Genomic DNA, 57671 nt, shown 5'->3' with positions numbered 1-57671 from the left:
TCAGATGATGGATCAAGCAGGTGTGGAGCAATTTTCTCACTTACGAGTTGTCAACGGCGAATTAAAGGGGAAAGAAGCCATCATTTTTGAAAACCAAGAGCTGATAGTGGGCGTGGATTTACCAAAGAGTGTTCAACAAAAGGGTACGTTTATTAATTTTGAAAAAACACAGTGGCACATTCAGCAACAAGACAATGGACAAACTAGAAGCTATACGATGAACTATGGGCCGTCTTTTACACCAGCAATGAGTCAAACACCACAAGAATTTGAACAATTTCTAGAAGAACAATTCTATCTCAGCAATCGTCCAGTGATTATTTTGTCCTATAGTCTAAGTTTGGGGTTTATCTTACTCGTTATGACTATCATGATTTTGTTTGGCGCATCACTCTTTTTATGGATGACAAGAAAGAGTCGTTTTTCTTCTATCCAAACGTTTAAGGAAAGTGCGAATCTAATGCTGAATGTTTTGGGTGTAGGATCGATTCTTGCTGCGGTAGTTGGTTTTGTACATTTTGATCTGATTTTAATGTTAGGTATCCAGTCAACGGTAGCTGTTTTGTTACTATTATGGATTTTCGCGAAAACAGGCTTCAAGGATGAACGGCAAGTAGCCGAGGCTTGAAGGACATCGGTATTTTTGTTATAGTTTAGAAAAGAAAAAGTAAAGGAGAACAAAGATGACTGCTTCCATGAAATTGCGCATTGAACTTTTAATGACATTTAGTTAATAAAAAAGTCCTAAGCACATGTGATTTCAGGGGATGAGTGTATCCTTTTTCCTTCGATAATTTTGATTGAAATCAAAGAGGTGGCTTATGGCTACCTCTTTTTTGTACACTTTTCCCTCATAAAAGGAGCGGAAAAAATGGAAACTTTAGCTGTTAAATTAATAAATATTGAAAAAAATTTTGGCGCCAAAAACATTTTATCTATTGATGAATTAACGATTTATCAAAATGAACGAATTGCAATTATTGGAAAAAACGGAAGTGGAAAATCAACATTACTAAAAATGATTGTTGGTAAAGTCGAGCCTGATCGTGGAAAAGTTCAAAGAGAAATTGAATTTAATTACTATGCCCAAAGCGAAGAGCTAACAAAGGTCCACGTTAGTAACCAACTAGATGGCGAACTGTTAAGTCGATTTGCTGTTCCAACAATGGGAATGGAGACTCTTAGTGGGGGAGAACAAGCGAAATTTCGTTTAGCCAATCAGCTATCAGATTATCAAATGGGCTTATTACTGGACGAGCCAACCACTCATTTGGATAGCCAGAGTATTGAAACATTGATTAAAGAACTAAGTTATTATTACGGCACATTAATTATAGTCAGTCATGACCGATTCTTCATAAACCAAATCGCGACCAAAATTTGGGAAATTGAAGAGGGACGCGTGAGAGAATTTCACGGAAATTATACAGAGTATGTGAAACAAAAAGAAGCAGAGTGCATCGAAAAAGAGCGTTTAGCAGATCATTTTCAAAAAGAGAAGAAGCGTTTAGAAAATGCTATCAAGAAAAAACAAGCACAGGCAGAAAAACTAACACAATCAACGAAAAAACAGAAACAAAAAAGTCAACGTCCAGATCGGCTAGCTTCTTCAAAACAAAAAGATACGGTCCAAAAATCTTTACAAAAAACAGCAAAAGCAATGACCAGTCGTTTAGACCAATTAGTAGAACAAACTGTTGATGTGAAAAATCAGAAAATTATTTTTCCTGTGCCAAAAACACTGGAAATCCATAATAAATTTCCAATCATGGGAGATCAAGTGACGTTGGAAGTTACTGGAAAAAAGCTAATAGAAGAAGCTACTTTTCAATTTGGTTTAGGAGAAAAAATTGCAATTACAGGTGCTAACGGTTCTGGAAAATCGACGTTATTGCGTTATATTCTTGACCAAAAACGAGGCATAATTGTCTCTTCAAATGTTATTTTTTCTGTTTATCAGCAAATGGACTATCAATTAACAAGTGAGGAACCCTTATTAGCTTATTTATTGAAACAAACGGAATATCCAGAACCTTTTGTGCGAGCCTTGCTAAATAATTTAGGGTTTAAACAAATAGAAATCACTAAACCTATTCGTGAGTTGAGTGGTGGTGAAGCCACACGTTTGGCGATTGCCTTACTTTTTACCAAACCAGCAAATACGCTAATCTTAGATGAGCCAACGAACTTTATTGATGTAAATACGATGCAAGCTTTAGAAGCATTAATCAAACAATATCCGGGAACTGTTATTTTTACTTCTCATGATACGTTATTTGTTCATGAAGTGGCAGAGGTAGTTTATCAAATTGAAAATCAAAAGTTGATTTTGAAAAAATAAGTTTTATGACTATTTTCTCACAAGAAAGAGTGAAGCTGCGGCCTTATCAGTCGTAGCTTCTTTTTTTGGGGTACCTTTTTTAGAAATACACACAAAAGTTTGACAACTTAAGTAATAAGTAATACTATATAGCGGTACTTAGTAATACTTATTACTGGAAGTGGGAAATTTAAGGAGAAGGATATGGAAAATTTAACAGAAATGCTCAAAGGCGTACTTGAGGGTTGCGTCTTGGAAATCATTCGTCAGCAAGAGACGTATGGCTATGAGATAACAAAAAAGCTAAATGCTCTTGGGTTTACTGATGTGGTGGATGGCACAGTGTACACGATTTTGTTACGTCTTGAAAAAAATAAACTGGTGGATACGAAAAAGAAGCCCTCTGATATAGGACCACCAAGAAAATTTTTTACCCTCAATGATGCTGGGCGAGCTGAACTGGCAATTTTTTGGGAAAAGTGGGCATTTTTATCAGAAAAGATGACTCAATTAAAGGAGGAAACAGTAAATGAATAAGTTTTTTGATGATTACTTGAATGTAAAAAAAATCATTACAAGTAAAAAAGAATATAAAGCACAAATGGCACGAGTCGATGCGTTGCCAAATGATTACCAATTTGTTTTCAAAAAAATCCAAAGCCATATGTGGAAATTTGCAACTGGTAGTGGTTATGACATGATGGCAGTGCAATATGATTTGATTGATCTGTTTGAAGAAGGTATAGCTGACGGGAAAAAAGTTCTTGAAGTGACGGGAACAGATGTGGCTTCTTTTTGCGATGAACTGTTGAAAAGTACAAAAACGTATACGGAAGATTGGCGCGAAAATTTGAACCGTGAAATCAACAAAAAGCTGAGATAAGTCTAGCTATTTTTTCCGACAAGTACTTGATTCGGTTCAGAGAATCACATTTAAAATAGGATTGGGACAAAAGTAATCTAAATAAAAAAACGCCTAAAATTCGTTTTGTAAACGTTAATTTTAGGCGTTCTTTGAAGTGAAGAATGTGCGATGAATGACTGGATTTTTAATTTTGCCCCAGACTCGTTCTTTAACTTAATTTTCGATTGCTTCGAGTACCGTTTGACGTCCATCTCGTGGTTGCCACCCCAACTTGATCGCTTTTTGATTACTATGAGTATATTTGCGTTTCAACATGGGAACTAATGAGCGCAATTCGCCAACAAATTTGGCTGCAAATTTTAAAGCAAAATCAGGGACGATAATTGGTCGATTTCCATAAATTCGACTGATTTGTGCGAAAGAGAGGTCTGTATTTTTTGCTAAAATTCGTTCGCCAATCGTGTCATTATTTTCTAAAGCTAAAAGATGTAAATTAGCTAGGTCGTTAACATCTGTCACTTCAAGCGTAATTTTTGGTACTAAACGAGAACGTTTGATACCATCTAAGACACCATTTGATGAGCGGTTACTGGTTAAAGCCTTACCAAAAATAGCGCCTGGTAAAATTGTTGTCAAAGCTAAATCATACTTTTGGGCTAATTCCCAAGCCTTTTTTTCTGCAGCAAGTTTTGATAACCGATAAGCATTGAGTTCTGGATTGTGCTGATCAGACCAATACGTTTCATCAATCACGCCTGTCGTGCTTGCTAAAGGAGTAGCTGCTGCTTGACTGGAAGTCATGATAATCCGTTTGATTCCAGCTTGATGTGCAGCATCAAAAACATGTTGAACACCTTGAACAGCCTCATCAATCAATTTTGGATCGTTGGAATTTTCATGTCCAAGAGGGCTAGCAACATGGAGAATTGCATCAACACCAACCATCGAATCTTTCCAACCAGAAGCACTTGTTAAATCTGCAGCAAAGTAAGAAACACCTTCAAAAATAACAGGAGCTCGATCCAAATTCCGAACAGTTCCATTAACTTCGTAATTTTTTTCTTGCAATAATTTTATGATATGAGTTGCGACAAATCCATTTGCGCCTGTGACTAATACTTTCATTTTTTACCTCCTGATGTTACATTTGTTATGGATGCTATTTTAGAAGATAAAAAGTGCTTAATCAAGCAATTGATAGGCATTTGTAACAGAAGGAGGAATCTGTTATGGCAGTGACGAATTATTCAAAAAGTATCAAAGAGGATACCAAAAAATGGCTCACATTAGCTACACTCGAATTATTAAAAACAACACAATTATCAAAACTGACAGTTTCTGAAGTAGCTAAGAGATCAGGTGTGAGTAGAATGGCATTTTATCGGCATTTTACTGATCTAACACAAGTGTTGACCGAATATTATGAACCCAAATTTCAAGCTATTTTTGATAAAACAATCAACAAAGTTAGTCATGAACAGAAAATTGATGATTTGTCTGAATTTTTTCAAGAACTGACACCAGATTTCCAAGCGGCTATTGAAGGAGGTTACAAAGAGATTATCTTTCAACTCTTTAGTCAACAAATGGCCCGCTTTTACGATGAAACGACCACTTGGGAAGATTGGGAAGGAAGTAAACGTTACTACTGGATCAAATTCATGTCAGCTGGCATCTTTGAAGTGTGGTTGAGTTGGATCGAAACGGGACAGAAAGAAAGTATTTCAGCAATGACAGATTTAATTAAGGAATTTCATGAGTAGTTATTTCTTAAAAAACAAAATCTAAAATACCCATCCAATTTTTTGGTTGGGTATTTTTTTAGTTAACTAGCTATTTTACAAAAAAATGAATCCGCCTCCAAAAAAACTGTTGCAAAAAATAAAAGTCATGCTATAGTGAAGTTGAACCGGTTCAACTTATTTAAATGGGGGAGATTTACTAATGAGTTTTGTAGACAAGTTATCTGAAAAGTTATTACCAATCGTTTCTAAGATGAACAACCAGCGTCACTTACTTGCAATTCGAGATAGTTTTATCATTACGATGCCACTAGTAATGGCGGCGTCTGTCATGGTCTTGTTAAATGCATTGATTTTTTCTAATGCCTTTGTTCAACAATGGATTGACTTGAGTTTTCTAGCAAACCTGGCTTCCATCGTCAATAATGGTACGATGAGTATTTTAGCAATTGTTGTGTGTTATAACATCGGCTGGAATTTAGCAAATCATTACATTCGATCAGGTGAGATGAATGATCCGGCTTTTAGTGCAGTGCATGCAGGTGTGTTAAGCGTTGCTGTTATGTTTATTCTGATGCCGTTGAAAAGCAGTGTTACTTTGGTGGACGGTAGTACAGCTGAAGCAACTGGCGTATTTTTACAAAGTCTGACTTCTTCTTCCGGTCTAGCAACGGCGATGATTGCTTCCATTGTTGGGACAGAGTTATTTATGAAGCTAGCAAAAATCAAGAAGTTAAAAATCAAAATGCCTGATGGTGTTCCACCGGCAGTTGCTACTTCATTCAATTCTTTAGTTCCTGAAACAGCAGTTATTCTTTTATTTGCTATTTTTGTTTTTCTACTGGATAAGTTTACTGGTCTTGATTTTCCAAGTTTGATTGAATTAGCCATTCAAACACCTTTAAAAGCTTTCGTCTTATCTGTTCCTGGTATTTTATTTTTACAATTCTTCTCTGATTTTCTTTGGGTTTTTGGTATGCATGGTTCAAGTATTTTGGCACCAATTCGTCAAGCACCATTATTACAATCGATTCAAGAAAATATGGATGCTTTTTCTGCTGGAAAAGAAATTCCTAATATTATTACCGAACCTTTTACGAATGCATTTGGATTAATTGGTGGAGGAGGCTGTATCTTACCATTAGTGATTGCGATTTTGTGGGTTTCAAAACGACAAGAACAGCGACAAATCGCCAAGTTTGGTTTGACAACTTGCTTGTTCAATATTACTGAACCTGTGATGTTTGGGCTACCAGTCGTAATGAATCCAATTTATATGATTCCCTGTGCGCTTATTCCATCAATCAATTTAGTTATTGCTTATGTTGCAACAAGTGTTGGTTTGATTGAAAAAACAGTTGCTGCAGCACCATGGATTACACCGCCAGTAATCCAATCATTTATTGCAACTGGGGGCGATGTAAAAGCAGCTATTTTGACTGTGTTATTAATTATTTTAGACGTCTTTTTATTTGTACCGTTTGTATTAGCTGCAAATAAAGCACGACAAGAAGGAGCGGGGGAACTTGGCTAAGTATCCATATCAAAATCCAGAACTAACGATTCGCCAACGTGTAGAAGACTTATTGGCACGCTTAAGTCTTAGCGAAAAAGTTGGGCAAGTCAATCAGCATCTCTATGGCTGGGAGTGTTATAAAAAGGAACAAGAAGCTGTTGAATTAACAGAAAAATTTAAGAATCATGTTCAGTGGGGTGGTGGCTTAGGCGCACTTTACGGGTTGTTTCGTGCAGATCCTTGGTCAAAAGTTGATGATAAAAATGGAATTGCTGCAAAGGATAGTTGGAAGGTAGCAAACCAAGTGCAAGAGTACGTGATTAGCCATTCTCGTTGGGGAATTCCCGCTTTAATCGTTGAAGAGTGTCCTCATGGGCATCAAGGACTGGAAAGCATTTCTTATCCTACGAATGTTGGTCGAGGTAGTAGTTTTAACCTAGAACTAGTTGAGCAGACAAGTCGCTTAATGGCGAAAGAACTAGCAGCAAAAGGTGTGCACTTAGCATTAGTTTCAACCTTGGATTTATTAAAAGATCCGCGCTGGGGAAGGTCAGAAGAATGCTTTGGGGAAGATCCGATTCTCAGTGCACGAATGAGCGAAGCAATTGTTCAAGGTTTTCAAGGTTCTCTGATTTCTGATGAAATAGCTTTCTTGGATCAACGAGTGGCAGATATTAATCGGTCTAAAGAACAAATTGGTGTGGTCTTGAAGCATTGCATTGCACAAGGGGAGGCTCTTGGTGGTCATAATTCTGGAACTGTTCCAATTGGCAGACGAGAATTTGCAGATGTTTATACACCGTTATTAAAAAGTACACGTAATGCTGTCGGAGTAATGGCTGCATACAATGATATTGATGGTGTCCCTTGTCATGTGAACCATGAATTGTTTGAACAAAACCTGCGAGCAAAAATAGGGTTCCAAGGATTGGTCATGGCAGATGGGATTGCTCTGGATCGTCTGAATGATGTATATGAAAGCCAAACAGAAGCAGCTAGCCATGCATTAACTGCTGGGATTGATTTAAGTTTGTGGGATGAAACTTATACTCGGATTGAAGAAGGCGTGTTGGAAGATGTGATTGACGAAGCCATGCTTGATCGGTCTGTCCGACGCATTCTAGCAATTAAATTTTTATTGGGATTATTTGAAGATCCTTTTATCAAAGACCCGAAAGATCAATGGGAAGAGTTATTGACAGAATCAAGAAAATTAAATCAACAGTTGGCAGAGGAAAGCTTAGTTCTTACTAAAAACAATGGTGTGCTTCCGCTAAATCCAAGCGGGAAAAAAGTTGCTGTTATCGGACCGAATGCAGATAACTTGTATCATTTGTTGGGTGATTATTCAGCTCCACAAACAGAAATCCAATTAGAAAAAACGGTTTATCGGGAAATCAAGCAGCTATTTTCTTCAGCGACTGTTACGTATGCCGAGGGTTGCGAAATTCGAAATGAAGTATCACAAGAAGCAAAAATCGAAGAAGCACTTCAAGTAGCAGGAGAGGCAGATCTAATCATTACTGTTTTAGGTGGCTCAAGTGCGCGAAATTTCGATATGGAATTTTTACAAAATGGCGCGGTCTCATCAAAAGGGGTAAATATGGACTCTGGAGAAAATGTTGATGTCGCCTCGTTATCTTTAGGAGGAAAGCAAGAATTCCTCTTAACTGAACTGTCAAAACTTGAAAAACCACTCATTTCAGTAGTAATCCAAGGTCGTCCATCTGACTTGTCATTGGTCGAAGCAGTGTCTGATGCTGTTTTGATTGGCTGGTTTCCAGGCCAAGAAGGAGGAAAAGCAATCGCGAAGACATTACTCGGACAATCAAATCCAAGTGGTCGTTTAAGTGTTACTTATCCTAGAAATAGTCAGCAATTACCTGTTTATTATTATCAGAGAGATGCCTCAAAACAAGAGAATTATTATGATTTAAGTGGCAGTCCACTGCATGATTTTGGGGAAGGGTTAAGCTATACCACGTTTGCTTATTCAGCACTTCAATGCAAAACAAATGTTGACAAACTAACGGTATCCGTTAAAGTTAAAAATAAAGGAACGATTGCTGGCAAAGTTAGTTCGCTTGTATTTGTCAAACTCCTTGGAGGATCTGTTATTCAGCGTAAAAAATTGCTGAAAGCTTTTAGCAAACATGAATTAAAAGCGCAGGAAGAAAAAACGGTGACGTTTGAGTTGTCTCCAGAGGATTTTCAATATGTAGGTGCAGACAATTGCTGGCATTTCGCCAAAAAAGCAAAAATCATGGTTGGTGATCAGGAGGCAGAAATCAATTGTGATTGGTAGGGGTGGGAGAAATGGCATCAATTAGAGACGTTGCTCAACTTGCTGGTGTTTCAGTAGGAACAGTATCACGGTACTTGAATGGTCAAAAATTAAGACAATCAAATGTTGAAAAAATTACTTCAGCGATCAAAGTTTTAGACTATAAAGAAAATATTATTGCCAAAGGGCTTAAAAATAATCGAAGTTTTTCCATTGGCTTACTGATGAACAGTATTTCTAGTCGATTCGGCTCAGAAGTTGTGTCAGGAATTGAAAAAGTTGCTGAAGCAAATGGTTATAGCATACTACTTAGTGGTTTTTCAAAAAGTGAAAAGCAAATGGATGAGAAAATTGATTATTTGTTGAAACACTCCGTGGATGGATTGATTGTCTTTTTATCAAGTGAAGAGTGGATTGACATGGAAAAATTAGCACAAGTCAACGTCCCAATTGTCTCTTTGAATTATCCAGATCCATTGAACAATGCAGATGTCATTTTATTGGATGATCGTGAAAGTGTCTCAAATGTGATTTCTGATTACATTGCTAAAGGCCATCAAAAAATCGGTTATATCACTGCTCCGCAAACAGATTACACAGCAAAAGAACGACTGTTAGGCGCAAAAGATGCAGTCGAGAATCACCCCGAAGTAGCACTTGAAATTTACGAAGGGGATTACACCAGAAGGAGTGGCTACCAAGGAACAAAAGAATTATTAATGGCAAATGCAACAGCTATCTTTGTCAGCAACTACAATATGTCTCTTGGATCCTTAGAATGTTTTAATGAACAAGGAATTTCTGTAAAAAAAGACATTGCCTTTGGTCATTATGACTATTTATCTGAAGGGGAGCAAAGTATTTTACCGCAGGTCACGATTAATCCGCCAACCGAAAAAATTGGTGAAACGGCAGCAACGATTATCCTTGAACGAATCAAAGGAATACCGGAAAACTTGCCATCTGAAAAACAAACAATTATTCTGAATAACCAGATTTTAGGGATGACTACTGAATAATAGTTGAAAAGTTTATTTGATAAAAGGAATCGGGAAGAACTAGTAGTTGATTTCATAGGAATGATGAAAGACGTGCGAGATCAAATGAGGTCTCGGCGTTTTTTTGTTTGCGGTGAAAAACGACTTAAATGAGTATTGTTCTCATTTTTTTGAAAAAAGTGAAAATTTACTGGATTTTTTATTGATATTTCCGTTTTTCCATGCTATTTTCTTTTTTGAGGTGAAAGGAAAATGATTGAAAACAAAAAGAAAATATGGTGGCTATCTATTTTGCTTGGCACATTAAGCGCCTATGGCCCCTTACTACTTGATACTTATTTACCAGCTTTACCAGTGCTAGAAACGGACTTTGGCATCCCGACATCAATGGTTCAGTTAAGCTTGACCATGTGTTTAGCAGGGCTCGCATTTGGTCCATTGTTTATTGGCGCAATCAGTGACCGTATCGGGCGGAAGAAACCACTTCTATGGGGCATTGGTATTTCTGTCATTGCCTGTTTATTATCAGTATCTGTCACAAATATTTGGTTATTTTTAAGCTTACGTTTGATTCAAGGAATTGCTAGCTCAACTGGCGTTGTTCTGACGCGAGCAATTGCAAAAGATTTATTTTCTGGAACTCAATTGACTCGATTCATTGCAATGTTGATGGCAATCAATGGTATTTTTCCAATTGTTTCTCCTTTACTGGGCAGTTTTTTCTTGAGCTATTTTTCTTGGCGAGTTATTTTTATTTTTCTTGCAGTAATTGGTTTGTTATTATTTTTAGGTGTTCTAATCGGGTTTAAGGAAACGCATGAAGTCCAATTGGCAACTGAAAAAGTTGATCAAAGAGCAGGTTGGCAAGCAGTATTCAGCGATCGACCATTTATGATGTTCGTGCTGATTCAAGGTTTCGTTTATGCAGCGATGTTTTGTTACATTTCTGGTTCGTCCTTTATGTTACAAAATGTTTTTGGTTTGTCGGATAAAATGTTTAGCTTGATTTATGGAATCAATGGAATCGGAATTGTAGTTGCAGCAGAACTTGCTGGTGTGTTATCGAAGAGAATGAGTAGCTTCCGTCAGCTAGGTTGGGGAGTAGGTCTTGGTTTTTTGGGTAGCATTTTAGTGATTATTAGTGGCATCCATACAAATCACTTGTGGTTAGCTCTGCTTGGGTTGTTGTTAGTCGTGTCGACATTGGGGTTAGTAAATGCAGTGGTAACAACAATGGCGATGGAAAGGCAAGGCAAACATGCTGGGATTGCTTCTTCCGTACTTGGATTAGGAATGTATGCAATCGGGATGGTCTTCACGCCGCTAGTAGGAATCATGGGAAGCAATACGTATTTACCTTTAGCTGTATTGATTTTTATTTCTGAAGCATGTGCGGTTATTTTATATAGAATGTTAGGAAGAGATATCTTTTCGAAAGAAAAAAAGAAATCACTGTTAAAAAATTAGTTAAGTAAAAGTGGCTGAAACAAAAGGCTGGCTTTCGTTTCAGTACGTAATTGAATGTTGAAAAGAGGAGAGGCTGGACAGCGTTCTGGCCTTTTTTGTGTAAAATAGACGCTTTCTGGTATCTGAAAACGTCTAAAAAGAGGATAGAGTATTTTTTACCTCTTTTTGCCAGAAAATCAGCAATCTTCTTGTCTAAGTTGATAAAAATGAAGCTGGTTGTGTGAAGGTGATTGCTCATTGTTAGTGAAATAAACAGAAACCTTCGTTAAAATAAATTTTGTTCTTGTAAAAGACGAACGTTATCCAGTTCGTTTGAAAAAAATAAAGTTTTTTTGTTGATTTTCTAGTTGGAAATGCTAAACTAGATAAAATGCCTTTGAAGGAGCGATTATCTTGAATTTAGAAATGACCTTTGCCAACCATACTTTTGCTAATCCGTTTATGAATGCGTCTGGTGTTCATTGTATAACGGTGCAAGAAATGCATGAACTAGCAAGCTCAGATGCTGGTGCAATGATTACTAAGAGTTGCACCATCCCAGAGCGCGCAGGAAATCCTGAACCACGATACTATGATGTAGCGTTAGGGAGCATCAATTCGATGGGGTTACCTAATTTAGGTTTTGCTTATTATTTGGACTACGCACTTCAATATGAAAAAGAAAATCCAACTGCTGCTCCGTTATTTTTCTCAATTGCGGGAATGAGTGTAGCAGAGAACTTAGAAATGTTAGAAATGATCGAAAAAAGTGATTTTCGTGGAATCACAGAATTAAATCTTTCTTGTCCTAATGTTCCAGGGAAACCACAACTTGCTTATGATTTCGATGCCACTTTTGAAACACTTAAACAAGCATTTGCCATTTTTACAAAACCGTTGGGCGTGAAATTACCACCATATTTTGACTTTGCTCATTTCGATGCGATGGCAGATATCTTGAATCAATTTCCTTTGACCTACGTTAATGCAATCAATAGTGTGGGGAATGGGTTATATATCGATCCTCAAAGTGACACGGTAGTAATCAAACCGAAGGACGGGTTTGGCGGAATTGGTGGCGAGTATATCAAACCAACTGCTTTGGCAAATGTTCGTGCTTTTTATACTAGATTAAAACCTGAAATTCAAATTATTGGGACTGGTGGGATTTGTAATGGACAAGACGCCTTCGAACATTTATTGTGTGGCGCAAGCATGTTGCAAATTGGAACGCAATTGCACAAAGAAGGACCAGAAATTTTTACTAGAATAATCAAAGAATTAGCAGAAATTATGGAAGTAAAAGGGTATCAATCAATTAGCGAATTTCAAGGGAAATTACGAACTATTTCATAAAACTCAACAAAAAACGTGAGGCAATTGTGCCCCACGTTTTTTTTGTTTACGCTTATTCTTCTAAAGGTTTATTTTTTTGGGAATGTTTTGCTAATAGTTCGCGTAAAGAGCTAACATCCTTATTGGTTTTGAAATTATTTGTGATATAAAGATCGGTATATCCAAAATCACAAAGAGAGACAGTGGAGTTAGTAACCAGAATATCATAAGACTTACCAAACTCAGCGATTTCACACGTGATGAAAAAATGGTTTTCAAATTCAGTTTTGACCATTTCCACCATGATATTACTGTAAAGATAATCATCACTTGAGTGGACGCCAATCGTAATCTGATTTGTTGAAAAACGTTTTATCTGATTAATGAAATAAAGGTAGATACGAGTTACTAGTTGTTTAGTAGTATCTAATAAAGCTTTTTCAACTAAAATTTCTCCTTCATCTACGATTTGATTTGCAAGTTCGAAGTTAGGAATAAAGGTGGTTGCTTTGAGTAACCGTTCAGAAATAATTTTTTCTTCAAGAAAGGTGATACTTCCTCGAAAGTAGAGAAGTGAACCATGTATTTGTGTCAAATAGTACTTCCAATTAGCAATAAATGTTTCGTCAATTTTCTCTTGGTCAAGTTGATAGTCAGATTTAACTTTGCTTACTACCAGTTCATTCAGTGCGATGATTTTAGGGTTGCTGGTCGGCCAATAGCCATCTTCTAAAATCATTGCAACATCAGGTGGCACTATCGACATAGAAGAGATGAATAGGTATAAATAAATTGCATTATGGGGTGAACCAAAAACAGCAGAGTGACTGAGTGAAAAAAAGTAAGCATCACGCACAATCTGATAAATAGAATCTTCTGTCTGATAGTCAAAAAAAGTTTCCAAAATAGGACTTGAATCATTTAAAGATTGCTTTAAAATACGTGTCTTTAAGATCCGAATCCAAAGGTATAGCTTTAATTTTGCTTCTCTTGTGAAAGTTTGTTTTAATTTCTTTTCCAAGTAATCTGCAAAACGCATGGTGCTTACGTCATTTGTTTTCCCTTCCAATTCGTCTAGCGGGACACCTACCCAAAATAATTGATAGAAAAAATAACAAATTTGTAGTTCGTCGCCAATGATGGTTCCTTTGCGAATCTGAATATCAAATTCTTCAATTTCCTTGTTTAATTTTTTTAGGTGACGATAAATAGCAGCTTCACTTAATGAAACGCTGTGACTTAAATCAACGATTGAATAACTTGGATGTTGATATAGATAGATGAGAATTTGATAGTCAACCGAACGATTCAAATAATAATAATAGAACTTGTCTAAGCTGGTGTGATTATCCTTTTGAAGTGTGATACTGTTGTGTATTTTATCGTATGTAAGAGATAACCCGATATTTAATTGCTCGAGGGTAGAGCCGACTTCTTCAATATTTGTTTCAAAAAGGAATCGAGTGAGTGCTAATTCTTCAATCATTGTTGTGGTGCTTGTCTTAGCATTATAATCCAATAAAAAATGGACCATTGAAATTTGAATACGACTATTTTTATCCAATAAATTCAAAAGGTTCAAAATCAACACCTGCTTTTCACATTTTTAGTAAGACTTAGTTCATCACACATAACACGGAATTTATAAATAACAACAATATATATGAATCTAGCATAGATAATTATAACATCAATTAAAAAAAAGCAAAGAATATTTTCTGGGCGCTAGAAATGTTTTTTTCTTCACAATGAACGAAACCAACGAGAAAAAGTCTTAGAAAAAGGGAGACTGGGACAAAATTAGTTCCAGTCTTTTTCTTTTCCGTCAATCAGTTTAGATGAAAAGAAGAGCAGATATAACTTGGGTGAGCAAGTGAATTTCGTCCTAACTCTGAAAAATAATTTTTGGAGATTTGGTTTCTGCTTTTTTTAAGCAAGCATTTTTACGTAAATACTGTATGAATTGATGAGTAATAGCTTTCAACAAAAAAAGAAGAAAGATTACTAGCGGTTTTCTCTTTTGGTTTTAAGGTTTCATGTTTAAGTTACTTTTTCAAATAATAGGTAGTAATCAAAATATCTTGCTGGTGGTTCCCAAATCCAGTACCGAACAATGTTAATCCTCCTTGATGCTTGGCATCATCTTCAACCGAAAAGCGTAATTTGATAAAAGGTAGTTCACGTAGTTTCAAGTCTTCGATCGTCACGTCAGAATAAGCTTCACCATCAATTCCGGTATCTAATTTATTGATGCGAAGATGCTTTAAAAGACCGTATTGACTGAAACTATCGTTCCACCATTCGGGCGTATAGCGTCCACGAATATCTGAAAAATTTCCAGGGACAGTGTAGACAGCTACTTTGACATCATTCACGTAGATGGAGATATCACTTGGCCAAACATTATTTGATAACGGAAATTCTGATGCAATTTCAAAACTAATTTCAAGCATTTCAGGTGTTTCATTTTCTTGTAATAAATTAGGTATTTTATACTCAACAAACCCACTACTGAACCATAACAATGACGCATCAACTCGTTTGGCGTCCATAAAATATTTTGGGTCATCTGCTTTACCAACCACATCTTCAATCGTCGCTAATCCACAAGTAGGTGTAACAGAAAAATCAGTAAAATGACCAAGTTTCAGGTTAGTAGAATAACGTTGAAATTCTTGATAAATTTTCTCTGGAAAACAAATATTAATATCATCGACTTTAAGGTAGACCATTTTTTTATTTCGATTGGCACCAACGCCACGCTCAGAATGTATCAAACCTGCATCTTCCATTTTTTGAATGTGTCTAGTGGTGATCGCACTACTGATTTCCAAATGTTTCGCAATCTCACCAATACTTTTTTTCTCGCTCCCGATAAATTTTAAAATTTCCAAACGGGTAGCACTAGCGAGGCATTCAAAAACAGGCAATGAACGTTCATCTAAAGAAAGTTCCATAATTTTCCATCTCCTATTTAACTAAAAAGTTAACAGATTATCTCTCAGTACGATTATATCCCAACACCTATTTAACTGTATAGTTGTTTTTGATAAACGTTGACAAAATAGTGTTGACTGCGCTTACATACGATGCTAATTTAGCAATGTACTAGTTGTTGAAAATAAAAAAATACTAAATGGTTCATTAGCCTAAAAATAATTTCGGTTGAAAATTAACTATTTAGTAAAATTGAGAGAGGGACAGAAAAATGAAAAAATTATTAGGTATGGCATTGGTGACGGGCGCTTGTTTGATGACATTAACAGCATGTGGCAGTTCTGGAAGTACGGGGTCGGCAAATGAAAAAGAAATCGTTTTTTGGAATCCATTCACAGGGGCGGACAGTTCAAACGTCAAGGCAATGATTGATGAGTATAACAAAACAGACCCTGAATATAAAATCAAAAATGTCTCGTTAAAAGAAACAGATATGTATACCAAAATCCCAACGGTCGTTAACTCAGGGAAAAATATCCCGGATTTGAATATTGTTCATGCAGAGCGAATTAAGCAGTATAAAGACAACGACATGCTAGAAAATTATGATGAAATTTTGGCTGATTTTCCCGAAGTCAAAGCCGAAAATTACGTGACTGAAGCATGGAATTTGGGTGAATTGGATGGTGTGCGATACAGCTTGCCACTTGATATCCACAACTGGGGAACTTATTACAATAAAGAACTGCTAGAAAAATATGCACCCAATGCTCTGGATGACAATATCTTGACCTTTGATGAGATCAAAGAGGCAGGCGAAAAAGCAAAAGCTGATGACGTTCGAGGCGTAGCTGTTACTTGGATGAAACCCAATTACTTATCTACATTCAAGCAAGCGGGAGGCGAATTAACGGAAGATGGAACGGCACCAACCTTGGATACACCAGCGGCTAAGGAAGCAATGAATGCATGGGCTGATTTATATCAAGCTGGAGTTACAACAAAAGATGGGGAAGACCCAACGCAATTATACTTAGCTGGAAAACTACTTTTTTTCCCAGAAGGCATTTGGCTACAAAATAATATCAAAGATGCAAAATTTGAGTGGGGATTGACCAATTCACCACAACTAACAGCTGACGCAAGTAAAATAGTCAATTGGGCATCTTCCCATCAATTTGTGATGTTCAAGAACAAAGATCGTTCCGATGAGAAAACAAAAGGAATCATGGAATTTATCAATTGGTTGCGGACGAATTCACTTGAGTGGGCAAAAGCGGGGCAAAATCCAGCAACGTTAGCAATTTTAGAGAATGAAGAATACCAAAAGATGCCACAATCATTCTTCATTGAAACACCTGAACAACAAGCAACACTTTCAATCTTTGACTATAAATATAATGGTTATGTTTCAGAGTACATTGATGCGCATGGTTTTGATACGATTTTTGGGAAACAGTCGGTGGCTGATTTCACGAAAGGGATGCAAAAAGAAGTTGTCGATAAAATTGCCAAGGATAGTTCCAATAAATAAATTTTTTTCACAAGTTATTTTGATTCAAGAAAGGATTGCGCAGTTATGATGACTTCTACGGAAACGATGTCAAGTACAGGCAAGGTAATCAAGAAAAAGAAATGGCTGCCTTGGATGTTCTTGGCACCACACTTAACGATTTTTACAATTTTTTTCTTACTACCTGTCATTTTTGGTTTGTATATTTCTTTAACAGACTGGGACTTATTCAACTCGCCGACATTTGTTGGCTTAGCTAATTATCAAGATCTTTTGTTTAATGAACAGTCTACTTTTTATGAACAATTGCGGATTGGGTTAAAAAATACATTTTTATTTGTTCTGTTTTCAGTGCCGAGCTGTATTATCGTTCCGTTGATTTTAGCAGCAGCATTAAATACGAAACCAAAATTAGCAAAACTATTTCAATCACTGTTTTATTTACCATCACTCTTTGCCATTTCTGCCGTAGTAATCATTTGGACGCTAATTTTTAATGTCAACTATGGTCCAATCAACACGATTTTACAATCTGACATTCCTTGGACTGGGACACAGCCCTATGCCTGGATTGCGTTAGTGGTTGTAACAGTTTGGTGGACAATTGGTGGAAATATGATTATCTATCAAGCAGCATTAAATGGCATTTCAAAAGATTTTTACGAGGCAGCCGATATTGATGGCGCTACGACGTTACAAAAATTTTTTAAAATTACTTTGCCAGCAATCAGAGGACAGATTTTATATACCGTAGTAATGACAACGATTGCACAGTTTAATGTTTACGGACAACCGCTAATGTTGACAGGTGGTGGACCAAACAACTCAACGCGAGTCTTATTGATGTATATCCAACAAAATGCGTTTGGTTCAGGACAATCAATTGCCGGAATGGCATCTGCGATGGCAGTCATTTTAGGTCTCTGTATCATGGTCGTTTCTGCGATTCAATTTAAGTTTTTACGAAAAGAGTAGGGGGAGACAAGATGAAGAAAAAGTCAATGTCTAAACTAATGGCATTTTGCTTTTTGCTTGTGATGGGAATTGTTTGGATGATTCCATTACTGTATGGTGTGTTGACATCATTTAAATCTGAGATGGAGCTGATGACAGCGGGGTTTAAGTTATTACCAATTGAATGGGTCTTAACGAACTACACAGAACTTTTAGTGAATAATTCAAGTACACCGTTAGTTAAATGGTTCTTTAATTCGTTATTCATCTCTGTTTCTCATACTCTTTTGGTGTTAGTTGTCGTCTCATTTTCGGCGTTTGCTTATAGCCGTTTAAGTTTTAGAGGTAAAAATGGACTCTTTTCCTTTTTGATAGCAACGATGATGTTTCCGAGTGTAGTGAATTTGATTCCACTTTATAAAATCGTTGATATTTTAGGTTGGGTCAATACGCCATTGGCAATGATTGTCCCAGGAGCAGCTGGTGTATTCAACATTTTCTTAGTTAAGCAGTTTATGGATAATATTCCAAAAGACTTTGATGAAGCCGCACAGATTGATGGTGCGAGCGAATGGACGATTTTCCGTAGAATTATTTTACCTTTGATTAAACCAGTGTTATTAGTAGTAGCGTTATTTGCCTTTACGGGTTCTTGGAATGATTTCTTGTGGCCATCCATCGTATTTAATGATATTGAAAAAATGCCGATCACTTCAGGGTTACAACTTTTACAAGGCATGTACCAAGCGCAACCAACCTTGTTGATGGCGGGCGCTTTGGTGGCGATTATTCCGACTTTTATTTTGTACCTATTTGCTCAAAAATATTTTTTACAGTCGATGTCTTTATCTGCTGGTGTGAAAGGATAAGAGAAAATGGAAAGAAAAAGAGAACGACAATTGATTCGAATGATGGGAATCTGGCAAATCCTTGATGGGGTAGTAACAATCGGAATTTATGGCTTGTACCAGCAACAAATCTTTTCTGGTATGGTCGAAAGTCATTTAGCACAATTGAAGGCAATTGATGCATTATTTGGGAATGTTTTCTTATTTGTCTGTACGTTTGGCACGTTATTGATTGGTTTAGGATTAGCAAATTTAGTCATTAGCCAACGATATGTAAAAGACAATCAGGTGAATATAAAAATAGGTGTGTACTTATTAGTTCAAGGCTTATTCTCTTATTTGATTCTGGACATCATTAGTTTGGCGTTAGGAATGACAGCAGGAATTATTTTACTTGCTAGAAATAAGGGAATTAAATTGAACGTTCAAAAATCTTAGTTGGGAGTTAAAAATATGATGCGTGAAGAGTATCCTCGTCCGCAATTTGTCCGTGAACACTTTGTCAATTTGAACGGAGTCTGGTCATTTGCTTTTGATGATAAAAACATTGGAATAAAAGAAAGGTGGTATTGTACACCTGAAAAACTTGATCAAATAATTGAAGTACCATTTGTTTATCAATCAGAGTTAAGTGGGATCAACCAACGTCAAATTCATGATGTTGTCTGGTACCAGCGAACATTTTCTTGGGAAAAACGGGAACAAAAAAGATGTTTCTTACATTTTGGTGCAGTGGATTATCGAGCGGATATTTATGTTAATGGTTGTTATGTTGGAAATCATCTTGGTGGGCAAACGTCATTTTCATTTGATATTACTGACTTTTTAATAACAGGAGAACAAAGTTTAGTTGTCCGTGCTTGGGACCCGCACGACGATGAAACGATTCCAAGAGGAAAACAATTTTGGGAAGCAGAGTCAAGAGGCATTTGGTATACGAATAGCACAGGGATCTGGCAAACCGTTTGGTTGGAAGAGGTGTCAGAAGAACATCTCGAAAAGATCGAATTAACACCAGACATTGACCAAGGAAATGTCTGTCTTGCGCTCACCGTACCAGCTGCGGCTGTTGGCCGAACGTTGCGCTATCAAATTTCGTTTAAAGATATCGTAATTTGTGAAGATCAGCTAACCATTTTTTCAACTTTCACCAAACGTTGGATTGATATTTATAATCAAAAAATTTTTCGTACCAACTTTCATGACCATGGGTGGACTTGGTCGCCTGAAAACCCAAATCTGTTTGATATTCGTTTTGAATTAGTTGAGGGGAAAGAAGTGTTGGATCAAGTAACTAGTTATTTTGGGATGCGTAAAATTCATGTTGAAAACGGAATGATTTTCTTAAATAATCAACCCTATTATCAAAAGTTAGTATTAGACCAAGGCTATTGGCCTACGGGATTACTGACAGCTCCCGATGATAAAGCATTGATCAAGGATATTGAGTTAGCGAAGGAAATGGGATTTAACGGTTGTCGAAAACATCAGAAAGTGGAAGACCCACGATTTTTATATTGGGCAGACCAGCTAGGTTTTCTCGTTTGGGGAGAATGTGCATCCGCGCCTATTTATACGTCAGACGCGGCTTCTAGGCTGACCAAAGAATGGGTCGAGATTATTGAACGTGATTATAATCATCCGTCCATCGTAACGTGGGTTCCGCTAAATGAAAGCTGGGGGATTCCGGAAATCCATTTGAATACGCAACAACAAAGTTTTTCTAAAAGCATCTACAACTTTTTGCATGCGTTAGATACAACTCGTTTGGTTATTTCTAACGATGGTTGGGAAATGACTGAAACAGATATTTGCGCGATTCACAATTATAATCATGGTGAGGAAACTGAAACTGAAAAATACAATCATTTTAAACGAAGTTTAGCAAGCGTTGATGGATTGATCAACCATCCACCAGGGAAATGGGCAATTTTTGCTCAAGGATTTACCTATCAGAATCAACCGATTTTGTTGACTGAATTTGGGGGTATCGGCTATCAGGTGCAAGGTCAAAAAGGATGGGGTTATACTTCCGTAAATGACGGCACACAATTTCTTGCGGATTATAGTCGGATTATGCGAGCAGTTTATGAATCTAAAGCATTATGGGGTTATTGTTATACGCAGTTAACAGATGTAGAACAAGAAATTAATGGCTTGCTTACTTATGATCGACAAGCAAAAGTTTCTTTAAAGAAAATTAAGGAAATTAACGATCAATATCATCCAGAACGCATTTCTATTAAAAATCAATGGAGAAACGAGGCAGAATATGAATAACCTTCGACGAGAACACCCACGCCCACAATTCATTCGAAAAAATTGGACTTTGCTTGACGGCACTTGGGCATTTCAATTTGATGATGACAATCAAGGAATCCAACACCAATGGTACAAAGGAATTCCCAATACCGTTCCGATTACTGTACCTTTCACTTATGAAACAGAATTGAGTGGTATCAATGATCCTGCCCATCATTCTGTTGTATGGTATGAGAAGACAATTGATTTAGAGGAGCAAAAAAAGTACACCTTATTATTTGAAGGCGTTGATTATTTTAGCCAAATCTGGTTGAATGGCAAACAAATTGGCTCACATCAGGGAGCTTACGAACGTTTCGAATTTGATTTAACGGAAGCGCTACCCGGTAAAAATCATTTGGTGATTCGTGTAGAAGATTCGCTTGCGGAGGACCAACCACGAGGAAAGCAGCGATGGTTAACGGATAATTTTGGTTGCTGGTATGTTCAAACAACGGGGATTTGGAAATCGGTTTGGTTGGAAGAACAGCAGTCAGAAATCCGATTGGCGTCAGTTAAAATGACGCCAGATTTAGCCAACGATCAGATTGTTTTTGAGCCACTTGTTAAAGAAGGGGCGACTTATCCAAAAAGAAGTTATTTATTTGAAGCGGAAGTCTCATTTGCTGAACAATTAATTAGTTCACATCGAGGATTACTAACTCATTCACTCACCCCAATTTCATTGCAAACAAAAGTCAAAGAGGACGGTTGCTGGGGAACGAAAGTCTGGTCGCCAGAAACGCCGCATTTATATGATGTCACTTTCCGTCTTTTCACTGAAGAAGGTGACTTATTAGATGAAGTATCCAGTTATTTCGGCATGCGTGATATTTCTATCAAGAAGGGACAAGTTTTATTGAACCATCATCAACTCTATCAGCGATTGATTTTGGATCAGGGTTATTGGAAAGAATCAGGAATCACACCGCCTTCGCTTGAAGCGCTGGAAGTAGATCTTGATCGGATTATAGAAATGGGTTACAACGGGTTAAGAAAACATCAAAAGATCGAAGATGAACGGTTTTTATATTTATGTGATGAAAAAGGTTTGTTGGTATGGTCTGAGATGGCATCAACTTATTTGTTTAACGATCAAGCAATGGAACGTTTTGTTGATGAGTGGCAAGCAATTATCCGCCAAAATTACAATCATCCATCAATCATTACTTGGGTACCATTTAATGAATCTTGGGGAATCAAAGGAATTGAACACGATCAACGACAACAACACTTCACTGAAAGTATCTACTATTTAACGAAATCTTTTGATAAACAACGACCAGTAATTACAAATGATGGTTGGGTCCATACCATTTCTGATATTTTGACATTACATGATTATGAAGAATATGGTGAACGTTTCACAGCACGGTATGAAAATAAGAAAGATTTTGTAACTAATGAACATCAGTTTAATCAAGATTTTTATGCTTTCGCTGATGGGTATCAGTACCAAAATCAACCAATCATTATTTCTGAATTTGGTGGGATTGCTTTCACAACCGAAAAGGCAGAAGACTGGGGTTATGGGAATCAAGTGAGGAATGAGGAACAATTTATGACACGTTTTGATGCCATCCATCAAGCGATTCAGGAGTTACCATTTATTACGGGGTACTGTTATACACAATTGACAGATGTTGAGCAAGAGGTAAACGGACTGTTAACTACGGATCGAAAACCAAAAGTTGATTTAGCTAAAGTGAAAGAAATCAATACAAGAAGAGTGAAGTAAGTCAAAAATAATTGCGAATTAAAGTTGGGTTTAGTCACGGATGAAAGTGATGCCCAACTTTTTTATTGTTTAAAAGTTTGTGCACAAATGTGCAAGCGTATTCATTGTTTTGTATAGAAACTTATGGGAGAATAACTTGGGAAAAAAGGAGGGTCTAAAATGAAAGATGCGATCTATCTATCTCAAGCATTGAAAGAGAAGCAATTCAGCCAACAAGAGTTTCTTGAAGAAACAACGAAAAAAGCAAAAAAACTGAATCCCGAATTAAATGCTTTTGTGACATTTGCTACTACTGATTTGCCTCAAAAAAAGACTGATTCATTATTAGCGGGAGTTCCTTTTCCGTTGAAGATGCTAGGGCAAGAGAAAAAAGGTTGGTTGGCGACATCTAGTTCTGTTTTGTTCCAAGATCATCATGCTTCGATGAATTCAAACTATGTTCGACAAATTGAATCGCTTGGCTTGTTGCCGTTTGGACAAACGAATTCACCCGAATTCGGCTTTAAAAACATCACAGATCCTGTACTTTATGGTCCAGCAAGAAATCCATGGAATGTTGCTCATTCACCCGGTGGTTCAAGTGGTGGCGCAGCAGCGGCTGTAGCAGCCGGCATTGTGCCTATGGCGGGAGCAAGTGACGGTGGTGGTTCTGTTCGAATTCCGGCTTCCTTTTGTGGTCTGATTGGGCTAAAACCTTCAAGAGGAACGATGCCTGTGGGACCTTATGCATGGCGTGGTTGGCAAGGAGCAGCAATTGATTTTGGGTTAACGATTTCTATGCGGGATACGGAAGCATTATTTTATGGTTTACGTGGGACTGCTTCAGGTGCGCCTTATCAAGCATCACCAGCAGAATGGCAAACACATCCAGAGAAAAAAACGTTGCGTGTAGCGGTTTGTTCTGCCTCACCGATTGGTTCAACAATTAGTGAAGAAGCAAAACAAGCGATAAAACATGCAGCAGATTTTTTAGTTGAGCAAGGACATGACGTAGTAGAAGTTACTTATCCATTGGATGGTCGTCACTTGATTAATTCTTATTATCAAATGAATGCTGCTGAAACGGCAGCGATGATTACTTCGATTGAAGGAAGTCTTAAACGGTCGGTCAGACAAGAAGAATTAGAACCGGTTTCATGGACGTTACTAGAATATGGGAAAAAAATCGCTGCTGCTACTTATATTGAATCCTTGCATGTTTGGGATCGTGCAGCGGTAACAATGGAAGAATTATTCCAAGAGTATGATCTGTTTCTTTCACCAACGACTGCGTTCTCAGCTCCAGAAATAGCAAAAGATTTACAAAGTGATCTGATTCGCGAGAAGATGAGTCAAGTTTCTGAACTGTCGGAAAAACAAGCATTTGATGTTGTTACGGAAATGTTTGAGGAAAGTTTGCAGATTACGCCTTATACTCAGTTAGCCAATCTAACTGGACAACCAGGTATCAGTTTGCCAACACATCTAACTGCTGAAGGGTTGCCATTAGGAATTCAGTTTATGGCAGCTAGAGGTCGCGAAGATCTTTTATTTACTATAGGAAAGTTATTTGAAGAAAATCAAAAATTTTATTTACCGAAAAATGTTCAATAGTGTGTGATTGTGATTCGTAGGAGGAAAAAATGAAAAAGTCAGTTTTTGCAATTATTTTAGTCAGTGGTTTATTCGCCTTAGCAGCTTGCGGCCAAGGAAGTTCTAAAACGTCAGAAGATAATAGTTTAAAGCAAGTGGAAGATAAGAAAGAAATGGTTGTTGCGACTTCAGGAACACTGTTCCCAGCATCTTATTATAACGATGATAATCAATTAGTTGGTTATGATGTTGACGTAGCAAAAGAAGTAGCGAAGCGTTTGGGTGTTGATATCTCGTTTAAAGAGTACAATGTTGATGGCCAAATTACTGCTGTATCTAAGCAAGCAGTTGACTTTGCAGCAAATGATTTTGGGATTACAAAAGAACGGGAGAAAAAATTCTCTTTATCTGATCCAATTAAATATTCTTTTGATAGTATGATCGTGCGTCAAAAAGATAATTCTGGGATTGCTTCTTTAGAAGATTTGAAAGGAAAGAAAGCTGCCGGTGAACCTAACACAAGTTATATGAAATTAGCAGAAAAATATGGTGCAGAATTAGTTACTTATGATAACGCGACGAATGATCAATATCTAACAGATGTTGCTAATGGACGAACAGATGTGATCTTAAATGATTATTACTTACAAAAGATGTCTGTAGCTGCGTTACCAGATATTCCAGTTAAAATTTTAGAAAACGTTTATTTCAATGCAAATAGTAGTGGCTTTTTGTTTAAAAAAGGGCATGATGCTTTAGAAGGAAAAGTGAACGAAACACTTAAGCAAATGAAAGAAGACGGGACATTGAAAAAAATTTCTGAAGGTTATTTCCAAACCGATGTTTCAGTGAAACCAAAAGAAGAAATTGCTGAGACGGTGAGTGAATAATGTATTTTCCCGCAATTGATTTTCTTCTAATGTGGCAGTCTATCCCCTTTGTTTTACAAGGGCTGACTTATACGTTAGGAATCGGGGTCCTTTCTTTCTTATTAGGCAATGTTATTGGGATTTTATTAACAATACTTGGGTTAGTTCGCTGGCGACCTATTCGTTGGTTCGTCCGGTTTTATCTCTCTTTTTTTCGGGGAGTTCCTGCATTAGTATTACTTTTTTTACTGTATTTCGGCTTACCGTATCAACTGAGTGCCGTGACAGCATCGATTATTTGTTTTACGATTACAAGTAGTGCTTTTCTCGGTGAGATTTATCGTGGATCGTTAGCTGGTGTGCCTCAAGGACAATGGGATGCTGGCTTGGCTGGTGGTTTTTCTTTTTTGGGTGTTTTGCGTTATATTGTGTTGCCGCAAGCTTTTCGCATCTCGATTCCTGCACTAAGTAACGTAGCGATGGATTTGGTGAAAGGGACTTCTTTGGCAGCAACGATTACCGTTCCAGAAATTTTTCAAAAAGCAAAAATCATTGGTGGGCGGACATTTGACTATTTTTCGTTGTATATTTTAGTCGCTTTGGTTTATTGGCTGATTTGTATTGGAATTGAGAAAGTCCAACAACTATTAGAAAAGCATTATGCCAATCGTTTGATCCAATGAACATGAATAAATAATAACTGAAGTTGGGATAGAAAATGATCCTAGCTTCTTTTTTTATAAAAAATTGCTATTTCATTCTTCCTGTTAGATAATTTTCTTGAGAAGAAGTTATTTTTCGCACAATCTTCCTGCAAGAATGAGAAAAAAAGAGTCTTTTTCGAATAAGTTTTTGTCATGATGTGTTTCGTGCTACAATTTTTGTGCAAATAATTGAATGAACTGGGGGATAAACGTGAAGAAAAGAAGATTAGCTTTGTTAGGGCTTGGCTTATTTTTAGCAATTGGTATACAGACAGAACATGCACAAGCAGAAGAAATATCAACAACTAGTACAGGTAGCATTCCAATGTATCGCCTTTTCAATAAATATAGTGGTGAGCATTTATACACACGTAGTACGGGGGAAAGAGATAATTTGAAACGTGTTGGTTGGAATTACGAAGGTGTGGCATGGCAAGCCCCAACCAGTGGATCGCCCGTATATCGTTTATACAATCGCTATAATGGTGAACATTTTTATACGATCGATGCAGGAGAAAGAGATAAGATTTCCCATACTGGCTGGACCTATGAAGGGATCGCTTTTTATTCTTACAGTGGTGCTAATGGTGTACCAGTTACACGTTTATATAGTAAAAAAGTGAATTGGCATCATTATACGCTAGACAACAATGAAAAAAATATCATCAGCAAACAAGGGTGGAAAATCGAAGGTGTTGGCTGGTATGCAATGCCGAATAGCGCCCCAACCCCAAGCGAAGAAAAACTATTGAATGTGCCTGTTGTTTGGCAAGGAAATACGATGTTGTGTGAAGGTGCGTCATTACTACAAGGGTTACGTTATAAAGGAGTTACGAATCAAGACTTATTGACTTTCGTTAACTCGATGCCACGTGCAAATGATAATAATCCATATCATGGATATTCTGGTGAATGGCGTCATAATGTTTCTGGTACTTATCAAGGAATGATGGCTGATCCGGTCGTCCAATGGGCGAAAAAAGTAGGTGGAAATACAGCAAATATTTCCGGAAAAGGAACGGCTGGAATTAAGAATGAGATTCGTAAAGGAAATCCAGTTGTTACTTGGATCACGTATAATTATGCTTCGCCGCAATTCAAACAAATGCCTTGGGGACGCGCCGTTTGGAATGGACATGTGGTATTAGTCGATGGGTTCAAAAATGGTGCATATCATGTTGTCGATCCTGTCTTTGGTGCAAAATGGATCAATGCGAGTACTTATGAGAATGCGTTTAATGTAACTGGTATGGCAGTAGCAGTTCGTTAATCAAATATGTTGAGAAAAGTTCGTTGGAGTGTGGCACTAGCTGTTGCACTCCTTTTTTGATTTACTGTTAAGTAGAGAAATAACTAGCATTTTTGATTATCGTTGTGTAAAATAAACAAGATGATTAGGCGAAAATACGTTCGTGTCGGAGGCGAGAAGATGAAAACATCCTTAACAATTGATATGGAGGAGTCACTTTACTACTATTGTCTTGAACAAGGTGGGATTGTGGTAGAAGAGGTGACGATGCCAGAAGAACAAGGAATTGTGGATACGTTATGTTGTCTAACAAAAACTGATGGAACGCGTGAATGGCGTTGTTATGAATTAAAAGTAACAAAAGCAGACTTTCGTTCAGCGGCGAAGCTCTCATTTGTTGGACACTATAATTATTTTGTGTTGCCTCAGGAACTCTACGAAATTGTTCAGTCAGAGATTCCGGCTGAAATTGGTGTTTTTGTTTACCGACCTTATGTCTCGGCAGAAGAAATGCCTGCACCAGGAACGTTTGCAATTGCCAAAAAAGCAACAAAAAAAGAACTGTCAGTACCGGAAACAGCATTGACCAACCGTTTTATGGCTTCACTATTTAGAGAAGTTCGAAAAGCGAAACAAATGGAACGAGGGGTTAGATATTTTCCGACTGAACAATTATATAAAGAATTAAAAAGACGTTCAGATGAACAAAGTCCATTTTCGACTGAACGTTATTATGAACGTTTCATGGAAGATTTAAATAATCAAGCGGTAGAAGAATTACAAGAAGAGGTTCTTGCCTTGCAACAAGATTATGAATACCTACGCCACCAACAACAAATTCGACGTTTACCAACTGAGCCATTGGAGTGATCTTATGTATTATCCTTATTTACGTGGAAAACAATTTGATTTGTTAGCCTTAAAAGAAGCGATTAATCGTAATGTTTTATCAACTAAAGTTCAGCCAATCATTGAACCAGTACGAGATTCTGCGACACTAAAAAATGTTGTTGAACTTTTCCAGAAGAAAAAACAACCGTTAATCGTGATTGATAATCCACAGGTAGGTCAATTTAAATTATTTCAAGAACATCTACACCCGTGGACTGAAACGCAGAAGAGTTCCATTCGGCATGGGCTGATTTTGACACCACAAAATTTCCAAGAGATTGTGAACAATCCTCCTGAATGGCTGATTTTTGATGGACAGTACTATTTAAGAGAATCAGCAAGCTGGAAAAAATTGGCAAATAATGAAACAAAATTCATTATTCCTGATAAGAGTCGCTTGCGAATTTGGCTACCAGAAAATAAAATCATTTTACGGGATTCGTTTCAAACAAAAAAATATGTCGAAAACTATGCTGAAAAGCCAGATGATTTTTTTAGTGACGATTACTTATTTCATCGAGAAGACGGCTATGTTGGTTTTGCTGATTTTACGATTGAAGGTAGTCGTTATTTTGATAAAGGGTATCCTAGTCGTGCGTTAGGCATTCATTTAACCTACGTTGATGCTTACGGGAATATCCGGGTGAAACATTTCATTTCTGATAGTAATGAGTCTGCAAAAGATCAAGCAGTTAAATTCTTCGAAGCAGCGGCAAAAATGAAAAATTGGGTTTGGCGCAATCAAGACCAACTGCTGATTACTTCAGGAATGATCGAGCTTTTGTTATTAGAAAAAAAACAAAAATTTCCGGGCTTAGGTGTATTAAAAAAATGGTCCTTACTGCATCACTTAGAGCTAATGAGTCAGTTAGTGGAGCATCCAACAAACTGGCTGAAAGAAGTGACACAGACCAATCGCTTACAAGAACTAGACCAATAAAAGGGAACCTACAGGAGGCAATGAAGATGTACCTTAGAAAAACAAGACCTGAAGACATCGAAAAAGTGATGGAAATCATTCAGGCGGCAACGCAATTTTTAGCAATACAAGGATTGCCACAATGGCAAAATGGGCAAGGCCCAACCAAAGAAATCATTTTAATGGATAGTGAAAAAGAGGAAAGCTTTGTTTTGATTGATGAGGAGCAGATCGTTGGCACAGCAGCTTTAGTTTCAGGTGTTGATCCTGTTTATACAGCGATTGATGGTTCGTGGGAAGAAGTCACATCAAGTTATTTATCGATTCATCGAGTTGCAATTGATCCAACAGTTCGAGGAAAAGGCTTGGGGAAAAATTTACTGAAACATTTAGTAACAATTGCGGCAATCCAAGGAGTCAAAGATATCCGAATTGACACGTATCCGACCAATGAACCAATGAAAAAAACAATTTTAGCAGCAGGCTTCAATTATCGAGGAATGATTGAATTTCCATTTGAACATGGGGAAAGACTGGCTTATCAGTTGGTGATTTAGTAGAAAATCATTGATGAATAAAAGTAAATCGTATTTTCTCCTTTGAATACAAGCAAAAAGAAATCAGATTGTGTGTCTGATTTCTTTTTGTTTAGCAAATAACCAAAGTATAATTGGAAATATTTATCTTGAAGTGTTTTCCTGTAAAACTTTTACGAGTTGCTGCTGGGCTGACTCGAAAGTTGTGTCATTTGAAATAATTGCAAGGGTGGGAATACTGGTTAGGCGCTGTAGTTCTTCTTGGTCACGTTCAAAAAGCGCTAGTCGTTTTGAACGCTCAGCTTGAGAATCCCCTCGATCTTCTAAACGTTTTTGCAAAGTTTCTTTTGAAATCGAGATGAAGATGGGGCGAATGCGCTCTCCAAAAATTTCATGAAGTCGCCAAAAACCAGAGGCTGTTAGTACAGCGTAACAATCAGCTTTTTTTAGTCGATTTTCGATCTCTAGTTTACTAGAGCCATAGTAATTTCCTGCGTATTCGTCCCATTCAGCAAATGCACCATCTGAAATCATTTCTTGAAATCTTTTTTTAGAGATAAAGTAGTAATCTTTTTCGTTCTGTTCACTAGGACGCTTTGAGCGACTAGTGTGTGTGATGATTTTTTGATCTGGACGAAAAACGGAAGCAGCTAACGAAGTTTTCCCTGAACCTGATGGACCAATAATTACATAACAATGGGTCATAGTGTACCTCCTTATTAGTTAATAATATAACCCAATGACGCTTAAAATGAAAAGAAGAGACTGGGGAAAGTTTTCTCTCAGTCTCTTTCTTTTTAGTTAATCTAATTGCATGATGAGCTAAACAGAATGGTTTTAACCTCTTGTGTTTGGCTAATTTAAACTAATAAACCTGTAACGATAGCGCTAAGGAAGCTGACTAAGGTTGCAGTCAGCAAGATTTTCAAGCCATGTTTTGCGACTAAATTTCCTTTTTCTTCATTCAATCCTTTCATTGCACCAGAAATAATTCCGATAGAAGAGAAGTTTGCAAATGAAACTAAGAAAACAGATAAGATGGCTGTCGTTCTTTCTGTGAAATGGAAGTTTCCAGTTGAAAGTTCAGTCATCGCGACAAACTCATTGGTAACTAATTTGGTTGCCATGATACTCCCAGCATCAACTGCTTCATTCCAAGGAATACCACTGATAAAAGCAAGTGGGGCAAAGATGTATCCAAGGATTTCTTGGAATGTAATGCCAAATAATCCGTTGAAGATAGCATTGATCATTGCAATCAATGCAACAAAACCAATCAGCATCGCTGCAACAGTCACTGCAACATGAAATCCATCTAAAATATATTCACCAAGCATTTGGAAAAATGTTTGATTTTTGTCTTCTTCAATAATCAACTCGTCTTCTTTTTGATCGAGTTCATAAGGATTGACGATCGAAGCCATAATGAAACCACCAAGTAAATTTAAAACAAGTGCAGTAATCACATATTTAGAATCAATCAACGCCATATAAGAACCGACGATTGACATTGAAACTGTTGACATCGCGGAAACGCTCATTGTGAACAAACGTTTTTCAGACAGAAAAGGTAGTTCTTTTTTTATGGAAATAAACACTTCTGATTGTCCTAAAATAGCAGAGGCAACCCCGTTATATGATTCCAATTTCCCCATACCATTGATTTTGCTTAAACCAAGACCAACTGCTTTCATAAATAAAGGCAAGATTTTGATATAACGTAAAATCCCAATAATTGCTGAAATAAAGACGATTGGCATCAAAACATTTAAGAAGAAAGGGAAGCTTCCTTTATTTGCGACACCAGCAAAAACAAAGTTGACGCCTTCGCCTGCAAAGGCTAGTAAATGGTCGAACAATTTAGCTGAAACAGAAACAACTGCATGACCTGCAGAGGTTCGCAAAAGCACAAAACCAAAAACTAATTGAAGCACAAACATAACAAGTAGTGGCTTCCATTTGATTGCTTTTTTATTACTGCTAATGAAAAAAGCAACTGCTAAAACTAGTATTAAACCGATAATTCCTAACAAATAACTCAAAAAATCACTCCTAACAAAATTCCGTCTAATTTTACCTGTTTTCATAACGAAATACTAACCTTTCAATTAAACTTTCATTGTTTTTTTAGAGTGAAGCGGATACAACATGAAAACCATTTGATTCTAAAAAAAGTTTTAAAATGATGAGTGTTTTCGAGCATAAAAAAACCATATCGAACAAGAAAGTTCAATATGGTTTTGACAAGTTTCGTTCAAAACTTGATTATTGATAATACAGGTTTTCAGATGGATAAACTGGAGCACAGGTTAAATCGATTCCTAGTTGCTTCAATGTTTGTTCATCATTTTTATTCATCATAACAGTTGAATGCGCTTGGGCGCCATCTAATTCACCGAGTTTTTCATAAGCAACTTGGGCAATTGGATTCGTTACTGCGCTAATGGATAAAGCAATCAAGACTTCGTTGATCGTTAATTTATCAATTGAAGAATGCAAAGCTTGTGATTTCATTCCTTGGATTGTTTCTAAAATCAATGGTGAAAGTAAAGGAATATCATCAGCGATATGAGCAAGATGCTTCACGGCATTCAAAATGACAGCTGAGGAAGCATCCATCAATTGACCCGTACGTCCAGTAATAATGACATTATCTGGAAGTTCAATTGCAATGACAGCAGTTGGATCTTTTGAAGGGTTTTGAATTGTCTTAGCATAATCATGAGCTGGAGTAACTACTTTACGGTCTTCAGGTCGCAAGCCAACTTCTTCCATGATTAATTTGATGCGGTTGACTGCTTCTTCGTCAATTTGCCCTTTTTTAAAGTCACATTTTGTTTGGAAATAGCGACGAATGATTTCTTGTTTAGATGCTTCTTGAACAACTTCATCATCCGTGATACCAAAACCAACACGATTCACACCCATATCAGTAGGTGACAAGTAAACAGATTCTTTACCTGTGATTTTTTCAATAATACGTTTGATGACAGGGAAGGTTTCAACATCACGATTATAGTTTACGGCTACTTTATTGTAAGCATCGAAATGGAAGGAATCGATCATATTGACATCTTTTAAATCAACAGTCGCAGCTTCATAAGCAATGTTCAACGGATGTTTTAGCGGTACATTCCAAACCGGGAAAGTTTCAAATTTTGAATAACCAGCGGCATGTCCTTGTTGACTTTCATGATAAAGTTGGTTTAAACAAGTCGCTAATTTTCCGCTACCGGGACCAGGTGCTGTTACAACAACGATTGGTTTTGTCGTTTCAATATAGGCATTCTTGCCAAATCCATCTTCAGAAACAATCTTATCCACGTTAACAGGGTAATCTTCAATTTCTGAATGCGTGTAGACTTTAATGTCACGACGTTCAAGTTTATTGATGAAAACTTTCGTTGCTGGTTGACCATTGTAGCGAGTGATAACGACACTGTTGATCATTAGACCATAGCCACGTAGCTCGTCAATCAAACGTAAGATATCCATATCATAAGTGATTCCGTAATCGCCACGGATTTTATTACGTTCAATGTCGCCAGCATAGACACAAATCAAAATTTCTGCTTGATCTTTCAATTTTTGTAGCAATTTGATTTTAGCATCCTCTTCAAAACCAGGTAATACACGTTTTGCATGCTTGTCGTCAACTAATTTCCCACCAAATTCTAAATATAATTTGTCATAGTGATTTACTCGTTCCAAAATATAAGTAGATTGTTCTTCGATATATTTTTCTGAGTCAAAACCGATTTTTTTCACTAGATTCCCTCCTTAAGTACTAAAGCATTTTTTCATTTTTTGACGGATTCGTCAACCTTCGTGAGAAAATTCGAAGAAAAGAATGTTGTTTGTTTTGATTATGTAGTGATTTCCACTAAAAGCAATCGGTTATTACAAAAAATAATAAATGTTTCACTCAATTTTTCGATTCTATCTTGTCTATGCAGCTATTCATTGGTATGATATTTTTGATAAGGAAGGTGTCCTATGAAAAAAAGACAAAAGAAGAAAAACGCTTATAAGAATTATATCCGTTCGATTTTTACTGGTTATGAAAAAATGCTGGAAAATCCTGAATTAGGTGAGCTTAGACTTTCATACTTAAATGAAGAAACCTTACTAACTCGCGATGAACAACAACGCATTCATTTCACGACCCGCGAACTGCCTAACAAATAAAACAATCCTTGATTGATGAAAGCAGAATAGGAAGAGTTGTTGCAAGTGTGCATTTCTCTTACTCTGTTTAGAGCTGTGACATGGGTCTCTTGACTTTTGTCACAGTTTTTTTGTTTTTTTACGTTTTTGCTAAATGAATGAGTGATTCGTTTCTGTCGTGCCCCATTTTGTAACAATTTTTTGAAGAAAATGGTACTATTAAGTTATCAAATGAATGCAAGGAGGTAAAAATATGAAAGATTCTATTACAGAAGAACACCATGAACCTGAAACGGTAGATATGGATAAACATACTGATGAGTCATCTTTTGATGATATTAAACAAAAAGCAAGTACAAACTTATCTCAATTGCTGGGAGATTTACAAGCATTTGAACAAGCAGTACGTGAAGAAAACATTCCTGAAATTTATCGATTATATAATAGTCATTTAAATGATGAGCTAAAACGAAGCTCAAATGAGAACCATGAAATTGACCAATTACTTATGCGAAAAATCCAAGATCGATTCTTACAACAATTTCCTTTTATGGAACTGGTAGATGAAATGTCACCTACTTTAAGTTATTACAAAATTGGGACGTACTATCATGAGCGCCCAACGATTGCGATTGATGCCAGTTTGCCGGAAATTTTTGTTTTACCACAAATTGATGCCGAGTGGGAGCAATACTCACAAGGGGAAGTGGTAGATTACAGCCATGAATTAAATGAGTTAGATGCAAAAGTAATTACTGCGCAAACGGAAATTGAACGTCTTGATGAAGAAATCGGAACATATAACAAAAAAATTGCTGCTTTAGAAGAGTCAAAGGGTTTCTTAAACCGAAAAAAAGTTGATGAAGAAATTGAAGCATTGGCAAAAGAAAAACAAGTTTATGAAAATGAAAAGCTAGGTTGGTTACCTTATATTGATGAACCAGCTAAAATTCAAAAACAAAAAGAAGCCATGATGCAACAAGCAAAAGCAGATCAACTAAAAGCTGCAATCGTTCAAAAAGAACAACGCCAAATTGCGCGTTACTTTGGTGGAAGGGAAAACTTTGGACCAGCTATCCATCAGTTTTTAATGAGCTATCTTGGTAGTGAAAACCCGGAAGCGGTAATCCTTGATGAAGGAGGTTTGGAAGAATGAGCGAGTACGAAAAAGAGGAAGCAGAAAAGGTAGTTGAACCTTCAGAAATCGAGAACGAAGAAACAACAGTTGTTCCTATGGAAGAAGTAGTAACAGATGAAACAACCGCTGAACTTTTGACAGAATCAGATGATGATGTGGAATTAGAAAGTGCAACTGAAGGAACAAAGATTCATGAAAAAGAAAAAATCGTTCCTCAAATGACAGCAGATACAACGCTTGCAAAAAAAGAACAAGAGTTAGCTGATAACCAGTCTTACCTGAGTGGAAAAGAACAAGACCACCAAGAAATCGTTCAAATGATTCATGAGGCTGAAACACAGCTTGCTGATTTAAGAATGCGTAAAGTTTTTATTGAATCTGGCTTTTCTGAGTTGCTGGATGCGTATCAGCAATATATTTTAGCCGGTGAACCAATTTCGCCGATTGCTAAGACGAGCTTGGTTGAGTACTTTGCCTATGAATTGTTAAAACCTTTAAATGATATTGGGCTAGAATTGTCAGGAACGACCTATGATACTTGGGAAACACGTCATTTTTCAATTAATTACGCGTTGGATGATTCTGCAAACTTGATTTTCTCTTTTGCGTTGCCAACGATTGATGAACGCTATCAGGTGGATGCAATCAACCTTTTAAAAATTTCTCCAGAAACAATGACAATCGACGTGAAGGATGACCAAGTTTTAGCGCTTATTCGTTATTGGTCAGTTGAACGTGTTTTTTCAGTTGGACAAATGACGATTTTTAATCACAAATTGAATCAGTTATTGGAGCATGCTCGACAACTTGGCTTTACTGTCAACGAGACGCTTTTAGATAATACAAAAGTCTTACGTTTGAATTTGCAAAGTGAATTCGAATTAACGGAACAAGTTTTAGATGATATCTTTATCGTTGCGATGGATCATCCGCAATATGATATGGAAAAACTGGGTGAAGATGCTTATGAAGTCTTGCTTGATAAAGGACAATCACTGACGGTATCTAAAGAAGGGGAGCAGACAGCGTTGTTTGTTTCTTCTGGTGAATACCATCGTTCAGTTATTGATTTCTTTATCAACTATGAATTTCTAATCCCGTTGATGGTACGAAAAGTTTGAACACTTGAACTGTAGGTTAATAATCGAACTGGCACAAACCGCAAATGCGCGGCTTGTGCCAGTTTCAAGTGTTGATTTTTAAGAGTGAAGAGGAGAAAAAATGAGCACCAGAAAACTTGCACAGCTGAGTATGCTCAGCGCTGCTTGTGTAGCAGGTAGAGTTGCTTTTCAATTTATTCCCAATTTTCAACCTATGACGGCAATTTTGTTATTTGTCGTTTTTTACTTGGGAATGATTGATGGGCTGATTGTTATGAGTCTGTCGTTAGTAATTAGCAGTTTTTATTTTGGTATGGGCCCGTGGGTGATTGGCCAATGGCTTAGCTATGGAGGAATCTTCTTGTTGTTTACTTTATGTAGACACTCGAGTTATTTCAGAACAAGTTATTGGTTGAAAGGTATTTTCTTTTTTTTAGCGGGTTTTATTTATGGAGGCCTAATGGCGATTTATGATACGGTGTTGTATCAGTTGCCACAGCCGTTGGTTTATTATATACAAGGTATTTCGTTTGATTTGTCGCATGCTATAGGAAATTTACTTTTTTATTTGATTTTCTTTCCTATTATCCAGCGATTAGTAAAACAATTTGGAGGAAAAAATGAAAAAGATTATTTATAGTTTGTTTGTAGTTATCATAGGGTTAGGAATTTTAAGTGGGTGTAGCAGTAACGTAGAAAAAACAGCTGATAGTCAATTAAGCTCCAGTGTGCAACAGCAAGAAGCAACAATCGTTCTTCAAGAAGATGGAAAAGATTTTGCTAATCAGAAGGTTACTTTTGAAACAGGAGAAAATCTTTTAGAAGTTTTGCAAAAAACTTTTAAAGTCGAGGAAGAAAAAGGGTTTATTACTGAAATCGAAGGGCGTAAACAGAATCAGGAAAAACAAAAGTATTGGTTGTTTACGATTGATGGTGAATCTGCCACTAAAGGTGCTGCTGAAATCGAACTAAAATCGGGACAAAAGATTGTCTTTAATTTAGCCAAAATTTAAGACTGGATCCAAAAAAATTGAATCCATAGAAAAGAGGAACAACAGTGGAAAATTTAAAGAAAAGTGGCATGTTTTCTGTCTTAGCAGCATTAGGTGCCAATATTTTAGTTGCAGTTAGCAAATTTATTGGTTATGCGATTAGTGGAAGTGCCGCTATGTTGAATGAAAGTATCCATAGTATCGTGGATTGTAGTAACCAAGTGCTACTATTATTTGGGAATAAACGTGCGGCAGCTGGTCAAAGTGACCTTCACCAGTTTGGCGAAGGTCGAGCAAAATATTTTTTTAGTACGATCGTTGCCATGATGCTCTTTTTTGGTGGGGGCGCGTTAGGAGTCATGGAAGCCTTTGAAAAATTGTTTCATCCTGCGCATGAAGTAGAAAATCCAATGATTATTTTAGCTATTTTGTTATTTGGGATTATTATTGAAGGAAGTTCTTTGCGGATTGCATTTAAAGAAATCAAAGAACTGAATACAGAAAATTTATCATTGTTAGCCTTTTTACGTGAAAGTCGCCATAGTGAGATTTTGATTATTTTCACAGAAGACTTTTGTGCAGTAATTGGTTTGGTGTTGGCTATGGCTGGAACAATTTTAACCATGGTGACTGGCATCGCTGCTTTTGATGCAATTAGTGGTCTATTAATTGGTTTCTTATTAATGGGTGCCGCTATTTTCCTTGCGAAAGAATTTTACAGCCTGATTATTGGTGAGAGTGTGACTGCGCATGACTTAGTGTTGATTAAAAAAGCATTTGATCGACCAGAAATAGAACGATTGATTGATATTAAAACAGTTCACATGGGGCCAACCGAAATTATGGTTGCTGCGAAAGTGGATATTCTGGATATCAAGGAAGAATTTGCTTATGCAATTGTCAATGATATTGAACGAATGATTCGGAAAAGTTTACCAGATAAAAAGATTTACATTTATATTGAAACGGATAAGTATGACCCGAATTACCATCGCGAATAAGCAAGGATGAGAAAAAATCATAAATTGAAGCTGAAATGAGAAAAATTTAATATTGTTTTTAGATAAAACGGCTACAATTTATTGAAATTATGTTACAATGAGTCCGCTGTTTATTTGTTGTAATCAAAGGAGACATTTTAATGAGTAGAAAGAAAACTGCGCCATGGCTTCAGTCTTTTCATGCAGTGATGCCGCTTTGTTTTAGCTATATCCCGGTTGGATTAGCCTGTGGTGTTCTGTTACAGAAGGTTGGATTTGATCCATTATTGACCGGTCTATTATCAATTTTGGTTTTTTCCGGCGGTGCGCAATTCTTAGTTGCCTCAATGTTAGCAACACACGCATCATTTGCAACAACCATCTTGATGGTATTTTTCTTAGAATTACGTTATACATTATTGGGCTCAAGTCTTTCAGTATTTATGAAGAAAGAAAGCCGTCCATTTTTAGCTGTCTTTTCGCAATCACTAAATGATGAAAACTATGCAGTTAATTACTTGAAATATTCTACAGATCCAACTTGGAACAAACAAAAAGCCCTGTACGTCAATTGGTTTTCTATGGCTGCTTGGGCAGGAAGCAACGTGATTGGAAATGTTTTTGGTTCAGTGATTCGAGTAGATGCTGACTTAGTTCATTTCGCGTTAACGGCAATGTTTATTTTTATGTTTATTATGCAGATGAAGAATGGTTTGCTGATTCTGACTGGTATTTTTTCGGGTGTCTTAGGGGTTGCATTTATGGTTTTGTTCCAAAATACATTTGGCTTAATCTTAGCGACTGTCATTGCTTCTTTTGCTGGATTGCTTTTAGAAAAAGCTTTCCAAAAAGAAAAAGAGAAAAAGTTACGACATCGTGCGGAGCAAGTGAACGAGCCGTTGTTTAACTTCCCAGATCAGGAGGTCCAAAACCATGAGTAAAAGTTATTTGATTTTACTAGTTGCTTGTTTATTTCTAGCAGCTTACATTCCCAGAGTAGTACCAATGCTTTACTTTACACAAAGAAAAGTTCCTGCGTGGTTTAGTGATTGGATGAAGTACGTTCCAGTAGCATTATTTTCTGCATTAGCATTCAAAGATGTTTTTATCACACACGAACATTTAGATTTTGCATGGAATATCAAAATTTTGGCTATGGTCTTAGTTGCAGGTGTAGCATATAAAACACGTTCTATGGCGTTATCTGTAGTCACTGGTTTAGCAGCTGTCTTTTTATTATCAATGATTTAAATAACGAAGTTAAGGGGTGGGACATCAATGTGTCGAAGCCCTTTTTTTGTTGCCCAAAGGGGAGGAGTGTATGCCTAGCAATTGTTTCATCAATCGTAACATCTGAAACTATGTGCCATTTTTTTGTACTAAAGCGCAGAAAAAAACTGTAAAAATCAGATTGACAGCGCTTACTGAAAATGGTAACTTTGTTTTAGGATAGTTATTATTCAGTTAAGCTAAACCTGAACGACATTTATTTGTGGTGTCGTTTGGGTCTTTTTTTATGCGTTGGTGAGGCTGAAAGAGATGGGGGGAGACAATTGAAAATTCTGAGGATTTTGAATAACAACGTCGTGGTTGCCTTGAATGATGAAGGAAAAGAAATCGTTTTAATGGGTAATGGATTGGGATTTCAAAAAAAGCCGGGCTTTAAGGTTGATTCAGATAGTATTGAAAAGGTGTTTGAAATAAAAAATCAAAGTGAGTCATTACGAGTAGAACAAATGCTTTCGGAAATTCCCGAAGAGGTCATCATGGTTGCTTTTGATATCTTGAATTATGCAAAGAAAAAGTTGGACAAAGAATTTAATGAAACAAGCTTTATTTCTTTTGCGGATCATTTATACACGGCGATCCAACGCGAGGGCAAAGGAATCCAAATGAAGAATTTTCTATTGTGGGACATCAAGCACTTCTTCCCGGAAGAATTAGCAATTGCGCGAAGAGGTATCCAGTTTATCAATGAAAAAATGGGTATCGAGCTATCCGATGACGAATCTGGTTTCTTAACGTTACACATCGTAAATGCCGAGTTGGATATCACGAATGAGTCAGCAGTCAGCCTTACACAAATGATTGAAGAAATTCTAACGGTTATCAAATATACATTGAAGATCAACTTTGCTGAAAACGACATTTACTTTCAGCGCTTCATTACCCATCTACGATTTTTTGCGGAGAGAGTTTTGAATGCGCAAAGAAAAGAAGCAGCAGACGAACTAGTTGAAAACGAACTGTTTATCCTTGTCAGTAAAAAGTATCCTGAAGCCTTTGAGGCGACTAAGAAAGTGGTTGAATTATTAGCCACTCGTTGGAGCTATCAAGTTTCTAGAGATGAGCAGGTGTATATTACGATTCACATTGCAAGAATCATCGAAAAAACGAAATAAGAGAGTTTCTCTTAAAATAAAAATGAAAGGAGTAAAACTAGCTTACCCAGCAAAAGGAATTGGATCGTTACATTTAGTTGGCGAGACCTCTGGATTAAAAAATATACTTAATTTTGGAGGAAAAAATCATGGGAAAATATGAACAACTAGCACAAGACATTGTCAAAGAAGTTGGTGGAAAAGAAAACGTCAATTCGTTAACGAACTGTATTACGCGTTTACGCTTTAAGTTAAAGGACGAAAGTAAAGCAAATACAGATGTGTTGAAAAACATGGATGGCGTTGTAACAGTTATGCAATCAGGTGGCCAATACCAAGTAGTTATTGGCAATCATGTACCTGATGTACGTAAAGATGTGGATGCAGTGTTAGGTTTATTGGAGGAAAAAACAGATTCAGGACCAAAAGGAAACTTATTCGATCAATTTGTAGACATTATTTCAAGTATTTTCCAACCAATTCTAGCGCCATTATCTGCAGCCGGTATGTTAAAAGGGGTTGCTGCAATCTTGTCATTTGCTTTAGGACCAGAGTTCGCTGCGACGCCAACTTATGCTGTAGTTAATGCGATGGGTGACGGCCTGTTCTTACTATTACCGATTTTTATTGGTTTTACAGCCATGAAACGTTTTGGGGGATCCCCGTTTTTAGGAATGATGATTGCAGCAAGTATGGTGTACACCGGATTTATTGATGGTTCATTGACAAGTCAATTTGCTGAAAGTGGTGGCTTGAATTTCTTTGGTATCCCATTTTCACTTCCAGCAGCTGGTTATGGTTCAAGTGTGATGCCGATTATTGCATCAACCGCTTTTGCAGCATTTCTTGAAAAACAACTACGAAAAGTCATTCCTGATGTTGTTAAGCTATTTTTAGTTCCATTTTTCACTGCATTGATTACTGTTCCATTGATGTTTATCGTTATTGGTCCAATCATGAATGCGGCTTCGGAAGCGTTGGGAAGTGGTTTGATTACGATTCAAACATTTAACCCAATTATTTTTGGTGCGATTTTAGGTTTTACTTGGCAAGTTTTAGTAATGTTTGGTCTTCATTGGGCACTAATCCCATTTGCAATCATTGCTTTATCTCAAGGACAACCAACAGCGTTATTGACGCCAAGTGGTAGTGTTTCTTTCGCTCAAACAGGAGCAGTTTTAGCTGTCATGTTAAAAACACAAAATGCCAAATTAAAAGAATTGTCTGTTCCAGCATTTATTTCGGGAATATTTGGTGTAACAGAGCCGGCAATCTATGGGATTACTTTACCTAAAAAGAAACCATTCTGGGCCTCTTGTGTCGTTGGTGCATTTACAGGTGGAACAGCCATGGCGTTAGGCTTACAAGCGTATCAAATGGGTGGATTAGGAATTTTCCGTTACACAGGTGCTATTTCTCCTGATGGCGATATTAAATTTGCGATTTATAGCATGATCTTAGATGCAGTGGCATTAGTTGCTGGCTTTGGTTTAGCTTGGGTGATTGGTTTTAAAGATGATGAGCCAACCATCGCGATGAGTAAAGAAGAAGCAAAAGGGTCATTTACAGTACAAAAGAAAAAAGTAGCGAAACAAGAAATCTTTTCACCAATTACTGGGAATATTTTGCCGTTGAGTCAAGCAAAAGATGCTGCTTTTGCGGAAGGAATTATGGGCAAAGGCGTGGTGATTGAGCCGACTGTTGGTGAAGTTGTCGCACCTTTTGATGGAACAATCATGACTTTATTCCCAACAAATCATGCAATTGGCATCATTTCTGATGATGGCATGGAATTATTGATTCACATTGGCATTGATACGATTCAATTAGAAGGAAAACACTTTGAAGTTTTTGTAAAGCAAGGCGACACAGTAAAAAAAGGAGATAAGTTGGTTCGTTTTGATATTCAGGCGATTGAAGAAGAAGGCTATAGCACACAAGTCCCAATCATTGTGACGAATACGCCTGATTACGCGGATATTATTGTGACTGATGAAAATGAAGTGCAGCAAGGAACCTTGGTTTCTACCGCTATTCTTGCTAATTAAATCAAAAATGAAGGAGAAAGATCAATGAGTTTTCCAAAGAATTTTTTATGGGGTGGCGCGACAGCTGCCAATCAATGTGAAGGTGCTTGGAATGTTGCTGGTAAAGGAGATTCAATCAGTGATCATAATCGAGCAGGTAGTCGAACAGCAGGGACACGGCGAACATTCGACTTAGTAATCGATGAAGAGAAGTACTATTATCCAAGCCATACAGGGATTGATCACTATCACCGCTATCAAGAAGATATCGCCCTGTTTGCAGAAATGGGTTTTAAAGTATATCGTTTGTCGATTGCCTGGTCACGGATTTTTCCAAATGGTGATGAAGAAACACCTAATGAAGCAGGATTACAATTTTATGATGATTTATTTGATGAATTACACAAGTATGGGATTGAACCTTTAGTGACGATCTCTCATTTTGAATTACCGTTTCAATTAGGCAAACGCTACGATGGTTTTTTAGATCAGCGAACAATTGCATTTTATGAACGTTACGCAACGACTTTATTTGAACGCTATCAAGATAAGGTGAAGTATTGGCTGACATTTAATGAAATCAATTTTGGAACATTAGAGCATGGCAAGCAAATCAATGGTTTGTTTAACCGTGAGTATACAGAAACGGAACAATATCAAGCATTGCATAATGTCTTTCTAGCATCTGCCAGAGCAGTGGTTGCGGGGCATAAAATCAATCCAGAGTTTAAAATTGGTTGCATGTTGGCCTACATTACGATGTATCCTAAGACCTGTCGCCCAGAAGACGTGCTGAGAACACAACAGTTGAATGATCGTTTGAATTATTTCTGTGGTGATGTCCAAGTTAAAGGTACGTATCCGTATTATATGAAACGCTATTTTGAAAAAAATGATATTCAATTGGAAATAACTGAAGAAGATCAAGCATTGTTAAAAGAAGGCACTGTTGATTACTATACATTTAGTTATTATATGAGTACTTGTATTGCCGCTAACCTTGAGGACCGTGAAGATACTACGGGTGGAAACTTATTTGGTGGTGTGGCGAATGAATACTTGAAAGCCAGCGATTGGGGTTGGCAAGTTGATCCAGTTGGTTTGCGGTATACCTTAAATCAAATTTATTCTCGTTACGAAGTTCCTTTGATGGTAGTAGAAAATGGCTTGGGTGCATTCGATCAAGTAGAAGAGGATGGCACAATCAAAGATGACTATCGCATCGACTACTTTAGACAACATATCGTTGAAATGGACAAAGCAATTGACGACGGAGTAGATTTGATTGGCTATACACCTTGGGGCTGCATTGATTTAATCAGTGCAGGAACAGGTGAGATGAGTAAACGTTACGGTTTTATTTACGTTGATCGTGATGACGAAGGGCATGGTACGTTAAACCGCAGTCGTAAGAAATCATTTTATTGGTATCAAAAAGTGATTGAAACGAATGGTGAAAACTTATCTTAAAATAAAAATAACTTTCTTAAAAGAGGTTGGGTCAAAAACAATCAGCTCTGAGAAATAAGCAAGAGTATCCGGAAATAACTCACCTATTTTTGTTTTTGGAAGGGGTTAGCGTGCTTCCAAGAAAATAACTTTTGAAAACGCTGTGTATTTTAAAAAAGTCTGGAGCATAATCATTTCGATTAATGTTCTAGACTTTTTTTGAAATAAACGAAACAAATGATTGGTACAAAGAGTGTTAGATAAATTCATTTTGAACAACGGTTCTCAGCCGGAATTTTGACAAGTGGAGAAAGTGTTAAGGTTCCTTTAACAAACTTGATTGTAGCTGGATGAATGATAGTATTTAACTCAGCAAGCGAATGAAAGAAAGCTGATTTCGATAGATTCAACCTGAATGATTAAAATGTTATAAAAAAGAGACAACCGACCACTGGTTGTCCCCAAAGAATATTGAACTAGACAAGCAGTCTGTTTTCCGCCAACTGACTTGTCTAAATAACGAATGAAATTCGTTATGAGAAAAGTATAGCATAATAGTTGAAACAGTCTAGCTAGAAAATCACTTATTGAAAGGTTGATTGGCATTTGTGGAATCTGTGTGCTGAGATAATCAGGCTGATGAAATGAAAAAGCAATGCTGGGATTACTTGTTCTTGTTTTTTTGCTATAATGTAAAAGATGTTTAGAACCTAATATATAGTTGAGGAAGATTTGATGAATAAAAAATTGATGCAAGGAACATTTTGGTTAACGTTTGCCAATTTGTTGTGTAAGGTTTTAGGTGTTGTGTACTTAATTCCTTGGTTAATGATGATGGGTGATAATCAAGATGGGATGTTGGCTACAACTCTCTACAATGTCGGTTATTTGCCTTATGGATTATTCTTGATGCTTGGAACAGTTGGCTTTCCTAACGCAATCGCGAAAAAAGTTGCCATTGCAACGAAAGAAGGAGATGCACAAGAAAGTCGAGTGATTTTTCGCAGTACGATTAATATCATGTTTGTCATTGGGATTGCCTCGGCTGTTTTGATGTATTTATTTGCGCCAGCACTGGCAGGAATCAGTCCAATTGCCAATGTGAATAATGGGATTTTAGCGATTCGTAGTTTATGTCCTTCATTGGTCGCTATTCCGGTATTAAGTGCAATGCGTGGATATTTTCAAGGGAAGAATGACTTGCGCCCTTATGGAACTTCATTGATTATTGAGCAAGCAATTCGAGTTCTGGTTATTTTAGCTGGGACATATTATTTGCGTGTCCTAACGAATGGAACGATTTTAGAAGCAGTTTTAGTCAGTACCGTCGCGTCGTTTTTCGGTGGTTTAGCTGCGATTTTCCATATGTATGTAGTGGGACGACATAAAGATTACTTTAGATTGAAAGATTTCTTGATATCTACCCGTTATTTCAAAAAAGACAATCGTCGTGCTTCAAGCGCTATTATACGTGAAACACTTCCGTTTATCTTTGTTGGTTCAGTTATTACGATTGTACAAATGATCGACCAAGTAACGATGAAGCCGTTATTACATTTTTTCCGTCCAGATCTCGCAGATCAACAGTTAGAGTTTTTATTTAGTCGAGCGTCAGTGAATCCGAACAAGTTGACCTTGATTTTGATTTCAATGGTTGGTACCGTAGCAATCAGTAGTTTGCCATTATTAAGCACTTTGAAAAAAGAAAACCGAAAACAAATTGAAAAAACGGTTGGAGATAGTTTTTCAATCGCGATTTTGATTTTATTGCCATCACTTGCAGGGATGTCTTTATTAGCAGGACCATTGTACACACTGTTCTTTGGTTATGATCCTGAGAGTGTGGGGTATTTCCAATTAGCGTTACTAGCTTCGCTATTCTTTTCATTATTTACAATTTTATCAACGATGTTACAGTCATTGAATCACCATTTGTTTGCTATCCGGCTAACGGTACAAGCAATTGTCTTAAAAGTTCTTTTCCAAGTCATTTTCTTAGCTTTATTTGGTGGCTATGGGATGAGTTTGTCAAATGGATTGGCATTTGGGTATGTGTTTATCCGTGGTTATTGGTACATGTGTCACGAGTATCAAATAGCACCATTATACAGAATCAAAGACTTCTTCCTTAAAACAGTTCGTTCGACAGCACTAATGTTACTTGTATGTATGATAGTGTTCTTTTTATTGCAGACGCAACTCTCATTAGAAAGCAAGACGAACGCTGTGATCTATTGTGTGTTGATTACAGGAGTCGGAGGTGTGACTTTTCTTTTCGCTCAGTTTGGTAAAAGTGGTATCCACTCACTATTGCATCGCCGGAACGCCTGAGGAAAGAGTTGCTTATTATTCTTAACTATACGCTGTCACAAAAAGCGATTTTTGTGACAGTCTTTTTTGATAGAAACGGATTTTAGATTTATCTACAAGCAAAATTATGCTATAGTTATAAGGTCTGGAAAAATTCTTTGAAACGAGGAAATAGATAAATGAAACTTGCAGTTGTTACTGATAGTACGGCTTATTTGCCGGAACGTATCAAGAACCATCCCGACTTATATGTAATTCCGATCCCAGTTATTTTAGATGGGAAGATTTATAATGAAGGTATCGATATTGAAGCTGATGAATATTATGGTCTTCTAAAAAACAGTAAAGATTTCCCTACGACATCTCAGCCGGTTGTGGGAGAAGTTTTGGCATTATATGACGAATTAAAGGCGAAAGGGTATGACACGATAATCAGTATCCACCTTTCTTCTGGCATTTCGGGTTTTGTTAATACATTGTTTGCAATGAAAGAAGATGTGAAGGGGTTAACGGTGATTCCATACGATTCGAAAATTACAAGCATGCCCATGGGACACATGGTTGAGTCTGCCTTGGATTTAAATGATCAAGGAACATCACTTGAAGAGATCCTTTCACATATTGATCATATTCGCGATAATACTTACGCTTATTTGATAGTTGATGACTTGAACAATCTAGTGCGCGGAGGTCGTTTAACAAATGGTGCAGCGTTGATTGGTGGGTTGTTAAAAATTAAACCGATCTTAACTTTTACGGATGGGAAAATCGTTTTGTTTGAAAAGATTCGTTCAAGCAAAAAAGCATTCGCCCGTGCAGAAGATATTATTGGCCAACGAAAAACTGAAATTGCAGGACCAGTTAAGTTGTATGTGATCCATGCGAATAACTTAGATGTTGCAATCAGTGAAAAAGAAAAATTACAAAAGAAATACCCCGATGCAGAAATTGAGATTGGTCACTTTGGCCCGGTAATTGGAACGCATCTTGGAGAAAAAGCAGTAGGACTTGCTATTTCAGCGCAATAATTCTTATTTTATTTATTTTGCCAGCAAACAAATTTGTTTGCTGGCTTTTTTTTGTCTATAGGCTTATAATCTTATTGGTCGTTAGTAATTTACTACGCTAGTAATTTAGTAAATTACTAACATAAATATTAAAGGAGTGTTTCTTATGGAAATCCCAACAAATTTAAAACACAAACCTGTTCTTGTCGTTGAAGATTATGATAAAGTTGATGGCCGTAATGCACTAGATACAGATGCAAAAGGCTTGTCTCTTGGTTTAGCACAATGGAATGATCGTGGAAAAGTCGATATTTCTGGAAAAGTTTGGCGTCATACAGGGGAAAAATGGTCACGTCAATCAGAAGAATTACCAATTACTCGCATTTTAGATTTAGCAATTTTAGCAGCTCAAGGAAGTTTGTATTTCCAAGATGCGTATCGTTATAAAAAATTCTATGATCCTGAAAACCCAGTGGTCGATATCATTGGTTTGCAGGGAAACCGAATGACTGTTGAAGTCGATACAAAAAATCCTAAGATTGATGAGGATATTATTCTTTACTATGATACATTACAAAAAGATGGTGAACTCATTGGTGAACGATTCCGCATCTTAAAACGTTTGCTAGAAGAATTAGGTTATTAAACTCGTCGAATCGTTAAAGGAGGTTGCATAATGGGAGAGTTCTCACTTACGCAAGACCGAGTATTTTCACGCCTAGAAAAACAGATGATTTGGCAAAAACCAAAAAGTCACCGAACAAGTGTGGAAGAAATTCGAATTGCAACAGAAATCAATGAAAACTGGCTCGATCCTGAGATGAAAATCATGAATATCTTATTGGAAGGGGGTGCCGGATCTGGGAAAACACAATTAGCTAAGGCGTTATCTGCTGATTTGCAATTACCTTATACAAAGGTGACGTGTTTTGCAGATATGGATAAATCAGATGTGTTTGGTGCGTTATTACCAGTAGTGGAATCTGTCGATGCGGATAGTCAAGAATTGTTGGAAGCCATCTCTCAAACCGAGAGTTTTGATGCTGTTTTACGTTTAGTCCAATCACATTACCAATTAGATGTACTTTCAGCACGAGAAAAACTAGCTGAATTTGTACAACAAATTGAAGCAAAATCTGAAACAACACCTATTCATTATAAATATTACCCTTCAGAAATCGTCCGTGCGATGGAAAAAGGCTATTTACTTGAAATCCAAGAGCCAACAGTGATTCGAGATGCGTCTGTCTTAGTCGCGCTAAACTCAGCCTTGGAACCAAATGGTATGTTGAACTTACCCGCTGGTATCGTCCGTCGCCATCCTGACTGCGTAGTTGTGATTACGACGAACCGAAACTATCAAGGAAATCGACCACTGAATGAATCGTTGCGTGACCGAATGCAGCATGCAGAAAAAATGGATTTACCTAGTCTCGAAGTAATGGTCGAACGTGCTGTTGGGAAAACAGGAATTCAAGACTCAGCTATTTTATTCAAAATGGCAGAAATTATTCGATTATTAGACGAAACAGCCAAAGCAAACGCGATCAAAGGTGTCGCAGGAATGCGTTCTTATTTTTATTGGGTGAATACGATGAAGCAAGGACAAGATTTATTACAATCTATCTACCCAAAAGTCTTATATAAACTGACAACGGATCCAGATGAACTAAAGATTTTGCTTCAAGCTTTAGAGGATACGGGGTTATTAATTGAATTGAGAGAGTTGCTTCGAGCAAAAAAGTGGGGCGAAGCTACTGATGCACCAACAGTCCGTGGACGAAAAATCAGCGGATTAGAAGCAGAAGAGCGCCAGATTGAAGAGCTTGCTCCAGAAGAATTGACTTTAGCAGAACAAGAACTATCTACACTTGAAAAAGTAGAAGAAATGGCTGATAAAGAAACTCCAGAAGAGACAGACGAATCTGAGAATCTAGATAACATTCAAGAAGAACGAAGCAGTGACGTCGAAGGAAAACATCAGACAGAAAAAAGTGCGGAAGATGAGTCTGCTGAAATGTCTGCCGCTGACATGGACGCCCATGACAAAGAAATGAAAAAAGAGTTGAACAAAGAAGCGCGCCAAATCATGAAAGGCACGATGCATGAAAAAGAAGGATTGATCGTTCACCGACCGAAGTATCAAATAAACAGCGATGAAGCACGAGCAATCAGAGCCCAAGTCTTTCCAGTCGTCGATTCATTAAGTCGACAAGTATTAGAACTTTTAGATAGCGAAGAAAGCACAAGTTATCAAAAAGGTAAGTACGAAGGGCAACGCTTTAATGCTAGTCGCATTGCATATGGTGATTTGCGTAATTTTGACAAAAAAAATCCGCCACATGAACAACCGTCTCTAGCCGTTGCTATTCGATTAGATGAATCAGGTTCGATGATTCGCGAAGATCGAATAGAAGCAGCAAAAAAAGCCGCGATTGCGATTGCGGAATTTGCTAAACGTGTCAATATCCCACTGATGATCAATGGTGATACAGCAGATGTTTCCGTGCGTGAAAAGACATCGATTTTTTCTTATAAAGAATTTGCTGATACTTTTCAATGGTTGGATGAGAAATTGGTGACAATGAAACCACGCCAAAATAACCGCGACGGTGCTGTTTTAAGAGTGGTTGCTGATAAGTTGAACCAACAAACGGCAACTACCAAGTTATTGTTGAATATTAGTGATGGACAGCCAAAAGCTCTTCCAGATTATACTGGAAAAAAAGCAAAGGAAGACATTCAAGAAGTCATCAAAGAATATGATCGACAAGGAATTATTTTCATTGCTGCGGCGATTGGCCAAGATAAAGAAGAAATTAAAGAAATTTACGGTGAAAGTCGTTTCCTTGATATTACAGATCTCCAAGAATTTCCTAAACAAATGATCCAGTTGATTGCTCGTTATCTATAGGAAGTTATCAATAGTTACTAAAACACTCAAAGCAATGAACGTATGTTTTTTGCTTTGAGTGTTTCTTTGCGTGTTTTTAATTCTTTTTTGTTAACGGTAACAAAGACTTATAGGAAGCAATTTCGTTTATAATTGATGAAAAGGTGAAGGAGGACATCCGCATGACAAAAAATGTGCAATGGTGGCAACAAGAAGTAGGCTATCAAATCTATCCCGCGAGTTTTAAAGATAGCAATCAAGATGGGATTGGTGATATTAATGGAATTCGTGAAAAATTAAGTTATTTAAAAGAGTTAGGGATTGGCTTCATTTGGATCAATCCTATTTATTCTTCTCCATTTGTTGATAATGGTTATGACATCAGTGACTATCAAGAAATCTTAGCAAAATTTGGAACAATGGCAGAATTTGATTTGCTGTTGGCTGAAGCACATCAAATGGGAATCAGAGTCATTATGGACTTGGTCATCAATCATACATCCGATCAACATAAATGGTTTATTGAATCAAAAAAATCGGTAGATAATCCTTTCCGTGATTATTATTTATGGGCAGATAGCACATCAGAGTTAGCTCCAAATGAATGGCAGTCCATTTTTGGTGGTTCAGCCTGGACACATGATGAGGAGAGCGGACAATCTTATTTACACGTTTTTGCCAAGGAACAACCTGATTTGAATTGGGAAAATCCGAAAGTGAGAGAAGAACTATTTACCATGATTCGCTGGTGGCTAGAAAAAGGAATTGATGGCTTTCGATTAGATGCCATTTCACATATCAAAAAAGCAGACTATGCTGTTCCAGCAACAGCTAATCCATTTTCACCATTTCAAAATGTAACCGGAATCGGGAAGTATTTGACCGAACTAAAAACCATTTTTAACGAGTATGACATCATGACTGTTGGTGAAGCAAGTGGTGTATCTGCAACGGAAGGCCCACAATGGGTTGGTGAATCTGGGTATTTTGATATGATTTTTGAGTTCGATCATATTTCTTTGTGGAACCATGAAGAACAAGGTGCGCTGGATGTTGTCAAACTGAAACAAGCATTAAGTCAGTGGCAGAACTCTTTAGCAGGAAAAGGATGGAATGCACTTTATATGGAAAACCATGACGTACCTCGAAGCGTTTCTGCGTTTGGCAATGACCAGAATTATTGGTTGGAGTCTGCAAAAGCGTTAGGAATGATGTATTTTTTCTTACAAGGGACACCATTTATCTATCAAGGACAAGAAATTGGAATGACCAACATGGCTTTCGAATCAATCGAACAAGTAGATGCACTTGATTCAAGAAAACTTTATCAACGATTGCTTCAAGAAGGGCGCACACCGGAAGAATCATTGGCAATCATTCGTAGCACGACAAGAGATAATAGCCGGACACCAATGCAATGGACGGATGAAAAATTTGCTGGTTTCTCTTCACATGATCCTTGGTTAGTTGTTAATCCAAATAAGGAAGTTATCAACGTCGAAGCGCAAGAAAAAGAACCAAATTCACTTTTATCTTTTTATAAACAAATGATTCAATTACGAAAGCAGCATACTGCATTGATTACAGGTGAATTCAAAGAATATTTACCTGAACACAAGCAGTTATTTATTTACGAACGTATAGAATCTAGTGAACAATTCCTGATTATGGTAAACTTAACGATGGAAAAGACAACTTTTGATCTAACAACTGAAAAATTAGCGGAAGACTGGTCACTGGTATTAACCAATTATTTAGATGAGCCCCAATTTGGTCTTGTTGGTGAATTTGCACCTTATGAGGCCAGAATGTATCAACGAAAGGTTCTCTAGTACACATCTGAAAAAGTGTAAGAAGAAAAGGAGCCGAAAAAAGGAAGCTGGGGAAAAAACCAGCTTCCTTTTTCTGAATAAATGATGTTCCCAAAGCAGCTTCTTCGGTAATAAGTCCTTTTTTTATAAACATATGGAAAGTGATTGTTAGAAAAGGTTTCTTATTACTTGAAGCTAATCACTACTTAACGTTCATTAGTATTGTATTGCGCACGTGGCCCGCCAATGTATTTAGGACGAGATCGTAGCGCAGTGACATGAGCCCCACCTAAAGTATTTGAACGGGGACGGACAGGAACTTGAACATGCTTGACGTGCATGCCAATAGACGTATCACCAATATCGATTCCCGCTTGTGCAACAATGTGTTCGACCTCGACTGGATCAGCAAATTGCTCGAAGGCGGCAACAGAACAAGCACCACCCGCATGTAGAGCTGGAACAACTGTTACAATTTCAAAATTTTTCTTTTCTGCCACGTTACGTTCCACGACAAGTGCCCGATTTAAGTGTTCACAGCCTTGGACAGCTAGCGAGATTTCCTTAGGATCAAGGATTTCTTTTAATGTTTGGACAATCCATTGACCAACTTCAGCACTAGAGTTTTTTCCGATATGTCCACCGACAACTTCACTGGTACTACATCCTAATACAAATAAATCACCTGCCCTTAGGTTTGCTTCATTCAAGATATCAGTAACCATTTCCGTTAATTCTTTTGCCAACATTTCTTTTGTTAATTCCATTTTATTCATCCTTCTTTCGCTATGATTAGCGTTGTTTTCCTAATTGAAATCGTTTCAAGCCAGAAACTAATGGGTAGGTGAGAGCAATTCCGAATAAGTTCTGAATCATATTTCCGGGAATTGACGCGACTCCCGCTGGCCAGCCATATAAGAACCAACCGGCTAACAAATAGCCAATAATCATGACTACACTACCAGTTAATAATCCAAGAAACCAACGAAGCGTTGTTTGTCGACCAATCAAACCCACTGTCAATCCTTGTAACCCATGAATGAGCAGAGAAAAAATCGCCCATTGTGGATAACCTGAAATCAAATCAATCAATAAACCACTGGAACCACCAACTACTAAGCCACCAATCGGCCCAAATAACGAAGCTGCTGTATAGATCCCAACTTCACATAAGGTAATAAAACCATTTGTGGCTGGAACGGGGATAAGAATCGTCAGAGAAAGCGCAACAGTTAGCGCAATCAACATAGCATAAGTGGTTATTTGTCTAATGTTCATTCCTCGTTATTCCTCCTTTAATTTTCCTCCGGACCAAACACTTCCGGAGCCATCATTCATCAAGATGCCGTGTTCAATACAATGATAAACATAATCTTTACTAGTCGCAATTGCGTCAGGCAAGGAGTTTCCTTGGCATAAATTTGCTAAAATAGCAGAAGAAAACGTACAACCCGCACCATTCACAGTTGACTTTGTTAATTTTTTACGAGTAAATAGTTGTTCTTTTTCGCCGTCAAAAAATAAATCGATAGCAAAGTCACCATGAATGCCTTGACCACCTTTAATCACAAGTTGTTTTGCTCCGAGAGCGTGGATGATTTGAGCTGCGTGGCGAAGATCATCTAGTGAGCGCAACTTATCTTGGTTTGCTAGCAAAGCCGCTTCTTTTAAATTTGGGGTAATCACAGTTGCTAAAGGAAAAAGTTCAGAAATCATTTTATCCATATAACGTTTATTTTCAGTCGTTTTGGTTTCTTTAAACGCAAGGACAGGATCTAGGACAACTGGAAGTTCTGAATTTTGTATCAAAAAATCACGTACAATCGTGATGGCTTCTTCTGAGTGAAGTAAGCCAAGCTTGATTCCATCAAGGCTCGTCATTTTTGTTAGTGAAGCTAATTGTTGTTTCAGTAGTCTCGGTGATAGATTTTCTAATTGGAATGCGCCTTGCTCATCCAAAAAGCCTACACAGGTTAAGGCACTTAAGCCAAAAAGCTGGTAGTTTTCAAAAGTTTTTAAATCGGATTGAATTCCGCCACCTGCGAAAGGGTCAGATCCGCCAATTGTTAATACTCTTTTCATCTTGTTTTCCTCCATGAAAGCAAGTATAGCGAAAGTAAAATAAAATGAAAACAGCCAATTGGCAGATTTGAAACTCAGCCAATTTTGTAAAAACGGGGGAATAAAAAATACTTTTGACAACGAAGAGAACATCGTTATCAAAAGTATCAGTTTGTTTAAAAAAATTTATTGATTTTTTAATTCTTGTTCGATTTGCAGACGTTGGACTTTCATTGTTGCAGTCCGTGGAATATCTTCAAATGCGCGAATAATTGGCGTATTCAAGCGTGGTAGTTCATGAACTTGTGTCCAATAAGTGTCCCAATCCATTTCTTTTCCAGGTGCTAAAGCAATGATTGGCTGTGGTGAATCATTTTTATCACGTACGATTACGACTTCAGCAAGGAAATCAAGAGAGTCAAGTAAGTAATCCTCGATTGCTAATGTACTATTGATTGTTTCGATCAAGTCAACTTGACGATCTTTTAAGAAAAGGTGCCCATCTGCATTCATTACACCGTAATCACCACTGTCCCACCAGTCGCCATAAACATTTTCTTGGAAACGTGCATCTTCTTTGTAGTAAGTCAATGCGCGGCCTTTTGATAAGAATTGGATATGACCATCTGTGCCAATAGGTAAGAGATTCCCCTGGTCGTCTGCGATTCGAGCTTTAGTCAAGTCACCAAGACCAACGCCCATATCACGAGCATCGTTTGTTTTTAGCGACTCCAATGTATGTGCTTTGAGAATCATTGGACCACATTCGCTTTGACCATAAACTTGTAAAAAGATAGCATCCTTGGTGTTAGATGTGTCAAGAAAAGTTGCCATCGTTTGATTATTAATTGCATCAAAAGTCGAGTGGTAGTAACGAATTCCAGCAAAAGCTTCTGGTGCCTCTTTTGCAACGAAACTCCATTGAACAAAGTTATTTGGATGCGTTTCTAGTGCAATTGGTGGATTTTCAGTTAGCATTTTAACTACATGATCCCCCTGTGCATTAGCTAACGGCATCATTGGGAAACCCATAGCCATTAAAGAAGAAATTCCGATATTGAAACGAGAGTGGACGGGAGAAATGTGGAAAGCAACTAGTTCTTTTGCTGCAATTTTTGTAAAAATCGTTTTTTGCCATTTTGTTCGCCAGCCCATAGAGTTTGCTGAATGACAAATCAATTTTGGAATGCCTGTTGTTCCCGAAGTATGTGTCATATAGGCAATTTGATCTTTTGGTAGTTCTTGTTGAGAAACTGGCGTTGCCGATTGGTTCAATAATTCTTTCACTGATAATTGCTTTTCTTTTGAACCATTTGAAATCCCTGCTACGCGTTCAGCAGTAACTTCGTCAAATAAGATAAAGGGATCTTCTAATCGCTCAACGAAAACTTCCATTGTCGCTGTAGGTAAGTGATAAGAAGTCATCACAGGTACAGCACCAAGATAAGAAGCAGCAACTGCCATTAAATAAGTATCGAATGCTGAACTTTTATATAGCATGATTTTGTCGCCAAGCCCAACACCCATTGCTGCCAACTGATAGGCACGTGTTAAGACGGTTTCATAGCTTTCTTTGTAAGTGCTTTTAAATCCAAGTTCAGGAAAAGCAACTAAAGGTTCGTCAATAATAATTGGAATATCTGGTGTTCTTTTTGCTGCCTCTTCGTAATTAGTAAATAAATTAAGTGGGGAATATTCGATTGTTTCCATAGGTCACACTCCATCAAATTTTTGTTAAAAGGGTTACAAATTCCGCTATAATCGTAGCACAAACGCTTTGAAAATAACAGATTATTTTGTGAATAAAAGAGCAAAACGTTTCCTTTCTAAAAGATAATCAAAGTGAAAAAAGCTTTATTGCTGGTTGATTTCTAGACAATTTAGCTAAATTGGCGGTAAGAAAATACCAGCATTTTTTGATAGACTTCTTGAAAATTATGTTGATGAAGGTAGCGATTGCCACATAAATAGTTAACTGCGTCGAGATCATCCAAATATTGTTCAGTATAATAACGAAAAGTTTTTCGACACAACTCTGGTGAAAGATTTTGATAAACAGTTACTTTACTTAAAATTTGCCGAATCGTTCGAGGAGAAATCTGCTGGTCATGTGATGATTGAAAGACAAATTCTTCCGCAGCTAATTCATTTAGTGTGAGGTACGCTGTCAGCAAACTGAATGCTTCATTGGGAAGTGGTACTTGATTCAACCGGTTTTCTTTTCGATGTAATTGGATCAGCTGTTTTTCTAGCAGGAGATCTTTCCTCTTTAATTCAACAATTTCATGAATTTTGAGTCCACAATAAAGCAATAGTGCAAGGATTGCGAGATTGCGTGGTCGGTTTTTCTTCTCAAAACTAGCTTCTCGGCTTGTGTCAAATCCTGCAGATGGTATGAATAGTGTTTCAAAATCAAGTAATAAATCCGCAGAGAGATAACGTGGTGCGGCTGAAGTGGTCTCTGGGGTGCTGGTCCCTAACAACGAAATTTCTTCTTTTAGTTTGCCATTTTGAAACAAAAACTTCAAAAAATGGTTGAGCGCGTATTGTTTCCGAGAAACACCATGATAATTATTTTTAAATGTCTGTTCGACAGGCTGTTCAGCGGCTGTCTGAAAAGAGCGTGTATGACGATATATACTAGCTAGAAAGTTCAGGTAATCTTGTTTCTCTAATTGTAAGATAAATTTATCATCCATTTCTTGATTTGGATAAGATTCTTTTAGAAAATCGGTAAATAAATGGAAATCTTTCGCATATTCATAACGGCTACTTAAAGATAAGTGTCCCCGGTTTTCAAGCAAGAACTGTTCAAAAATTGGCGGCAACAATTGTAATCTTTGTTTCAATTTTTCTTGTACTTGTTTTCTAGTTTTACTATCCATAATTGTTCTCCTTTCAGCTTTGGATAAAGCAATCCTAAACGCAGATGGGTTATTAACGAGATCAGGCAAAACGATAGCTGATTCTTTCTCTTATCCTAAAACAAAAGTCAGGAATAGGAAAGTATTAGTACAGGAAAAACAATTCTGACTAAACTATCTAAATAAAAAATTCCGATAGAGATCAAATCAATTGATTCTATCGGAACTCTTTTATTTTAGGGGTAATTCAACAGTGAAGATGACACCTTGTGGTTCATAATCCCTTACAGAAATTTTCCCTTTATGCTGCTCGACAATTTGTTTGGCAATTGCCAAACCCAGCCCATAGCCACCAGTTTCTTTTGAACGAGAACGATCTTCACGATAAAAACGTTCAAAGATTCGCGCTTTTTCTTCAGGGGAAATATTTGGTCCAGTATTCTTAACTTCAATTTTCCATTCTTTGTTAGTTATTTGTGATTCAATCAAGATAGAATCACTTTGGCTAGTGTATTTCAAAGCATTATCAAGTAGGATAACTAATACTTGATGGATTTTCTTTTCATCAATGAAGACAGTAGCTGTGGTCTTATTCGCAATCAAGAAATGTTTTCCATCCATTTCGGCCATTTCTTGAAATGGCTTAACTAATTGAGCGATGAACGGCTGGATATTTACAGCTGTTTTTGATAAAAGCCGTTGATTCGAATCATTTCGCGCAATCGTTAATAAATCTGTCGTCAGTCCAGTAAGTCGCCGAGTTTCTGCTAAAGCTTGAGCAATACTTTCTGATTCTTCGATAACAGTGTGATTTGGTTTTGTAAATAAATGTTCTAAGCTATTTTGGATAATAGACAAAGGTGTTCGGAATTCATGAGAAGCATTTTCGACAAATTCCTTTTGCTGTTTCCACGAAGCTAGAATAGGGCGCATACTTAAGTTAGATAGATAATA

At 37.2% G+C, this 57671-nt stretch carries 50 protein-coding genes and 1 pseudogene (2 of these 51 running past the window's edge); 39 read left to right on the top strand and 12 right to left on the bottom strand.

Features of this window, described 5'->3' with window-relative positions:
• From IGJ93_RS06870 to IGJ93_RS06855, 4 genes are all read left to right on the top strand, one after another.
• Nucleotides 1-628, top strand: the 3' portion of a protein-coding gene (locus IGJ93_RS06870) for a maltodextrose utilization protein MalA (protein WP_071868409.1). It extends 194 nt beyond the left edge of the window; the window shows 628 of its 822 coding nt (coding positions 195-822); its start codon lies off the left edge, out of view; it ends in the stop codon at nucleotides 626-628.
• 243 nt (nucleotides 629-871) lie between these two features.
• A complete protein-coding gene (abc-f, locus tag IGJ93_RS06865) occupies nucleotides 872-2341 on the top strand; it encodes a ribosomal protection-like ABC-F family protein (protein WP_071868408.1) in 1470 nt (489 codons plus the stop codon).
• A gap of 183 nt (nucleotides 2342-2524) precedes the next feature.
• Entirely contained in the window at nucleotides 2525-2857 is a 333-nt protein-coding gene (locus IGJ93_RS06860) for a PadR family transcriptional regulator (RefSeq protein WP_071868407.1), read from the top strand.
• The gene (locus IGJ93_RS06855; protein WP_067482147.1) at nucleotides 2850-3203 is read left to right on the top strand and encodes a DUF1048 domain-containing protein; all 354 of its coding nucleotides are present in this window, start codon (nucleotides 2850-2852) and stop codon (nucleotides 3201-3203) included. The genes IGJ93_RS06860 and IGJ93_RS06855 overlap by 8 nt, the downstream gene beginning before the upstream one ends.
• 195 nt (nucleotides 3204-3398) lie before the next feature.
• On the opposite strand, the gene IGJ93_RS06850 is transcribed toward IGJ93_RS06855, so the two are convergent.
• On the bottom strand, nucleotides 3399-4310 hold the full coding sequence (locus tag IGJ93_RS06850) for an NAD-dependent epimerase/dehydratase family protein (RefSeq protein WP_071868406.1): 912 nt from the start codon (nucleotides 4308-4310) through the stop codon (nucleotides 3399-3401).
• Nucleotides 4311-4414: 104 nt separating this feature from the next.
• On the opposite strand from IGJ93_RS06850, the gene IGJ93_RS06845 reads away from it, so the two are divergent.
• From IGJ93_RS06845 to IGJ93_RS06820, 6 genes are all read left to right on the top strand, one after another.
• Nucleotides 4415-4948 carry a TetR/AcrR family transcriptional regulator gene (locus IGJ93_RS06845; RefSeq protein ID WP_067482145.1) on the top strand — a complete coding sequence of 178 codons (534 nt, stop codon included), beginning with the start codon at nucleotides 4415-4417 and terminating at the stop codon, nucleotides 4946-4948.
• Nucleotides 4949-5129: 181 nt separating this feature from the next.
• Nucleotides 5130-6461 (top strand): PTS sugar transporter subunit IIC, encoded by a 1332-nt coding sequence (locus tag IGJ93_RS06840; protein WP_071868405.1) that lies wholly within the window; start codon nucleotides 5130-5132, stop codon nucleotides 6459-6461.
• Nucleotides 6454-8748: a glycoside hydrolase family 3 N-terminal domain-containing protein gene (locus tag IGJ93_RS06835; RefSeq protein WP_071868404.1), complete on the top strand. Its 2295-nt coding sequence runs from the start codon at nucleotides 6454-6456 to the stop codon at nucleotides 8746-8748. Before IGJ93_RS06840 ends, IGJ93_RS06835 begins: the two co-directional genes overlap by 8 nt.
• 11 nt (nucleotides 8749-8759) lie before the next feature.
• Nucleotides 8760-9746, top strand: coding sequence for a LacI family DNA-binding transcriptional regulator (locus IGJ93_RS06830; RefSeq protein ID WP_071868433.1), 987 nt, complete (start codon nucleotides 8760-8762; stop codon nucleotides 9744-9746).
• 231 nt (nucleotides 9747-9977) lie between these two features.
• Nucleotides 9978-11192, top strand: a complete 1215-nt coding sequence (locus IGJ93_RS06825) for a multidrug effflux MFS transporter (protein ID WP_071868403.1) — start codon at nucleotides 9978-9980, stop codon at nucleotides 11190-11192.
• Between the two features lie 393 nt (nucleotides 11193-11585).
• Nucleotides 11586-12527 carry a dihydroorotate oxidase gene (locus tag IGJ93_RS06820; protein ID WP_071868402.1) on the top strand — a complete coding sequence of 314 codons (942 nt, stop codon included), beginning with the start codon at nucleotides 11586-11588 and terminating at the stop codon, nucleotides 12525-12527.
• 52 nt (nucleotides 12528-12579) lie between these two features.
• On the opposite strand, the gene IGJ93_RS06815 is transcribed toward IGJ93_RS06820, so the two are convergent.
• Together IGJ93_RS06815 and IGJ93_RS06810 are read right to left on the bottom strand one after the other, a co-directional pair.
• Complete coding sequence (locus tag IGJ93_RS06815; RefSeq protein WP_071868401.1) at nucleotides 12580-14088, bottom strand: helix-turn-helix domain-containing protein; 1509 nt, start codon at nucleotides 14086-14088, stop codon at nucleotides 12580-12582.
• A gap of 463 nt (nucleotides 14089-14551) precedes the next feature.
• Nucleotides 14552-15463 (bottom strand): ArsR/SmtB family transcription factor, encoded by a 912-nt coding sequence (locus IGJ93_RS06810; RefSeq protein ID WP_067482132.1) that lies wholly within the window; start codon nucleotides 15461-15463, stop codon nucleotides 14552-14554.
• A 251-nt stretch (nucleotides 15464-15714) separates the two neighbouring features.
• Here IGJ93_RS06810 and IGJ93_RS06805 point away from each other — a divergent pair, with 251 nt between their 5' ends.
• The 13 genes from IGJ93_RS06805 (at nucleotide 15715) to IGJ93_RS06745 (ending at nucleotide 29558) form a co-directional block, all read left to right on the top strand.
• On the top strand, nucleotides 15715-16977 hold the full coding sequence (locus IGJ93_RS06805; protein WP_067482130.1) for an extracellular solute-binding protein: 1263 nt from the start codon (nucleotides 15715-15717) through the stop codon (nucleotides 16975-16977).
• A gap of 48 nt (nucleotides 16978-17025) precedes the next feature.
• Entirely contained in the window at nucleotides 17026-17931 is a 906-nt protein-coding gene (locus tag IGJ93_RS06800) for a carbohydrate ABC transporter permease (RefSeq protein ID WP_370629936.1), read from the top strand.
• 11 nt (nucleotides 17932-17942) lie between these two features.
• Entirely contained in the window at nucleotides 17943-18779 is an 837-nt protein-coding gene (locus tag IGJ93_RS06795; protein WP_285700432.1) for a carbohydrate ABC transporter permease, read from the top strand.
• A gap of 6 nt (nucleotides 18780-18785) precedes the next feature.
• Complete coding sequence (locus IGJ93_RS06790; protein ID WP_067482126.1) at nucleotides 18786-19196, top strand: hypothetical protein; 411 nt, start codon at nucleotides 18786-18788, stop codon at nucleotides 19194-19196.
• Nucleotides 19197-19211: 15 nt separating this feature from the next.
• The gene (locus IGJ93_RS06785) at nucleotides 19212-21038 is read left to right on the top strand and encodes a glycoside hydrolase family 2 protein (protein WP_095803656.1); all 1827 of its coding nucleotides are present in this window, start codon (nucleotides 19212-19214) and stop codon (nucleotides 21036-21038) included.
• Nucleotides 21031-22797, top strand: a complete 1767-nt coding sequence (locus IGJ93_RS06780) for a glycoside hydrolase family 2 protein (RefSeq protein WP_071868399.1) — start codon at nucleotides 21031-21033, stop codon at nucleotides 22795-22797. The genes IGJ93_RS06785 and IGJ93_RS06780 overlap by 8 nt, the downstream gene beginning before the upstream one ends.
• 159 nt (nucleotides 22798-22956) lie before the next feature.
• A complete protein-coding gene (locus tag IGJ93_RS06775; RefSeq protein ID WP_067482120.1) occupies nucleotides 22957-24390 on the top strand; it encodes an amidase in 1434 nt (477 codons plus the stop codon).
• Nucleotides 24391-24419: 29 nt separating this feature from the next.
• Nucleotides 24420-25259, top strand: a complete 840-nt coding sequence (locus IGJ93_RS06770; protein WP_075491137.1) for a transporter substrate-binding domain-containing protein — start codon at nucleotides 24420-24422, stop codon at nucleotides 25257-25259.
• Entirely contained in the window at nucleotides 25259-25921 is a 663-nt protein-coding gene (locus IGJ93_RS06765; protein ID WP_075491139.1) for an amino acid ABC transporter permease, read from the top strand. The genes IGJ93_RS06770 and IGJ93_RS06765 overlap by 1 nt, the downstream gene beginning before the upstream one ends.
• A gap of 280 nt (nucleotides 25922-26201) precedes the next feature.
• Nucleotides 26202-27212 carry a C39 family peptidase gene (locus IGJ93_RS06760; protein WP_333493976.1) on the top strand — a complete coding sequence of 337 codons (1011 nt, stop codon included), beginning with the start codon at nucleotides 26202-26204 and terminating at the stop codon, nucleotides 27210-27212.
• A 159-nt stretch (nucleotides 27213-27371) separates the two neighbouring features.
• Nucleotides 27372-28061 carry a hypothetical protein gene (locus IGJ93_RS06755; protein ID WP_270345429.1) on the top strand — a complete coding sequence of 230 codons (690 nt, stop codon included), beginning with the start codon at nucleotides 27372-27374 and terminating at the stop codon, nucleotides 28059-28061.
• A gap of 4 nt (nucleotides 28062-28065) precedes the next feature.
• The gene (locus IGJ93_RS06750; protein ID WP_270607599.1) at nucleotides 28066-29022 is read left to right on the top strand and encodes a sce7725 family protein; all 957 of its coding nucleotides are present in this window, start codon (nucleotides 28066-28068) and stop codon (nucleotides 29020-29022) included.
• A gap of 26 nt (nucleotides 29023-29048) precedes the next feature.
• Entirely contained in the window at nucleotides 29049-29558 is a 510-nt protein-coding gene (locus IGJ93_RS06745) for a GNAT family N-acetyltransferase (protein ID WP_270345431.1), read from the top strand.
• A 123-nt stretch (nucleotides 29559-29681) separates the two neighbouring features.
• Here the strand turns inward: IGJ93_RS06745 and IGJ93_RS06740 are convergent, their stop codons facing one another.
• From IGJ93_RS06740 to IGJ93_RS06730, 3 genes are all read right to left on the bottom strand, one after another.
• On the bottom strand, nucleotides 29682-30242 hold the full coding sequence (locus IGJ93_RS06740) for a guanylate kinase (protein ID WP_067482107.1): 561 nt from the start codon (nucleotides 30240-30242) through the stop codon (nucleotides 29682-29684).
• Nucleotides 30243-30397: 155 nt separating this feature from the next.
• Nucleotides 30398-31579 carry a NupC/NupG family nucleoside CNT transporter gene (locus IGJ93_RS06735; RefSeq protein ID WP_067482105.1) on the bottom strand — a complete coding sequence of 394 codons (1182 nt, stop codon included), beginning with the start codon at nucleotides 31577-31579 and terminating at the stop codon, nucleotides 30398-30400.
• A 223-nt stretch (nucleotides 31580-31802) separates the two neighbouring features.
• Entirely contained in the window at nucleotides 31803-33305 is a 1503-nt protein-coding gene (locus IGJ93_RS06730) for a DUF1846 domain-containing protein (protein ID WP_067482103.1), read from the bottom strand.
• Between the two features lie 228 nt (nucleotides 33306-33533).
• Between IGJ93_RS06730 and IGJ93_RS06725 the strand changes: the two genes are divergently transcribed.
• The 16 genes from IGJ93_RS06725 (at nucleotide 33534) to IGJ93_RS06650 (ending at nucleotide 51813) form a co-directional block, all read left to right on the top strand.
• The gene (locus tag IGJ93_RS06725; protein WP_067482101.1) at nucleotides 33534-33725 is read left to right on the top strand and encodes a hypothetical protein; all 192 of its coding nucleotides are present in this window, start codon (nucleotides 33534-33536) and stop codon (nucleotides 33723-33725) included.
• Nucleotides 33726-33957: 232 nt separating this feature from the next.
• Nucleotides 33958-34860: a viral A-type inclusion protein gene (locus tag IGJ93_RS06720; protein WP_285700420.1), complete on the top strand. Its 903-nt coding sequence runs from the start codon at nucleotides 33958-33960 to the stop codon at nucleotides 34858-34860.
• Entirely contained in the window at nucleotides 34857-35963 is a 1107-nt protein-coding gene (locus IGJ93_RS06715; protein WP_284590475.1) for a hypothetical protein, read from the top strand. Before IGJ93_RS06720 ends, IGJ93_RS06715 begins: the two co-directional genes overlap by 4 nt.
• Nucleotides 35964-36063: 100 nt before the next feature.
• Entirely contained in the window at nucleotides 36064-36582 is a 519-nt protein-coding gene (locus IGJ93_RS06710; RefSeq protein WP_270345433.1) for a hypothetical protein, read from the top strand.
• Nucleotides 36563-36955, top strand: coding sequence for a DUF4430 domain-containing protein (locus IGJ93_RS06705; RefSeq protein ID WP_067482094.1), 393 nt, complete (start codon nucleotides 36563-36565; stop codon nucleotides 36953-36955). The genes IGJ93_RS06710 and IGJ93_RS06705 overlap by 20 nt, the downstream gene beginning before the upstream one ends.
• A gap of 44 nt (nucleotides 36956-36999) precedes the next feature.
• Nucleotides 37000-37935: a cation diffusion facilitator family transporter gene (locus tag IGJ93_RS06700; RefSeq protein ID WP_067482092.1), complete on the top strand. Its 936-nt coding sequence runs from the start codon at nucleotides 37000-37002 to the stop codon at nucleotides 37933-37935.
• A gap of 140 nt (nucleotides 37936-38075) precedes the next feature.
• Nucleotides 38076-38855 (top strand): AzlC family ABC transporter permease, encoded by a 780-nt coding sequence (locus IGJ93_RS06695; RefSeq protein WP_067482090.1) that lies wholly within the window; start codon nucleotides 38076-38078, stop codon nucleotides 38853-38855.
• Nucleotides 38848-39165 (top strand): AzlD domain-containing protein, encoded by a 318-nt coding sequence (locus IGJ93_RS06690; RefSeq protein ID WP_067482089.1) that lies wholly within the window; start codon nucleotides 38848-38850, stop codon nucleotides 39163-39165. Before IGJ93_RS06695 ends, IGJ93_RS06690 begins: the two co-directional genes overlap by 8 nt.
• Nucleotides 39166-39467: 302 nt before the next feature.
• Nucleotides 39468-40316, top strand: coding sequence for a BglG family transcription antiterminator LicT (gene licT, locus IGJ93_RS06685; RefSeq protein WP_067482087.1), 849 nt, complete (start codon nucleotides 39468-39470; stop codon nucleotides 40314-40316).
• 128 nt (nucleotides 40317-40444) lie between these two features.
• A complete protein-coding gene (locus tag IGJ93_RS06680) occupies nucleotides 40445-42343 on the top strand; it encodes a beta-glucoside-specific PTS transporter subunit IIABC (RefSeq protein WP_430596885.1) in 1899 nt (632 codons plus the stop codon).
• Nucleotides 42344-42367: 24 nt separating this feature from the next.
• Nucleotides 42368-43792 (top strand): glycoside hydrolase family 1 protein, encoded by a 1425-nt coding sequence (locus IGJ93_RS06675; protein ID WP_086270927.1) that lies wholly within the window; start codon nucleotides 42368-42370, stop codon nucleotides 43790-43792.
• Between the two features lie 714 nt (nucleotides 43793-44506).
• A complete protein-coding gene (locus IGJ93_RS06670; RefSeq protein ID WP_285700417.1) occupies nucleotides 44507-46102 on the top strand; it encodes a putative polysaccharide biosynthesis protein in 1596 nt (531 codons plus the stop codon).
• Between the two features lie 158 nt (nucleotides 46103-46260).
• Nucleotides 46261-47109, top strand: coding sequence for a DegV family protein (locus tag IGJ93_RS06665; protein ID WP_086270928.1), 849 nt, complete (start codon nucleotides 46261-46263; stop codon nucleotides 47107-47109).
• 145 nt (nucleotides 47110-47254) lie between these two features.
• Nucleotides 47255-47734, top strand: coding sequence for a DUF6530 family protein (locus IGJ93_RS06660; protein WP_067482078.1), 480 nt, complete (start codon nucleotides 47255-47257; stop codon nucleotides 47732-47734).
• A gap of 30 nt (nucleotides 47735-47764) precedes the next feature.
• Entirely contained in the window at nucleotides 47765-50002 is a 2238-nt protein-coding gene (locus tag IGJ93_RS06655; RefSeq protein WP_430596884.1) for an AAA family ATPase, read from the top strand.
• Between the two features lie 161 nt (nucleotides 50003-50163).
• Nucleotides 50164-51813: an alpha-glucosidase gene (locus tag IGJ93_RS06650; protein WP_285700412.1), complete on the top strand. Its 1650-nt coding sequence runs from the start codon at nucleotides 50164-50166 to the stop codon at nucleotides 51811-51813.
• Between the two features lie 185 nt (nucleotides 51814-51998).
• Here the strand turns inward: IGJ93_RS06650 and IGJ93_RS06645 are convergent, their stop codons facing one another.
• From IGJ93_RS06645 to IGJ93_RS06620, 6 genes and pseudogenes are all read right to left on the bottom strand, one after another.
• The gene (locus IGJ93_RS06645) at nucleotides 51999-52559 is read right to left on the bottom strand and encodes a TIGR01440 family protein (protein ID WP_067482072.1); all 561 of its coding nucleotides are present in this window, start codon (nucleotides 52557-52559) and stop codon (nucleotides 51999-52001) included.
• A gap of 25 nt (nucleotides 52560-52584) precedes the next feature.
• Nucleotides 52585-53070, bottom strand: coding sequence for an ECF transporter S component (locus IGJ93_RS06640; RefSeq protein WP_067482070.1), 486 nt, complete (start codon nucleotides 53068-53070; stop codon nucleotides 52585-52587).
• Nucleotides 53060-53874: pseudogene (locus tag IGJ93_RS06635) on the bottom strand (bifunctional hydroxymethylpyrimidine kinase/phosphomethylpyrimidine kinase). Before IGJ93_RS06635 ends, IGJ93_RS06640 begins: the two are co-directional and overlap by 11 nt.
• A gap of 165 nt (nucleotides 53875-54039) precedes the next feature.
• Nucleotides 54040-55563, bottom strand: a complete 1524-nt coding sequence (locus IGJ93_RS06630) for an AMP-binding protein (protein WP_218657810.1) — start codon at nucleotides 55561-55563, stop codon at nucleotides 54040-54042.
• A 170-nt stretch (nucleotides 55564-55733) separates the two neighbouring features.
• On the bottom strand, nucleotides 55734-56738 hold the full coding sequence (locus IGJ93_RS06625; protein WP_270659991.1) for a tyrosine-type recombinase/integrase: 1005 nt from the start codon (nucleotides 56736-56738) through the stop codon (nucleotides 55734-55736).
• Between the two features lie 210 nt (nucleotides 56739-56948).
• On the bottom strand, nucleotides 56949-57671 hold the 3' portion of the coding sequence (locus IGJ93_RS06620; RefSeq protein WP_373270177.1) for a sensor histidine kinase. Its footprint extends 588 nt past the window's final position; only the last 723 of its 1311 coding nucleotides appear in the window; the start codon falls outside the window, past its right edge; the stop codon is at nucleotides 56949-56951.

Origin of the sequence: Enterococcus sp. DIV0174 (assembly GCF_050529065.1) — a bacterium.
Classification (GTDB): Bacteria; Bacillota; Bacilli; order Lactobacillales; family Enterococcaceae; genus Enterococcus_B; species Enterococcus_B thailandicus.
Note: the sequence above shows the minus strand (reverse complement) of the source record. Positions and strands in the feature narration are given on the sequence as shown.

Excerpts from the sequence above, each read along its gene's own strand:
- abc-f (WP_071868408.1), top strand. The coding sequence starts at position 872 with ATGGAAACTTTAGCTGTTAAATTAATAAATATTGAAAAAAATTTTGGC.
- IGJ93_RS06860 (WP_071868407.1), top strand. The coding sequence starts at position 2,525 with ATGGAAAATTTAACAGAAATGCTCAAAGGCGTACTTGAGGGTTGCGTC.
- IGJ93_RS06855 (WP_067482147.1), top strand. The coding sequence starts at position 2,850 with ATGAATAAGTTTTTTGATGATTACTTGAATGTAAAAAAAATCATTACA.
- IGJ93_RS06850 (WP_071868406.1), bottom strand. The coding sequence starts at position 4,310 with ATGAAAGTATTAGTCACAGGCGCAAATGGATTTGTCGCAACTCATATC.
- IGJ93_RS06845 (WP_067482145.1), top strand. The coding sequence starts at position 4,415 with ATGGCAGTGACGAATTATTCAAAAAGTATCAAAGAGGATACCAAAAAA.
- IGJ93_RS06840 (WP_071868405.1), top strand. The coding sequence starts at position 5,130 with ATGAGTTTTGTAGACAAGTTATCTGAAAAGTTATTACCAATCGTTTCT.
- IGJ93_RS06830 (WP_071868433.1), top strand. The coding sequence starts at position 8,760 with ATGGCATCAATTAGAGACGTTGCTCAACTTGCTGGTGTTTCAGTAGGA.
- IGJ93_RS06825 (WP_071868403.1), top strand. The coding sequence starts at position 9,978 with ATGATTGAAAACAAAAAGAAAATATGGTGGCTATCTATTTTGCTTGGC.
- IGJ93_RS06810 (WP_067482132.1), bottom strand. The coding sequence starts at position 15,463 with ATGGAACTTTCTTTAGATGAACGTTCATTGCCTGTTTTTGAATGCCTC.
- IGJ93_RS06805 (WP_067482130.1), top strand. The coding sequence starts at position 15,715 with ATGAAAAAATTATTAGGTATGGCATTGGTGACGGGCGCTTGTTTGATG.
- IGJ93_RS06800 (WP_370629936.1), top strand. The coding sequence starts at position 17,026 with ATGACTTCTACGGAAACGATGTCAAGTACAGGCAAGGTAATCAAGAAA.
- IGJ93_RS06795 (WP_285700432.1), top strand. The coding sequence starts at position 17,943 with ATGAAGAAAAAGTCAATGTCTAAACTAATGGCATTTTGCTTTTTGCTT.
- IGJ93_RS06790 (WP_067482126.1), top strand. The coding sequence starts at position 18,786 with ATGGAAAGAAAAAGAGAACGACAATTGATTCGAATGATGGGAATCTGG.
- IGJ93_RS06785 (WP_095803656.1), top strand. The coding sequence starts at position 19,212 with ATGATGCGTGAAGAGTATCCTCGTCCGCAATTTGTCCGTGAACACTTT.
- IGJ93_RS06780 (WP_071868399.1), top strand. The coding sequence starts at position 21,031 with ATGAATAACCTTCGACGAGAACACCCACGCCCACAATTCATTCGAAAA.
- IGJ93_RS06775 (WP_067482120.1), top strand. The coding sequence starts at position 22,957 with ATGAAAGATGCGATCTATCTATCTCAAGCATTGAAAGAGAAGCAATTC.
- IGJ93_RS06770 (WP_075491137.1), top strand. The coding sequence starts at position 24,420 with ATGAAAAAGTCAGTTTTTGCAATTATTTTAGTCAGTGGTTTATTCGCC.
- IGJ93_RS06765 (WP_075491139.1), top strand. The coding sequence starts at position 25,259 with ATGTATTTTCCCGCAATTGATTTTCTTCTAATGTGGCAGTCTATCCCC.
- IGJ93_RS06755 (WP_270345429.1), top strand. The coding sequence starts at position 27,372 with ATGAAAACATCCTTAACAATTGATATGGAGGAGTCACTTTACTACTAT.
- IGJ93_RS06750 (WP_270607599.1), top strand. The coding sequence starts at position 28,066 with ATGTATTATCCTTATTTACGTGGAAAACAATTTGATTTGTTAGCCTTA.
- IGJ93_RS06745 (WP_270345431.1), top strand. The coding sequence starts at position 29,049 with ATGTACCTTAGAAAAACAAGACCTGAAGACATCGAAAAAGTGATGGAA.
- IGJ93_RS06740 (WP_067482107.1), bottom strand. The coding sequence starts at position 30,242 with ATGACCCATTGTTATGTAATTATTGGTCCATCAGGTTCAGGGAAAACT.
- IGJ93_RS06725 (WP_067482101.1), top strand. The coding sequence starts at position 33,534 with ATGAAAAAAAGACAAAAGAAGAAAAACGCTTATAAGAATTATATCCGT.
- IGJ93_RS06720 (WP_285700420.1), top strand. The coding sequence starts at position 33,958 with ATGAAAGATTCTATTACAGAAGAACACCATGAACCTGAAACGGTAGAT.
- IGJ93_RS06715 (WP_284590475.1), top strand. The coding sequence starts at position 34,857 with ATGAGCGAGTACGAAAAAGAGGAAGCAGAAAAGGTAGTTGAACCTTCA.
- IGJ93_RS06710 (WP_270345433.1), top strand. The coding sequence starts at position 36,064 with ATGAGCACCAGAAAACTTGCACAGCTGAGTATGCTCAGCGCTGCTTGT.
- IGJ93_RS06705 (WP_067482094.1), top strand. The coding sequence starts at position 36,563 with ATGAAAAAGATTATTTATAGTTTGTTTGTAGTTATCATAGGGTTAGGA.
- IGJ93_RS06695 (WP_067482090.1), top strand. The coding sequence starts at position 38,076 with ATGAGTAGAAAGAAAACTGCGCCATGGCTTCAGTCTTTTCATGCAGTG.
- IGJ93_RS06690 (WP_067482089.1), top strand. The coding sequence starts at position 38,848 with ATGAGTAAAAGTTATTTGATTTTACTAGTTGCTTGTTTATTTCTAGCA.
- IGJ93_RS06680 (WP_430596885.1), top strand. The coding sequence starts at position 40,445 with ATGGGAAAATATGAACAACTAGCACAAGACATTGTCAAAGAAGTTGGT.
- IGJ93_RS06675 (WP_086270927.1), top strand. The coding sequence starts at position 42,368 with ATGAGTTTTCCAAAGAATTTTTTATGGGGTGGCGCGACAGCTGCCAAT.
- IGJ93_RS06670 (WP_285700417.1), top strand. The coding sequence starts at position 44,507 with ATGAATAAAAAATTGATGCAAGGAACATTTTGGTTAACGTTTGCCAAT.
- IGJ93_RS06665 (WP_086270928.1), top strand. The coding sequence starts at position 46,261 with ATGAAACTTGCAGTTGTTACTGATAGTACGGCTTATTTGCCGGAACGT.
- IGJ93_RS06660 (WP_067482078.1), top strand. The coding sequence starts at position 47,255 with ATGGAAATCCCAACAAATTTAAAACACAAACCTGTTCTTGTCGTTGAA.
- IGJ93_RS06655 (WP_430596884.1), top strand. The coding sequence starts at position 47,765 with ATGGGAGAGTTCTCACTTACGCAAGACCGAGTATTTTCACGCCTAGAA.
- IGJ93_RS06650 (WP_285700412.1), top strand. The coding sequence starts at position 50,164 with ATGACAAAAAATGTGCAATGGTGGCAACAAGAAGTAGGCTATCAAATC.
- IGJ93_RS06645 (WP_067482072.1), bottom strand. The coding sequence starts at position 52,559 with ATGGAATTAACAAAAGAAATGTTGGCAAAAGAATTAACGGAAATGGTT.
- IGJ93_RS06640 (WP_067482070.1), bottom strand. The coding sequence starts at position 53,070 with ATGAACATTAGACAAATAACCACTTATGCTATGTTGATTGCGCTAACT.
- IGJ93_RS06630 (WP_218657810.1), bottom strand. The coding sequence starts at position 55,563 with ATGGAAACAATCGAATATTCCCCACTTAATTTATTTACTAATTACGAA.
- IGJ93_RS06625 (WP_270659991.1), bottom strand. The coding sequence starts at position 56,738 with ATGGATAGTAAAACTAGAAAACAAGTACAAGAAAAATTGAAACAAAGA.